Raw genomic sequence first — 49,740 nt, forward strand, 5'->3', positions numbered from 1 at the left:
ATGTCAAAATTCAAAAAAATTTCTGCTAGTGAATTTGAAACATCTCGTTTTTACCAACTCCCAAAATTTTTATTTGAAGATGGTCATTTTTCTAAAATGACAACTGACGCAAAGGTTATGTATGCTCTATTAAAAGATCGTTTTGAATTATCCAAAATCAATAACTGGATTGATGAAGAAAATAATATATATCTACTATATACAAATAAACAATTATGTTCCATTTTACAATACGGAGAACCTAAAATTATCAAATTGAAAAAAGAGCTAGAAAAATTCAATTTAATTATAAATGAAAGACAAGGACTAAATAGACCTAACAAAATATACCTTTTAGAACCTAGTTATGACAAGGAACTAACAAATCGTAAGTTCCAGAACAAACAAATTATTAGTTCAAGAACTAACGAAAATATAGTTCAAGAACTAACAATTTGTAAGTCTAATGATACTGATATTAATGATACTGAGAATAAAGAAACTGAGAATAATGATACGTATGATATGAATGATAGTGAACATATAGCCAACCCTAATACTTCTCATTCGAATCATCCAAATCATCAATCTAATGAATTTGATAATAATGCCTTAAAATATCATTTACTTCAAGAAATTCCCGATCAACTTCAAACCTATTTAAATAACTTTGAAGTTGATGAAATACAAATTATTAAAAGTGTCATACTTAAAGCTAAATCATCATTTAATAATGAAAAGAATACAGTATACATGTTAGAAGATATTGAGTTTGAGATGATTAATGTGCTCAAACGTTTTAAAGCAACATTAATTCAAAAAAGCGAAAGTGTCGAAGCCATGCAAGGTTATTTAATGCGTTCAATTAAAACAGAACTCGAAGAAATGCATTCCTTAAATATGCGACGTCAAAACGCGCCACAAAACCATATATTCGACACATCACACTATTTATGATTGAACGTATGTCGCCTTGAATCTAAATATTTCGCAAAAAAATACGTCCGTTGGATAATCAAATTTAAATAAGATGGATGATGTTGTCGCGCATACATCACTAGATCTTGAAATTCTATAAAATTGTGATTTTCAATCATATCAATAATGTTATTAAACACTTCGGACTGACCTTGATCTAATAAAAATTGGTTTAAGTCAAAACCACAACCACTTTCAATATCATTGATATCATAAAGCGTTTTATCTGAATTAGAGGCATGAATAAAATAATCAAACATGCCCTTAGGAGACATAATAATTTCAATATGCCTCGGTGTATTTAAGTGTTGTTGAAGTAGTTCAGAGACTTGAGAATAACTTTTTAAAGAATCAAAGAATAAAGCACCGTGTTTATGTGATTTTTTGATTAATCCCGTTGATTGATCTATATCTTGATTGTGCCACGGGCTTAAAATATAAGGAATATGCATCTGTTCCAAAATATCTTGATAGTTAGATGGCGTGCTTTCTTCATATATTAAAAAAGCCCACTTATTCGAACGCTTATCTTTCGTCATCATGGACATCCTTTCTGTGATTATTGATTAATGATGCCATGGGGGGTCGTAGTAACCCCATGGCACTGTTAAGATACACATGCGTTGTGTTTATCACTTCGTGTACCACAACGCATGTGTATCTTAACGTTTGTGGCCTGCAAACCATAGATAACGATGATGACGTTGAGGTTTTGAAAAGTAATAATTCGGGTGCATATGTGTAATTTCTTCATGAATTTGAGGTTCAATCTTTTTTAATATATCGTGAGCTTGCTGTTTCCGGGGAATTTTAATTGCCACACGGACTTCATTTTGACGAACATCAACGAGCGATTTTCCAACCATTTTATTAAAGTATTGCTGGACAGAATTTGTTTTACTTTTGCCGTTATTTTGCCAATCCTGAGTCGTGTCTGTGTCAACATCTTGTTTAAGATAATGTCGTAAAACCATTGTGTGATAAACAGATTTGATATGATTCGTGAGTTGATCTTTCAATAAACGAATCATTAAATCGATAACTATTAACATCAATGCTAAGACTAATAAGTAAAATGTAAGTTGATATACACCATTTGAAATGATTGTGATATAGTGTGTGACGTTTCGCGTATCGATAATATCAATTTGAGACACAATAAAGTTTAATAGGACAAAGAGTTTACTAACCATAACTGTCAAAATAGCGAACAGGAACAAGTAAATGATAATATCATACACACGCATGAAATAGGTTTTCCTCATCACAATACACCTGCTTTCGTATAGTAAGTCGGACATAACAAGGGTAAGACTTGATAGGGAGATTCACTATCAATCACTTGGATTAGACCTGTCCCTTTACCAATGGGTATCACAATACCTTCTGGATCTAAATCGGGGAATAAAAATTGTGTGGTTTTTTTATTAATATTACCGATTTGAATCAGCACATTGAGTTGTTCTCTAACGGAAACCGGGATGGTTTGATGATCAAATCGTTGAGACACCAGTAATAAATGAACTTTGGTGGCACGACCTAATAAAGCAATTTGAGATAGTAATGAAAAGAACGCGTCTTTAATGGTCCTTCAGCTAAAGCGAGCACTTCATCAATCACAATGGTTAGGTGATCAAATTGATAGTCTGGATCGTCATAAAGAATGGTTTGTCGTTGTTGAATAACTTGAAGGCAATGACTTAAGTTTTCATTAATTTCAGATAAAAAATCAGACTTAGATCGATTTTGATGAGGGTGAATCACAGTAATATCATGAATACGTGCCCAACGGCTCGGTGTATCAAACTTAGGGTCAACAATAATGAGTTCTGATATCGGTTTTAATACACTTAGTAAGTACGTCAGCATATAAGATTTACCACTGCCTGAATTACCTGCGATCGCTATAGATGTAATGTTTTGATAGTTTAAAGTTAATTGTTTCATGATCAGAATTTGTTGATTCGTTAGAGACGACGTAAAACGATCTAAATCAGAAATCACTAAGCGTTCTGATATCCCTTGTTGCCATGGGAAAAACAAAGCGCGTTGCGTATGAATATCGTCGGTATCCATAGGTACGAAATACGCAGAATTCTGTTTTAACAATGTGAATTTGGGATATAAAGCTGCACTCGCAATGAGAAATATTTTTTGATATAAGTCATCGTCCACAATATAGCCTGCAGGCAGGCGAGGAAGAAAGTAAAAACCTTCTTCCGTGACCTTGCAGGTGAAACTATTGGTATAACTGGTTTCGCCTTGCATCATGGATCCTAGTGCCATATTTAAGCTTTGTAGGAGATATTGTTCGAGCTCTTTGGCTGTCATTATTTAACCTCCTTCAGATCTGAAGCTTTGAAGTAAACATCATAACGGACTTCACAAGCTTCTAAATGATCAAAAGTAATGACGCTCATATAATTAGGTAATGTCACTTCATTTTCGAATTTAACTGTGAAGGGCGGTAAGCCTTCTTGAACAAACCAGGCTTTATACGCAATAATTTCTCCGGTAGGCTGATTATTCTCAAAACGCTGTTGCGGATAAAGTTCTGTACTTAAGCTATAAATGGGTTTTTTATTATCAATATAATTGGAAGCTATTTCAGTTGAATAGCCACCTTTTTTGAAATTAGATTGAATTTTCATGTGAAACATCCTTTCTATCCTATTGATGCGCATCGTTTAGGAAATATAAATAGAATTAATCAAAGATATCTGTGATTGATTAAATTTTCGCAAATGAAGTGATAAAATAATAGGTGAAAAAATTTATTCGGTTTTTGGAGGTAATAGCGTGATTATCATTAATAACAAAGGAATCAATGACTTAGATTTTAATTATTGGATGAATAATCAATTAACTGATGACAATATCGAAGAAATTTTAGAGGGGTCTGATTTAAGTATGGAACAAGAAATTTTTAAAAGTAATTATAAAAAATTCTTGGAGATAGATGGCAAAAAGGAAAGATGGTATTCTCTGGAAGAAGCTGCGTATATTATTAATGGGAATTATTTTTCAATTTATGAGGAAGATAGCAAAAAGCGAAGTGTCACAACAGACTATGTAAAAAATAAAAGTAATGATATCTTAAATAATATAGAAAATGGAACAAACCAAAATTGGAATAAATATCATTACCCACAAAAAAGGAAGTTTGCATTCAAAAAAGTAAAGTATGTTAATGAAGATATGATCGATGAAATATTAAGAGATGATGTAACAAAACCTGAAAAAATAAAACGAGGTAATATATCAATCGAAGAGTTGCTACCTAATCAAAATAGAATAGCAAAATATATTAGACAGAATGAGAATATACATAATAAAAGTATAATGATAGATTACCTAAATCAATTAAGTGATACACTGGCAAAATCATTAGACGACGTACGTTATTTTTCAAATAAACTATCATTATTTAAATCTGTTATTAAAGATTCTAGAGAAATAGCACAAAATATACATAGGGATCACGATATAGATAATAAAGAAAAATATGAACTTCTGAAAAAAGAATATAGTAATTTTTTAGAAAACTGTATACGTTTTTCTAATGAATATTTAGATATACTAGATATCAAAAATATTTTTAATATTTTTGATACTAAGAAAATTGTTTTAAATCTGTCTTATTATACGAAAATGTGGGAGGTTCCTGATATTAATAATGAACAACCGATAAATAATAATTTACAAAAGTTTGTTGATTTGAAAAAGAAGAAGTATTTAAATAATGTACATTGGAGTAAAAATAAGATACTTAAACAATTAAATGAAATTGAAGTTAAACCCGTTACTTTAAAAGATGGTACTAGTGAAACAGAACGCGTGGCAGAGTGGATGTATAGAAATAAAACAAAAGTTGTTTATGAAATTATAAATAAAGAATTTGATGATGTTTATGATTTACTTAACGGTATGTTGAAGTCTGAATACACAGAACTTATGGGCTATATGAGAATATGGCATAACTTAAGCAAAAATTTATAAGTCTTAGTAACCTGTTATACACTTTAATTGGAGGAGTTAACGTGTATTTCAAAAATATGGATTTCTTGATTGACCTATACAAGAATTTTAACGAAGTAGGGATTTTTGCAGTAATATATATTATATATGCGCTTATTCAAATTCTAAGTCAAAATATTTTATATAAAAGACAAAAGATGGAAAGAGTAAAAACACTGATAATCAATATAATTTTATACATATTTATAACACTAGTAGCATTAATGTACTTGTTAGCAATGATTTTTTATTCACTCAGTGCATATCCTAAAGAAGAAGTGATTAAATATATAACAGATTGGGATAAAATTAGTTTGCCAGCTATATTACTTGTTCTTTATTCGTTATTATTCCCTATTTTTATATTTCCATTTGTAGGAAAACGACGTAGAAAAAACTATTTTGCAGAAAATGTAAATAATTGTATTATTGAAAGAGAAATTATAGATAGAGTGAGTATTAATGGTAGAGATAAATTAATTCTAAAAGATGCCTTAGGATATCAGACAGAAAAAGATATAACAGGAATAAAGGATTTAAAAATTAGTACATCTCAAAAAAAATCTTGGTTAACGTTAGAAGACATTAAAATAGCTACGATGAGTCTAAGAGATAAACAATTACTGTTAAAAATGATTATAGGTTTAATAATATTTGGGGTCCCTACAGGGTATTTTGTGTGGAACTTCATCAGTGTCGTTGATGATTGGGATAGAATAATGCACGCAAATGATATATTTATGTATATGGGTCTTTTCACGTTACCATTAATGGTAACAGTTGAGTTATATGTAGTTGCATTTATTATTACCAAAAATTTATTTAAAAAGAAAAAATGATAACAAATTTAGATTAAGAGAAAATAACTTATCAAAGGTCGTATATTAGAACATGATATATATAGTTCGCCTATCTATCAAGAATCAATCTAGTCGCAGAGAGGGATCATTACTTTGCTAATCATTTTCGTTAATTGGACTATAACATTGGTTGGTGGAGAAATGTAAAAGACTATTATTATTGATTTTGTAGGATTTTTTTGGTTAATAAGTCTTTTCTTATACTATCAACAATACGGTAATTAGCTTGTCAAAGGATTTTACTCTTTCCAATCAATTGTGGATTTGTATCGGTGTAGAAAGTATTTTGTACCAAGCGTCTACCTGCTTTATTTCTAATGAAAAATCAGTTAGTAAATCTTTAATCATTTTTCTCTTAGAAAACCAATTTGAACGGTTCTGAGAAATATAATATAAAGATAAAAAATTGACATATGATTTATACAGTGCTAAAATTTAAAATGTATATAGGAGAGGTCTTGCCACAAGTAGACATTGAAAAAATAGAGAGTCCATGCTAAAAGTTGGAATTGAAAAAATGGAGAGGTCTTGCCACAAGTAGACATTGAAAAGCGACCAAATATTTGGTCGCTTTATTTTTATACTGTAGGAGAAATTATGAAATTATACTATGTTGATGAAGATTATATTAATGAATTAAGAAATGTAGATGAGAGAGTATTATTAAATAAATCCACTCGTCCTTATTTAGGAGTTGTATTATCTATTAATGATCTTAATTATTTTGTCCCTTTAAGTTCCCCTAAAGAAAATAAAAAACTAAATAATCAACTATCAATAAAATTGTTTGAGGTTAATAATATTCAAAATAGATTAGGATATCTATTATTTTTAAATATGATACCTGTTCCTGATAAATATCTTTCTAAAATAGATATGCAATACATAAAGGAGCAAGATTTAGAATATTATAACTTATTAACTAACCAATTAATTTTTATTAGGCAAGAAAATCAAAGAATCGTAAATAAAGCCCAAAAAGTATATAAAAATGCTGTGATAAAAAAAGTTTCATTTTTTGAATCAATGTGTGTAGATTATTTAGCATTGGAAAGATATGTGAAAGATTTAAAACAGTAAAAAAGATAATTCTGTCAATAATTCCCCTCAACATACTCAGAAGAATTTTAGTGTAAAGTCTTTGTAATTGTCTATCTTAGTTAATTAGATGTTTACTATTATTTCTATATTAATATATAGCTAAAATTAATAAAATAGAAGTCATTAGCTGAATTACTTATGAATCAAAATAAATTTTATATACAAAATGTCATTTTTGAGTACGCTCTAAATAAACAAAAATAGTCCTCTTATTAAAATAAGAGGACTATTTTTGTTTAAAATTATTCAAGACCATTCGCTTTCTAACATACTCATTTGCCATAAATTATAATATTCTCCATTTAATTTTCTAAAGTCTCTTTTTTCTCCTTCTTTTATAAATCCAATCTTTTTGTAACTTTTAATAGCTGATTTATTAAAGGCAAAAACACCTAATTCAATTCTGTGTAGTCCCAAATCTTCAAAAGCCTTTTTCAATAATTTCTTTATTATTTTAGGGCCTAATCCTTGGCCACGCATTTGCGGATCACCTACTAAAACTTTACTTAACGTGGCGGAACAATTTTTAAAATCTATATTATTTAAAGCAATATGACCTATAATTTTTTTTGAATTATTTTCTTCAATGATAACTTTATAAATTATTTTACTAGAATTTTCTTTATTTGTGTCTTTAATATATTCCTTTAATTGTTCTTCATCTAGGGGATAATTAAAATCTGTACCTGCCCATTTGACTAAAAGTTCAGGAGAGTTTATCCAGTTTATTAATAAATCAAAATCTTTCTCCTCAAAATATTCAAACTTAATCAATAAATTACTCCTTAAATAATAGGTTATTAACTATAAAAATTCAGTGAATGTTGCAATATAAACAACCACTACAATTTTTTGATACTTTATTCATCAACTTTCTATCTTAAATTTTCGATTTTTTATAAAGCGTTTTGTATTATCTAAATAACTCTTTACAATTTACTGATTTTTAAGCTTTTGCTAATAGATTTATGCAACTTTAATATTATAAGTAAATCTATGCACTTCATCATTAAATTTAAATTCTGCCCAAATTTTATACATCCCTTTTTTAGGAAAATGAGCATAAAAGGTTGTAGAATCAGGTGATTCTGGGTGAACATGAATATAATCAGTTAATTGCTCATCAAATATAATCACATGTCCTAAAGCTCCTAAATAAGGTTGGGGAGTTAATTCTGTATTGAAAGTTAAAGGGACATGTTCATCTTCTTTAGCACTTATAGAATTTAAAGTTACATGAACTCCTTTGTTAACTTTTACCCAATTTTTATCAGAATTTAAAGATGTTGTAGAGGTTATTTTATCTCCAATTTGCAGTTCAATAGGATGAACGGAATACACATGGTTTTTTGGTGTAACATCAACAAAAGCCTGGTAAGTTCCTGGCTCTAATTGTTGGTTAATTATAAATAAACCTTCATGCTTTTTTTGAGGGTGTAGGTGGTAATATTTCTCCATGTCATTAGATACTAAAACGAAATGCATTTCTTTTTCATGCATAGTATCTAATAATGGGGCATTATTAAATTCATCTTCTAACGTAATTTCTATATTACCATCTCTATATACAACATTTGCTTTAATTTCGGGTTTGTTTGAATGATATTCATGATTATGATTCATATTTTTATCCTCCTTAATTTTTAATAAGGGCATATCATTAAACGATATGCCCAACTATTTAAATTATTTAATTACATCGTAACCTTGATCTTCAATAGCTTCTTTAAAGTCGTTGAAAGCTACTTGATTTTCATCAAATTCAACTTCCACATTCCCATTCGCCAAGCTTACTTCTGAAGATGTTACACCATCTAATCCATTTAATGCTTTTTCAATTGAATGCTTGCAATGGTCACAGCTCATACCTTCTACATTAATAACTTCGTTAGTCAATGTTGTCACCTCCTTTCAAGAAATATAAGATTCTTATAATTTCATACGTTTTAGACGTAAAGCGTTTGTGACAACACTTACAGAACTTAAAGCCATTGCTGCTCCCGCAACCCAAGGTGCTAGCAGACCAATTGCTGCTATAGGGATACCTGCAACATTGTAACCAAACGCCCAAAATAGATTTTGGCGAATATTACGAATTGTAGATTTACTTGCTTTTATTGCTTTTGGAATTAATAAAAGGTCTCCTCCTAAAATAGTTATATCAGCAGCTTCGATTGCAACTTCTGTACCTGTACCAATGGCAATACCAATATCTGCTTTAACTAGTGCTGGAGCATCATTGACACCATCTCCAACCATAGCTACTTTTTTACCTTCAGATTGAATTTCTGCTACTTTAGAAGCTTTTTCTTCTGGTAAAACCTCTGCAATAATCGTGTCTATACCAACTTGTTTTGCTATTGCTTGTGCGGTACGTTTGTTATCACCAGTTAACATAGCAACTTCAATACCTAATTCATGAAGTTTTTGAATAGCTTGTTGGGCAGTATCTTTAACTGTATCAGCTACAGCGACAACCCCTCTCAATTCGTTATCTACGCTTATAAGCATTGCAGTTTTTCCTTCTTTTTCAAATTGAGCGAGATTTGTTTCAGCTTCATTAGTTTGGATTCCTTTTTCACTCATTAGTTTTCGATTTCCGACAAAAAGTTCTTTACCATCAATTGTTGCATTTATACCGCGCCCTGGTATAGCTTCAAAATGGTCTACTTCTAAAAATTCTAATGATTTTTCTTTAGCATAACTTACGATAGCTTCAGCTAGTGGGTGTTCAGAACCTTTTTCTGCACTAGCTAACAATTGTAATGTTTGATCATCTCCACTAAAATCAGTGACTTCAGGTGTGCCATTTGTTATAGTGCCAGTTTTATCTAAAACAACTGTATTAATAGCGTGTGTACCTTCAATGTGTTCTCCACCTTTAAATAGAATGCCATTTTCAGCAGCTTTTCCGGTACCCACCATTATAGAAGTAGGCGTAGCTAAGCCTAACGCACAAGGACAAGCGATAACTAATACTGCTATTGCAGCAACTAAGGCTGGTTCAAATTGTCCCGGCTGAACTAATGAAATCCATATAATAAATGTGAAAATCGCGATACCTACAACGATAGGTACAAAATATCCAGAAATAATATCTGCTAGTCTTTGTATTGGCGCTTTAGAACCTTGCGCTTCTTCGACAACTTTAACAATGGAGGCAAGAGCTGTATCTTTACCAACTTTTGTTGCTTCAACAGTAATTGCTCCATTTTTATTCATTGTTGATCCTATAACATTATCATTTTGCATTTTTTCAACAGGAATAGATTCACCTGTCAACATTGACTCGTCAATTGAAGTCATACCTTTAATTATTTTGCCATCTACTGGTATTTTTTCTCCTGGTTTGATAACTAAATAGTCTCCTTCTTTTACCTCACTTAAAGGAACCATAGTCTCTTCACCGTTGCGTAATATACGTGCTTCTTTAGCTTGTAAATTCAACAATTTACTTAACGCATTTGTTGTTTGTGTTTTAGCACGTGCTTCTAAATACTTTCCGAAAAGAATTAAAGTAATTAATACAGCACTTGTTTCAAAATATAGGTGTGGCTCATAATTTGTATTAATTAACCACTTAATCGATTCATAAATACTATAAAAGAAGGCTGCGCTTGTACCTAAAGCGACAAGAACATCCATATTTGCTGACCCATTACGAAGGTTTTTATAAGCGCCTACATAAAATTGCCAACCAATAACAAATTGAACAGGCGTTGCTAATACAAATTGGAACCACGGGTTCATAAATATATGTGGTATTTGAATACCAAATAAATGAACGAACATTGTCATTAACAATGGAGCTGCTAAAACAGCTGAAACAACTAATTTAATTAACTGTCGTTTTAATTGTTTTTCTTTTTGGGAACTTTTTTCTGATGCTTCTTTTTTAGGTTGTGCCTCATACCCTAGGTTTTTAATACGTTGTTGAAATTCATCTACAGACGTCATATCAGGGTTGTATTCTACAGTAGCACTTTCTGTGGTTAAATTAACTGTAGCCTTATTTACACCTGAGATTCGATTTAAAACTTTTTCGATTTTATTCGAACAAGCTGCACACGTCATTCCCATTACATCGAGATCCACTTTTTCGGTTAAAACTCCATAACCTGTTTTTTGAATTGTATTTGCAATATCTTCTAATGATGTAACATTGGGGTTATATTCAATTGTAGCTTTCTCTGTAGAAGGATTTACATTAGCGTTAACTTCATCTAATTTATTTAGATTTTTTTCTACTTTATTCGAGCAAGCTGCACATGTCATGCCTGTGATACCTAATGAGGTTTTTTTAATATTTTCACTCAATTATTTCTTTCCTCCTATTTTGAAAATTGTTTTAATACAACCATCAATTCTTTGATACTTTCTTCTCCGTTGCCATTTTTAATACCTTCACTTACACAATTAGATATATGGTCTTCAGTTACTATAAAACCCACTTGTTTTAGGGCTGATTGTATTGCTGTTATTTGTACTAGTACATCTATACAATATCTATCTTCTGCTATCATTGATTGTAAACCGCGCATTTGTCCTTCTAATCTTTTGAGTCTATTGAGCAATGCGTCATTGTTTTTAACAGTAGTAGTGTTCAATTTCACCCCTCCTCATATACCCTAACGGGGTATCTCTTGTTGGAATCTATATTATACCCCTAGTAGGTATAAGTCAATACAAAAGTTTCATATAAAAAATTAATATTTATAGTTTGTTTTAAGAGGTACACTTGTATAAAATGTATGCTAAAACTTATATTAGGAGAGATATATTTGGATAAAAATATACAACTTGAGCTTTACACAAGACCTACATGCTCTGATTGCCAAGAATCAAAAAGGTATTTAAACTCTCAAGAGATTAGTTATAGTCATAAAGATGTAAGTCAAAATTTGGACTTAGAAGAAGAAATGAAAAAAATATCAGGCAACCGAATTGTTCCCTTATTTGTTTTTTATAAAAAAATTTTTTGGGGTAAAAAAAAGTTGTTTAAATATTACGTGGGATTTGAAAATAACAAAAAAGATATATTAAATATATTGGAATAATTAAATAAACAGCCATTATTAAAAAATAATGGCTGTTTATTTAATGATGATGTTGACTGTCTTCTTCTTTCACGATACAAAACAATTTTTCACTATGATTATTGTTAGAAGTTTCAGTCTGTATTGTGACATGTTGAATATTTTGATGATTGAGTTCATGTTCTATACGTTTAAGTAAAAACTCATTTTCAGTAATGGTCATTGTATCTTCTACAACAATATGACAAGATAACGCGTTTAATCCGCTAGTTACTGACCAAACATGAAAGTCATGAATATTTTTAACTTCTTTGAATTTTTTAATAGTTTTAATAATGTCTTTTGTATTTATATTGCTTGGTGCTCCCTCCATTAATACATGAAGACTTGATTTTGTTACATAAAAGCCGCTACGTAGTACTAAAATTGCTACAATCACACTTGCTAAAGGATCCGCCCACCCCCATCTAAAAAATATAATGAGAAGGGCTGCTATAACTGCACCTATAGATCCAAGCATGTCGCTTATTACATGCAAATATGCTCCACGCATATTTAAGTTTTCTTCTACATCGCTCCCGCGCAGCATTATCCAAGCCACAATAATATTAATAAACAAGCCTACCAAGGCGATAATTAACATGCCTGTAGAAGCTACCTCAGGGGGGTTTTTAAATCTCTCAATAGCTTCATAAAAAATATAGATAGCTATTAACATCAAAGTAATACCATTAAGTACAGCTGCTAGTATTTCAAACCTTTTGTAGCCAAAAGTTTTATTTGTATTAGCTTGCTTCGCTCCTAAAGTAAATGCAATTAAAGCAATACCTAAAGAAATAGAATCACTTAACATATGACCAGCATCTGAAATTAACGCAAGACTGTTAGTAAAGAAACCACCTAACCCTTCTACAATCATGTAACTTGTAATAATAATAAAACTAATTAATAAAGTCTTTTTGTTCGCGCCATGTGTATGATTATGATTGTGATCGTTTTCCATTTAATCCCTCCTCTTTTTAATGATGAAAAATATTTTCTATAATTTGAATTTTTGTTTTTATAACTATAGAGTTAAAAAATATAAAATTTCAATTAATGTTTTGTTACTCGAAGAAAATCATACTAACTTATGAATATATGCTCATATATTCATAAGTTAGTATGATTTTTATCCTTTGTCAATATAGAAATGCTTTGTATTTTGTATATTAAATAAAAACCCTACTTTGCTTTGGACAGTAGTGGGATTTTTGCATATGATAAACCACACTTCACTTGCTAAATATTAACTATATTATAATTAACAAGTGATAATTTCTTTTTAGAGAAAATAATGTATTCACGCCTTTAGGCGTGAATACATTATTTTTTTTTGAATAGTTTAGAAAAGATAGATTGTTTTTGTTCATTTTTTTTTGATGCTTTTGGAGTAATGATATCTTCTTTTGAATCTATATTATCAGTTTCTATTTTTTTGGTATTACTTAATATATTTTGGCTATTTAAATTCAAAGATTGTTCTTGTTTTAATGCAATTGTTAAATCGTCAATTTGTCGATTCTTTTGTCGAATTTCTGATTCTAAATGCTCTATGTATTTATCGATATAACTGCTATATTGGTTATTTAATGATTCTGTTTTGTTTGTCGATTTTTCATCAAATTTTGTCGATTCTTTTGTCGTTTTTTTATTTAAAATTGTTTTTAGATAATCTATTGTATTATCATCTATTAATGATTTGTTACCTACTTTGTTTACCTTCAAATTTGAAGGTAAACTTTTTAAATGATAATGAATTGTTTGTTTAGAGACATCTAAAAGTTCAGAAACTTCCTTTACAGTTTTCATCAAATAACTGGGTCTCCTTTACTTTTTCATTTTTTGTAAAAACGCTTGACGTTCTTCTTCTGTATACGCAGATGTCTTAGATGTGGTTGGTTCATAAGTGTTATTTTTTAACCATTGTGGCGTCATTTCACGGCTTATATATTGTTTTGGTTTGCCTGTACTTATCATATTAGATTGTCGTTTCGAATGAATACGTTTCTCAGGTTCAAAAGAAAATTCTAACCATTCAATCTTTCGTCCTTTTTTAGCTTTAATTTTATTAATATTGAGATTTTTAAATAAAAAGGGTTCTGTTGCAAAGTAAAAAATATAGCTAATCACTAATATATCATGTCAGTGTTCGTTTAACTTGCTAGCATGATGCTAATTTCGTGGCATGGGGAAAATCCGTAGATCTGAAGAGACCTACGGTTCTTTTTATATAGAGCGTAAATACATTCAATACCTTTTAAAGTATTCTTTGCCGTATTGATACTTTGATATCTTGTCTTTCTTACTTTAATATGACGGTGATCTTGCTCAATGAGGTTATTCAGATATTTCGATGTACAATGACAGTCAGGTTTAAGTTTAAAAGCTTTAATTATTTTAGCCATTGCTGCCTTCGTTGAAGGTGCCTGATCTGTAACTACCTTTTGAGGCTTACCAAATTGTTTAATGAGACGTTTGATAAACGCATATGCTGAATGATTATCTCGTTGCTTACGCAACCAAATATCTAATGTATGTCCCTCTGTATCAATGGCACGATATAAATAGCTCCATTTTCCTTTTATTTTGATATACGTCTCATCAATACGCCATTTGTAATAAGCTTTTTTATGCTTTTTCTTCCAAATTTGATATAAAATTGGGGCATATTCTTGAACCCAACGGTAGATCGTTGAATGATGAACGTTTACACCACGTTCTCTTAATATTTCAGATATATCACGATAGCTCAATGCATATCTTAGATAGTAGCCAACGGCTACAGTGATAACATCCTTGTTAAATTGTTTATATCTGAAATAGTTCATACAGAAGACTCCTTTTTGTTAAAATTATATTATAAATTCAACTTTGCAACAGAACCGGCTATTTTCTTCAACGATATCAATCTCCTTGAAAGTAAGGGTGATGCGTTATCGTTATTAAGTAAAATGTTATTAACTGGACTAGGTACATATGTTGGAACATGGTTAGTCTTAAGTATCACCTTATTAATTTCATGTGCAATGAAAAGTCCCGGTGTCTCTATTGCTGTCGGTATTGTATTGTATTTTGCCACTTCAATTTTGTCAGGGATATTAACAATTGTTGTAGATAAATGGGAATGGTTAAAATGGAACCCTATTAGTATGATGAATATTATGGTTCAAATTGTTGATAAAAACATGAAAAAATTCACAAAATTAGAACTGCATGAATTATTTATTGGTAATATTGTTTATATTATTATTTTCTTAATCATCGTAGTATTTGTCTTTAAAAAGAAAAATGTCTAATCTAACTCAACACACTTTATAATTTTGCATTCCTCTACTAACCAGTGTTATAATCTACTTAACTCCCGTAAGGGCGCACTTATACGTTTGTTCCAAACGCTAGTGTAGATCCGTCATCGACCTGCGTCGATTTTTAATTTTAAATTCAAAGAAACGGCTTGAGATATTCCGAGCAGTTATAAAAATTAATTTGTGTCGAATATCGCTACTACATTCTTGAAAAAGTGATGTAGATTTTTAGCCCATAACTTTTTTTATTTACATCGACGATACGGCGTCGAAGGAAAAATAAACAGACCGTACGAAAGAAAAAGTCAATCCACTTTGTCTGGGTTGGCTTTTATTTTTATATCCAAAGGCGCACTTACACACCTAAAAAAGTGTCGTACTAAAACCAAAACTCATATGTGATAAGCTAATATCCTTATTTTGCATTTTAAGGGGTATTTTATATGTTTTTTTACATAAGCTCTTAAAACACAAATGAGAGCCAAATAAAGGTTCTGTATGGACTATGATTGCCTCATTCACTCTGTTTACATAACCAATGATTATCAGAAGTTTTATATAGCAAACAGCACGTTACAAATTTTAACCCTTTGTAACGTGCTATTTATTTTATAAATTAATTACGAAACAAACGACTCCAAAACCCCTTTTTAGATTGTTGTTCTTGATAAATATGATTATTATCATTGTTATTTTGACGTATTTCAATATTATCTTTTTCAGTATTATTTTCAAAATTTACATTATCTGAATCTGGAGAAACAAATTGGTCTTCACTATTCGATTTAACATCTTTAACTGTTTCTGTATTAAAATACTTTTCATTTTTATGAGCATTATTCGATGAATAATTGAGTTGCCGTTCCTCTTCAAGTTCACTCTCTAGTCTTTGTATTTTTTTATTACTTTCTAAAGCTAAAATTTGTTGATTTTCTAAAAGTCTATTTAGAGTATTAACATTACTGTTTTGTTGATTCAATTGTTCGGTAAGAGTTTCTATATAAGTATTATCTTTTTCTGATCTTGTTTTAAAGTTTTCTATCTGTTTTTCTAATTCATTAATTTTCATTTTCAACTTTTCTTCTTCTACAGAACTAGTTTTAGAAGCTTCTTTAGTTTCCTCTTTATTATGTTCTTGAATTTTCTCTTCGTCATTATTTATAAATACTCTTTCTTTTCTATTAATCTTATTAACAATTTTTAAATAATCTTCTTCATTAATATAATTAACTCCATTTTTCTTTTCGAAGGTTATATTCAAGTTTTTGGCATTATTAACAATAGTTTGTTTGGTTACATTTAATTCATCTGCAATCATTTTAATAGTCTTCAATAAAATCACCTTAGGTACCTAATTTAGTACCTAAATTTTACCACCTAACACTTTAGAAATCACGTTTTTAGGTGGTTATTAGGCACCTAATGGTAAAATACATTTGCATTTATGTATATTAGCCACCTATTTAGGTGGCTAATATATGGTATTGACTGTGTTTTTTAATAAAAGTTATTATTCAGTCATTAAAAACGCTTTATATACATTTATAAAAATGATAATATTAGCTTATTAAATAAAAAAGGTTAATGCTATTGGCGTAGCATTAACCTTGGGTAATAAAACGATTTGCGCTCGTTTGTTTATATATTTTTGATACTTGTATTATATATATCTATATACATAAGTGCAAGTACAAAACTTATAATCTAAATGTGAATTTTGTTTTATTGCCTCAATCCCAATCCAAGGAAAGAGGTTTTTTGCTATGTCTAATAATTTTAATATTAATGAAATCCAAAGAGAAAAATTTTATCAATTACCAAAAGTTTTTTTTACAAATCCTAAATACACTAAAATTTCTAATGATGCAAAAATAGCATATGCTATTTTACGTGATCGATTAGATTTATCAATAAAAAATAATTGGATTGATGAAAATGGAGATATATTTTTTATTTTTACTAATGAAACTTTAAAAGAGATTCTCAACATTAGTAGTCCTAATAAACTTTCTAAAATAAAAAAAGAACTACAAAGCGCAGAGTTATTTAGCCAAATAAGAGTAGGTCTTAATAAACCTAACAAATTATATATTAAAAAACCTGTAGTAACAAAAGATGATGTCTATTTAATTAAGCAAGATGAAACCCCTTTAGAAGTCAGTAATGATAAGGACGTATCAAAATCATACGTCCAGAAATATCAAAATCATACGTCCAGAAATATTAAAATCATACATCAAGACGTATCAAAATCATACGCAAATGATACCAATATTAATGATACCGACTATAAAGAAACTGAGAATAATGATATGCATGATATGCATGATAGTGAACATATAGTTAACTATAATACTTCTCATTCGAATCATACAAATCATCAATCCAATGAATTTGATAATAATGCCTTAAAATATCATTTACTTCAAGAAATTCCCTATCAACTTCAAACCTATTTAAATAACTTTGAAGTTGATGAAATACAAATTATTAAAAGTGTCATACTTAAAGCTAAATCATCATTTAATAATGAAAAGAATACAATATACATGTTAGAAGACATTGAATTTGAAATGATTAATGTGCTCAAACGTTTTAAAGCAACTTTAATTCAAAAAAGTGAAAGTGTCGAAATGATGCAAGGTTATTTAATGCGTTCAGTTAAAACAGAACTCGAAGAAATGCACTCCTTAAATATGCGCCGTCAAAACGCACCACAAAACCATATATTCGACACATCACACTATTTGTGATTGGATGTATGTCGTCTTGAATCTAAATATTTAGCAAAAAAATAAGTCCGTTGGATAATCAAATTTAAATAAGATGGATGATGTTGTCGCGCATACATCACTAGATCTTGAAATTCTATAAAATTGTGATCTTCAATTATATCAATAATATTATTAAACACTTCGGACTGACCTTGATCTAATAAAAATTGATTTAAGTCAAAACCGCAACCACTTTCAATATCGTTGATATCATAAGGAGTCTTATCTGGATTAGAGGCATGAATAAAATAATCAAACATACCCTTAGGAGACATAATAATTTCAATATGGCTCGGTGTATTTAAGTGTTGTTGAAGTAATTCAGAGACTTGAGAATAACTTTTTAAAGAATCAAAGAATAAAGCACCGTGTTTATGTGATTTTTTGATTAATCCCGTTGATTGATCTATATCTTGATTGTGCCACGGGCTTAAAATATAAGGAATATGCATCTGTTCCAAAATATCTTGATAGTTAGATGGCGTGCTTTCTTCATATATTAAAAAAGCCCACTTATTCGAACGCTTATCTTTCGTCATCATGGACATCCTTTCTGTGATTATTGATTAATGATGCCATGGGGGGTCGTAGTAACCCCATGGCACTGTTAAGATACACATGCGTTGTGTTTATCACTTCGTGTACCACAACGCATGTGTATCTTAACGTTTGTGGCCTGCAAACCATAGATAACGATGATGACGTTGAGGTTTTGAAAAGTAATAATTCGGGTGCATATGTGTAATTTCTTCATGAATTTGAGGTTCAATCTTTTTTAATATATCGTGAGCTTGCTGTTTCCGGGGAATTTTAATTGCCACACGGACTTCATTTTGACGAACATCAACGAGCGATTTTCCAACCATTTTATTAAAGTATTGCTGGACAGAATTTGTTTTACTTTTGCCGTTATTTTGCCAATCCTGAGTCGTGTCTGTGTCAACATCTTGTTTAAGATAATGTCGTAAAACCATTGTGTGATAAACAGATTTGATATGATTCGTGAGTTGATCTTTCAATAAACGAATCATTAAATCGATAACTATTAACATCAATGCTAAGACTAATAAGTAAAATGTAAGTTGATATACACCATTTGAAATGATTGTGATATAGTGTGTGACGTTTCGCGTATCGATAATATCAATTTGAGACACAATAAAGTTTAATAGGACAAAGAGTTTACTAACCATAACTGTCAAAATAGCGAACAGGAACAAGTAAATGATAATATCATACACACGCATGAAATAGGTTTTCCTCATCACAATACACCTGCTTTCGTATAGTAAGTCGGACATAACAAGGGTAAGACTTGATAGGGAGATTCACTATCAATCACTTGGATTAGACCTGTCCCTTTACCAATGGGTATCACAATACCTTCTGGATCTAAATCGGGGAATAAAAATTGTGTGGTTTTTTTATTAATATTACCGATTTGAATCAGCACATTGAGTTGTTCTCTAACGGAAACCGGGATGGTTTGATGATCAAATCGTTGAGACACCAGTAATAAATGAACTTTGGTGGCACGACCTAATAAAGCAATTTGAGATAGTAATGAAAAGAACGCGTCTTTAATGGTCCTTCAGCTAAAGCGAGCACTTCATCAATCACAATGGTTAGGTGATCAAATTGATAGTCTGGATCGTCATAAAGAATGGTTTGTCGTTGTTGAATAACTTGAAGGCAATGACTTAAGTTTTCATTAATTTCAGATAAAAAATCAGACTTAGATCGATTTTGATGAGGGTGAATCACAGTAATATCATGAATACGTGCCCAACGGCTCGGTGTATCAAACTTAGGGTCAACAATAATGAGTTCTGATATCGGTTTTAATACACTTAGTAAGTACGTCAGCATATAAGATTTACCACTGCCTGAATTACCTGCGATCGCTATAGATGTAATGTTTTGATAGTTTAAAGTTAATTGTTTCATGATCAGAATTTGTTGATTCGTTAGAGACGACGTAAAACGATCTAAATCAGAAATCACTAAGCGTTCTGATATCCCTTGTTGCCATGGGAAAAACAAAGCGCGTTGCGTATGAATATCGTCGGTATCCATAGGTACGAAATACGCAGAATTCTGTTTTAACAATGTGAATTTGGGATATAAAGCTGCACTCGCAATGAGAAATATTTTTTGATATAAGTCATCGTCCACAATATAGCCTGCAGGCAGGCGAGGAAGAAAGTAAAAACCTTCTTCCGTGACCTTGCAGGTGAAACTATTGGTATAACTGGTTTCGCCTTGCATCATGGATCCTAGTGCCATATTTAAGCTTTGTAGGAGATATTGTTCGAGCTCTTTGGCTGTCATTATTTAACCTCCTTCAGATCTGAAGCTTTGAAGTAAACATCATAACGGACTTCACAAGCTTCTAAATGATCAAAAGTAATGACGCTCATATAATTAGGTAATGTCACTTCATTTTCGAATTTAACTGTGAAGGGCGGTAAGCCTTCTTGAACAAACCAGGCTTTATACGCAATAATTTCTCCGGTAGGCTGATTATTCTCAAAACGCTGTTGCGGATAAAGTTCTGTACTTAAGCTATAAATGGGTTTTTTATTATCAATATAATTGGAAGCTATTTCAGTTGAATAGCCACCTTTTTTGAAATTAGATTGAATTTTCATGTGAAACATCCTTTCTATCCTATTGATGCGCATCGTTTAGGAAATATAAATAGAATTAATCAAAGATATCTGTGATTGATTAAATTTTCGCAAATGAAGTGATAAAATAATAGGTGAAAAAATTTATTCGGTTTTTGGAGGTAATAGCGTGATTATCATTAATAACAAAGGAATCAATGACTTAGATTTTAATTATTGGATGAATAATCAATTAACTGATGACAATATCGAAGAAATTTTAGAGGGGTCTGATTTAAGTATGGAACAAGAAATTTTTAAAAGTAATTATAAAAAATTCTTGGAGATAGATGGCAAAAAGGAAAGATGGTATTCTCTGGAAGAAGCTGCGTATATTATTAATGGGAATTATTTTTCAATTTATGAGGAAGATAGCAAAAAGCGAAGTGTCACAACAGACTATGTAAAAAATAAAAGTAATGATATCTTAAATAATATAGAAAATGGAACAAACCAAAATTGGAATAAATATCATTACCCACAAAAAAGGAAGTTTGCATTCAAAAAAGTAAAGTATGTTAATGAAGATATGATCGATGAAATATTAAGAGATGATGTAACAAAACCTGAAAAAATAAAACGAGGTAATATATCAATCGAAGAGTTGCTACCTAATCAAAATAGAATAGCAAAATATATTAGACAGAATGAGAATATACATAATAAAAGTATAATGATAGATTACCTAAATCAATTAAGTGATACACTGGCAAAATCATTAGACGACGTACGTTATTTTTCAAATAAACTATCATTATTTAAATCTGTTATTAAAGATTCTAGAGAAATAGCACAAAATATACATAGGGATCACGATATAGATAATAAAGAAAAATATGAACTTCTGAAAAAAGAATATAGTAATTTTTTAGAAAACTGTATACGTTTTTCTAATGAATATTTAGATATACTAGATATCAAAAATATTTTTAATATTTTTGATACTAAGAAAATTGTTTTAAATCTGTCTTATTATACGAAAATGTGGGAGGTTCCTGATATTAATAATGAACAACCGATAAATAATAATTTACAAAAGTTTGTTGATTTGAAAAAGAAGAAGTATTTAAATAATGTACATTGGAGTAAAAATAAGATACTTAAACAATTAAATGAAATTGAAGTTAAACCCGTTACTTTAAAAGATGGTACTAGTGAAACAGAACGCGTGGCAGAGTGGATGTATAGAAATAAAACAAAAGTTGTTTATGAAATTATAAATAAAGAATTTGATGATGTTTATGATTTACTTAACGGTATGTTGAAGTCTGAATACACAGAACTTATGGGCTATATGAGAATATGGCATAACTTAAGCAAAAATTTATAAGTCTTAGTAACCTGTTATACACTTTAATTGGAGGAGTTAACGTGTATTTCAAAAATATGGATTTCTTGATTGACCTATACAAGAATTTTAACGAAGTAGGGATTTTTGCAGTAATATATATTATATATGCGCTTATTCAAATTCTAAGTCAAAATATTTTATATAAAAGACAAAAGATGGAAAGAGTAAAAACACTGATAATCAATATAATTTTATACATATTTATAACACTAGTAGCATTAATGTACTTGTTAGCAATGATTTTTTATTCACTCAGTGCATATCCTAAAGAAGAAGTGATTAAATATATAACAGATTGGGATAAAATTAGTTTGCCAGCTATATTACTTGTTCTTTATTCGTTATTATTCCCTATTTTTATATTTCCATTTGTAGGAAAACGACGTAGAAAAAACTATTTTGCAGAAAATGTAAATAATTGTATTATTGAAAGAGAAATTATAGATAGAGTGAGTATTAATGGTAGAGATAAATTAATTCTAAAAGATGCCTTAGGATATCAGACAGAAAAAGATATAACAGGAATAAAGGATTTAAAAATTAGTACATCTCAAAAAAAATCTTGGTTAACGTTAGAAGACATTAAAATAGCTACGATGAGTCTAAGAGATAAACAATTACTGTTAAAAATGATTATAGGTTTAATAATATTTGGGGTCCCTACAGGGTATTTTGTGTGGAACTTCATCAGTGTCGTTGATGATTGGGATAGAATAATGCACGCAAATGATATATTTATGTATATGGGTCTTTTCACGTTACCATTAATGGTAACAGTTGAGTTATATGTAGTTGCATTTATTATTACCAAAAATTTATTTAAAAAGAAAAAATGATAACAAATTTAGATTAAGAGAAAATAACTTATCAAAGGTCGTATATTAGAACATGATATATATAGTTCGCCTATCTATCAAGAATCAATCTAGTCGCAGAGAGGGATCATTACTTTGCTAATCATTTTCGTTAATTGGACTATAACATTGGTTGGTGGAGAAATGTAAAAGACTATTATTATTGATTTTGTAGGATTTTTTTGGTTAATAAGTCTTTTCTTATACTATCAACAATACGGTAATTAGCTTGTCAAAGGATTTTACTCTTTCCAATCAATTGTGGATTTGTATCGGTGTAGAAAGTATTTTGTACCAAGCGTCTACCTGCTTTATTTCTAATGAAAAATCAGTTAGTAAATCTTTAATCATTTTTCTCTTAGAAAACCAATTTGAACGGTTCTGAGAAATATAATATAAAGATAAAAAATTGACATATGATTTATACAGTGCTAAAATTTAAAATGTATATAGGAGAGGTCTTGCCACAAGTAGACATTGAAAAAATAGAGAGTCCATGCTAAAAGTTGGAATTGAAAAAATGGAGAGGTCTTGCCACAAGTAGACATTGAAAAGCGACCAAATATTTGGTCGCTTTATTTTTATACTGTAGGAGAAATTATGAAATTATACTATGTTGATGAAGATTATATTAATGAATTAAGAAATGTAGATGAGAGAGTATTATTAAATAAATCCACTCGTCCTTATTTAGGAGTTGTATTATCTATTAATGATCTTAATTATTTTGTCCCTTTAAGTTCCCCTAAAGAAAATAAAAAACTAAATAATCAACTATCAATAAAATTGTTTGAGGTTAATAATATTCAAAATAGATTAGGATATCTATTATTTTTAAATATGATACCTGTTCCTGATAAATATCTTTCTAAAATAGATATGCAATACATAAAGGAGCAAGATTTAGAATATTATAACTTATTAACTAACCAATTAATTTTTATTAGGCAAGAAAATCAAAGAATCGTAAATAAAGCCCAAAAAGTATATAAAAATGCTGTGATAAAAAAAGTTTCATTTTTTGAATCAATGTGTGTAGATTATTTAGCATTGGAAAGATATGTGAAAGATTTAAAACAGTAAAAAAGATAATTCTGTCAATAATTCCCCTCAACATACTCAGAAGAATTTTAGTGTAAAGTCTTTGTAATTGTCTATCTTAGTTAATTAGATGTTTACTATTATTTCTATATTAATATATAGCTAAAATTAATAAAATAGAAGTCATTAGCTGAATTACTTATGAATCAAAATAAATTTTATATACAAAATGTCATTTTTGAGTACGCTCTAAATAAACAAAAATAGTCCTCTTATTAAAATAAGAGGACTATTTTTGTTTAAAATTATTCAAGACCATTCGCTTTCTAACATACTCATTTGCCATAAATTATAATATTCTCCATTTAATTTTCTAAAGTCTCTTTTTTCTCCTTCTTTTATAAATCCAATCTTTTTGTAACTTTTAATAGCTGATTTATTAAAGGCAAAAACACCTAATTCAATTCTGTGTAGTCCCAAATCTTCAAAAGCCTTTTTCAATAATTTCTTTATTATTTTAGGGCCTAATCCTTGGCCACGCATTTGCGGATCACCTACTAAAACTTTACTTAACGTGGCGGAACAATTTTTAAAATCTATATTATTTAAAGCAATATGACCTATAATTTTTTTTGAATTATTTTCTTCAATGATAACTTTATAAATTATTTTACTAGAATTTTCTTTATTTGTGTCTTTAATATATTCCTTTAATTGTTCTTCATCTAGGGGATAATTAAAATCTGTACCTGCCCATTTGACTAAAAGTTCAGGAGAGTTTATCCAGTTTATTAATAAATCAAAATCTTTCTCCTCAAAATATTCAAACTTAATCAATAAATTACTCCTTAAATAATAGGTTATTAACTATAAAAATTCAGTGAATGTTGCAATATAAACAACCACTACAATTTTTTGATACTTTATTCATCAACTTTCTATCTTAAATTTTCGATTTTTTATAAAGCGTTTTGTATTATCTAAATAACTCTTTACAATTTACTGATTTTTAAGCTTTTGCTAATAGATTTATGCAACTTTAATATTATAAGTAAATCTATGCACTTCATCATTAAATTTAAATTCTGCCCAAATTTTATACATCCCTTTTTTAGGAAAATGAGCATAAAAGGTTGTAGAATCAGGTGATTCTGGGTGAACATGAATATAATCAGTTAATTGCTCATCAAATATAATCACATGTCCTAAAGCTCCTAAATAAGGTTGGGGAGTTAATTCTGTATTGAAAGTTAAAGGGACATGTTCATCTTCTTTAGCACTTATAGAATTTAAAGTTACATGAACTCCTTTGTTAACTTTTACCCAATTTTTATCAGAATTTAAAGATGTTGTAGAGGTTATTTTATCTCCAATTTGCAGTTCAATAGGATGAACGGAATACACATGGTTTTTTGGTGTAACATCAACAAAAGCCTGGTAAGTTCCTGGCTCTAATTGTTGGTTAATTATAAATAAACCTTCATGCTTTTTTTGAGGGTGTAGGTGGTAATATTTCTCCATGTCATTAGATACTAAAACGAAATGCATTTCTTTTTCATGCATAGTATCTAATAATGGGGCATTATTAAATTCATCTTCTAACGTAATTTCTATATTACCATCTCTATATACAACATTTGCTTTAATTTCGGGTTTGTTTGAATGATATTCATGATTATGATTCATATTTTTATCCTCCTTAATTTTTAATAAGGGCATATCATTAAACGATATGCCCAACTATTTAAATTATTTAATTACATCGTAACCTTGATCTTCAATAGCTTCTTTAAAGTCGTTGAAAGCTACTTGATTTTCATCAAATTCAACTTCCACATTCCCATTCGCCAAGCTTACTTCTGAAGATGTTACACCATCTAATCCATTTAATGCTTTTTCAATTGAATGCTTGCAATGGTCACAGCTCATACCTTCTACATTAATAACTTCGTTAGTCAATGTTGTCACCTCCTTTCAAGAAATATAAGATTCTTATAATTTCATACGTTTTAGACGTAAAGCGTTTGTGACAACACTTACAGAACTTAAAGCCATTGCTGCTCCCGCAACCCAAGGTGCTAGCAGACCAATTGCTGCTATAGGGATACCTGCAACATTGTAACCAAACGCCCAAAATAGATTTTGGCGAATATTACGAATTGTAGATTTACTTGCTTTTATTGCTTTTGGAATTAATAAAAGGTCTCCTCCTAAAATAGTTATATCAGCAGCTTCGATTGCAACTTCTGTACCTGTACCAATGGCAATACCAATATCTGCTTTAACTAGTGCTGGAGCATCATTGACACCATCTCCAACCATAGCTACTTTTTTACCTTCAGATTGAATTTCTGCTACTTTAGAAGCTTTTTCTTCTGGTAAAACCTCTGCAATAATCGTGTCTATACCAACTTGTTTTGCTATTGCTTGTGCGGTACGTTTGTTATCACCAGTTAACATAGCAACTTCAATACCTAATTCATGAAGTTTTTGAATAGCTTGTTGGGCAGTATCTTTAACTGTATCAGCTACAGCGACAACCCCTCTCAATTCGTTATCTACGCTTATAAGCATTGCAGTTTTTCCTTCTTTTTCAAATTGAGCGAGATTTGTTTCAGCTTCATTAGTTTGGATTCCTTTTTCACTCATTAGTTTTCGATTTCCGACAAAAAGTTCTTTACCATCAATTGTTGCATTTATACCGCGCCCTGGTATAGCTTCAAAATGGTCTACTTCTAAAAATTCTAATGATTTTTCTTTAGCATAACTTACGATAGCTTCAGCTAGTGGGTGTTCAGAACCTTTTTCTGCACTAGCTAACAATTGTAATGTTTGATCATCTCCACTAAAATCAGTGACTTCAGGTGTGCCATTTGTTATAGTGCCAGTTTTATCTAAAACAACTGTATTAATAGCGTGTGTACCTTCAATGTGTTCTCCACCTTTAAATAGAATGCCATTTTCAGCAGCTTTTCCGGTACCCACCATTATAGAAGTAGGCGTAGCTAAGCCTAACGCACAAGGACAAGCGATAACTAATACTGCTATTGCAGCAACTAAGGCTGGTTCAAATTGTCCCGGCTGAACTAATGAAATCCATATAATAAATGTGAAAATCGCGATACCTACAACGATAGGTACAAAATATCCAGAAATAATATCTGCTAGTCTTTGTATTGGCGCTTTAGAACCTTGCGCTTCTTCGACAACTTTAACAATGGAGGCAAGAGCTGTATCTTTACCAACTTTTGTTGCTTCAACAGTAATTGCTCCATTTTTATTCATTGTTGATCCTATAACATTATCATTTTGCATTTTTTCAACAGGAATAGATTCACCTGTCAACATTGACTCGTCAATTGAAGTCATACCTTTAATTATTTTGCCATCTACTGGTATTTTTTCTCCTGGTTTGATAACTAAATAGTCTCCTTCTTTTACCTCACTTAAAGGAACCATAGTCTCTTCACCGTTGCGTAATATACGTGCTTCTTTAGCTTGTAAATTCAACAATTTACTTAACGCATTTGTTGTTTGTGTTTTAGCACGTGCTTCTAAATACTTTCCGAAAAGAATTAAAGTAATTAATACAGCACTTGTTTCAAAATATAGGTGTGGCTCATAATTTGTATTAATTAACCACTTAATCGATTCATAAATACTATAAAAGAAGGCTGCGCTTGTACCTAAAGCGACAAGAACATCCATATTTGCTGACCCATTACGAAGGTTTTTATAAGCGCCTACATAAAATTGCCAACCAATAACAAATTGAACAGGCGTTGCTAATACAAATTGGAACCACGGGTTCATAAATATATGTGGTATTTGAATACCAAATAAATGAACGAACATTGTCATTAACAATGGAGCTGCTAAAACAGCTGAAACAACTAATTTAATTAACTGTCGTTTTAATTGTTTTTCTTTTTGGGAACTTTTTTCTGATGCTTCTTTTTTAGGTTGTGCCTCATACCCTAGGTTTTTAATACGTTGTTGAAATTCATCTACAGACGTCATATCAGGGTTGTATTCTACAGTAGCACTTTCTGTGGTTAAATTAACTGTAGCCTTATTTACACCTGAGATTCGATTTAAAACTTTTTCGATTTTATTCGAACAAGCTGCACACGTCATTCCCATTACATCGAGATCCACTTTTTCGGTTAAAACTCCATAACCTGTTTTTTGAATTGTATTTGCAATATCTTCTAATGATGTAACATTGGGGTTATATTCAATTGTAGCTTTCTCTGTAGAAGGATTTACATTAGCGTTAACTTCATCTAATTTATTTAGATTTTTTTCTACTTTATTCGAGCAAGCTGCACATGTCATGCCTGTGATACCTAATGAGGTTTTTTTAATATTTTCACTCAATTATTTCTTTCCTCCTATTTTGAAAATTGTTTTAATACAACCATCAATTCTTTGATACTTTCTTCTCCGTTGCCATTTTTAATACCTTCACTTACACAATTAGATATATGGTCTTCAGTTACTATAAAACCCACTTGTTTTAGGGCTGATTGTATTGCTGTTATTTGTACTAGTACATCTATACAATATCTATCTTCTGCTATCATTGATTGTAAACCGCGCATTTGTCCTTCTAATCTTTTGAGTCTATTGAGCAATGCGTCATTGTTTTTAACAGTAGTAGTGTTCAATTTCACCCCTCCTCATATACCCTAACGGGGTATCTCTTGTTGGAATCTATATTATACCCCTAGTAGGTATAAGTCAATACAAAAGTTTCATATAAAAAATTAATATTTATAGTTTGTTTTAAGAGGTACACTTGTATAAAATGTATGCTAAAACTTATATTAGGAGAGATATATTTGGATAAAAATATACAACTTGAGCTTTACACAAGACCTACATGCTCTGATTGCCAAGAATCAAAAAGGTATTTAAACTCTCAAGAGATTAGTTATAGTCATAAAGATGTAAGTCAAAATTTGGACTTAGAAGAAGAAATGAAAAAAATATCAGGCAACCGAATTGTTCCCTTATTTGTTTTTTATAAAAAAATTTTTTGGGGTAAAAAAAAGTTGTTTAAATATTACGTGGGATTTGAAAATAACAAAAAAGATATATTAAATATATTGGAATAATTAAATAAACAGCCATTATTAAAAAATAATGGCTGTTTATTTAATGATGATGTTGACTGTCTTCTTCTTTCACGATACAAAACAATTTTTCACTATGATTATTGTTAGAAGTTTCAGTCTGTATTGTGACATGTTGAATATTTTGATGATTGAGTTCATGTTCTATACGTTTAAGTAAAAACTCATTTTCAGTAATGGTCATTGTATCTTCTACAACAATATGACAAGATAACGCGTTTAATCCGCTAGTTACTGACCAAACATGAAAGTCATGAATATTTTTAACTTCTTTGAATTTTTTAATAGTTTTAATAATGTCTTTTGTATTTATATTGCTTGGTGCTCCCTCCATTAATACATGAAGACTTGATTTTGTTACATAAAAGCCGCTACGTAGTACTAAAATTGCTACAATCACACTTGCTAAAGGATCCGCCCACCCCCATCTAAAAAATATAATGAGAAGGGCTGCTATAACTGCACCTATAGATCCAAGCATGTCGCTTATTACATGCAAATATGCTCCACGCATATTTAAGTTTTCTTCTACATCGCTCCCGCGCAGCATTATCCAAGCCACAATAATATTAATAAACAAGCCTACCAAGGCGATAATTAACATGCCTGTAGAAGCTACCTCAGGGGGGTTTTTAAATCTCTCAATAGCTTCATAAAAAATATAGATAGCTATTAACATCAAAGTAATACCATTAAGTACAGCTGCTAGTATTTCAAACCTTTTGTAGCCAAAAGTTTTATTTGTATTAGCTTGCTTCGCTCCTAAAGTAAATGCAATTAAAGCAATACCTAAAGAAATAGAATCACTTAACATATGACCAGCATCTGAAATTAACGCAAGACTGTTAGTAAAGAAACCACCTAACCCTTCTACAATCATGTAACTTGTAATAATAATAAAACTAATTAATAAAGTCTTTTTGTTCGCGCCATGTGTATGATTATGATTGTGATCGTTTTCCATTTAATCCCTCCTCTTTTTAATGATGAAAAATATTTTCTATAATTTGAATTTTTGTTTTTATAACTATAGAGTTAAAAAATATAAAATTTCAATTAATGTTTTGTTACTCGAAGAAAATCATACTAACTTATGAATATATGCTCATATATTCATAAGTTAGTATGATTTTTATCCTTTGTCAATATAGAAATGCTTTGTATTTTGTATATTAAATAAAAACCCTACTTTGCTTTGGACAGTAGTGGGATTTTTGCATATGATAAACCACACTTCACTTGCTAAATATTAACTATATTATAATTAACAAGTGATAATTTCTTTTTAGAGAAAATAATGTATTCACGCCTTTAGGCGTGAATACATTATTTTTTTTTGAATAGTTTAGAAAAGATAGATTGTTTTTGTTCATTTTTTTTTGATGCTTTTGGAGTAATGATATCTTCTTTTGAATCTATATTATCAGTTTCTATTTTTTTGGTATTACTTAATATATTTTGGCTATTTAAATTCAAAGATTGTTCTTGTTTTAATGCAATTGTTAAATCGTCAATTTGTCGATTCTTTTGTCGAATTTCTGATTCTAAATGCTCTATGTATTTATCGATATAACTGCTATATTGGTTATTTAATGATTCTGTTTTGTTTGTCGATTTTTCATCAAATTTTGTCGATTCTTTTGTCGTTTTTTTATTTAAAATTGTTTTTAGATAATCTATTGTATTATCATCTATTAATGATTTGTTACCTACTTTGTTTACCTTCAAATTTGAAGGTAAACTTTTTAAATGATAATGAATTGTTTGTTTAGAGACATCTAAAAGTTCAGAAACTTCCTTTACAGTTTTCATCAAATAACTGGGTCTCCTTTACTTTTTCATTTTTTGTAAAAACGCTTGACGTTCTTCTTCTGTATACGCAGATGTCTTAGATGTGGTTGGTTCATAAGTGTTATTTTTTAACCATTGTGGCGTCATTTCACGGCTTATATATTGTTTTGGTTTGCCTGTACTTATCATATTAGATTGTCGTTTCGAATGAATACGTTTCTCAGGTTCAAAAGAAAATTCTAACCATTCAATCTTTCGTCCTTTTTTAGCTTTAATTTTATTAATATTGAGATTTTTAAATAAAAAGGGTTCTGTTGCAAAGTAAAAAATATAGCTAATCACTAATATATCATGTCAGTGTTCGTTTAACTTGCTAGCATGATGCTAATTTCGTGGCATGGGGAAAATCCGTAGATCTGAAGAGACCTACGGTTCTTTTTATATAGAGCGTAAATACATTCAATACCTTTTAAAGTATTCTTTGCCGTATTGATACTTTGATATCTTGTCTTTCTTACTTTAATATGACGGTGATCTTGCTCAATGAGGTTATTCAGATATTTCGATGTACAATGACAGTCAGGTTTAAGTTTAAAAGCTTTAATTATTTTAGCCATTGCTGCCTTCGTTGAAGGTGCCTGATCTGTAACTACCTTTTGAGGCTTACCAAATTGTTTAATGAGACGTTTGATAAACGCATATGCTGAATGATTATCTCGTTGCTTACGCAACCAAATATCTAATGTATGTCCCTCTGTATCAATGGCACGATATAAATAGCTCCATTTTCCTTTTATTTTGATATACGTCTCATCAATACGCCATTTGTAATAAGCTTTTTTATGCTTTTTCTTCCAAATTTGATATAAAATTGGGGCATATTCTTGAACCCAACGGTAGATCGTTGAATGATGAACGTTTACACCACGTTCTCTTAATATTTCAGATATATCACGATAGCTCAATGCATATCTTAGATAGTAGCCAACGGCTACAGTGATAACATCCTTGTTAAATTGTTTATATCTGAAATAGTTCATACAGAAGACTCCTTTTTGTTAAAATTATATTATAAATTCAACTTTGCAACAGAACCGGCTATTTTCTTCAACGATATCAATCTCCTTGAAAGTAAGGGTGATGCGTTATCGTTATTAAGTAAAATGTTATTAACTGGACTAGGTACATATGTTGGAACATGGTTAGTCTTAAGTATCACCTTATTAATTTCATGTGCAATGAAAAGTCCCGGTGTCTCTATTGCTGTCGGTATTGTATTGTATTTTGCCACTTCAATTTTGTCAGGGATATTAACAATTGTTGTAGATAAATGGGAATGGTTAAAATGGAACCCTATTAGTATGATGAATATTATGGTTCAAATTGTTGATAAAAACATGAAAAAATTCACAAAATTAGAACTGCATGAATTATTTATTGGTAATATTGTTTATATTATTATTTTCTTAATCATCGTAGTATTTGTCTTTAAAAAGAAAAATGTCTAATCTAACTCAACACACTTTATAATTTTGCATTCCTCTACTAACCAGTGTTATAATCTACTTAACTCCCGTAAGGGCGCACTTATACGTTTGTTCCAAACGCTAGTGTAGATCCGTCATCGACCTGCGTCGATTTTTAATTTTAAATTCAAAGAAACGGCTTGAGATATTCCGAGCAGTTATAAAAATTAATTTGTGTCGAATATCGCTACTACATTCTTGAAAAAGTGATGTAGATTTTTAGCCCATAACTTTTTTTATTTACATCGACGATACGGCGTCGAAGGAAAAATAAACAGACCGTACGAAAGAAAAAGTCAATCCACTTTGTCTGGGTTGGCTTTTATTTTTATATCCAAAGGCGCACTTACACACCTAAAAAAGTGTCGTACTAAAACCAAAACTCATATGTGATAAGCTAATATCCTTATTTTGCATTTTAAGGGGTATTTTATATGTTTTTTTACATAAGCTCTTAAAACACAAATGAGAGCCAAATAAAGGTTCTGTATGGACTATGATTGCCTCATTCACTCTGTTTACATAACCAATGATTATCAGAAGTTTTATATAGCAAACAGCACGTTACAAATTTTAACCCTTTGTAACGTGCTATTTATTTTATAAATTAATTACGAAACAAACGACTCCAAAACCCCTTTTTAGATTGTTGTTCTTGATAAATATGATTATTATCATTGTTATTTTGACGTATTTCAATATTATCTTTTTCAGTATTATTTTCAAAATTTACATTATCTGAATCTGGAGAAACAAATTGGTCTTCACTATTCGATTTAACATCTTTAACTGTTTCTGTATTAAAATACTTTTCATTTTTATGAGCATTATTCGATGAATAATTGAGTTGCCGTTCCTCTTCAAGTTCACTCTCTAGTCTTTGTATTTTTTTATTACTTTCTAAAGCTAAAATTTGTTGATTTTCTAAAAGTCTATTTAGAGTATTAACATTACTGTTTTGTTGATTCAATTGTTCGGTAAGAGTTTCTATATAAGTATTATCTTTTTCTGATCTTGTTTTAAAGTTTTCTATCTGTTTTTCTAATTCATTAATTTTCATTTTCAACTTTTCTTCTTCTACAGAACTAGTTTTAGAAGCTTCTTTAGTTTCCTCTTTATTATGTTCTTGAATTTTCTCTTCGTCATTATTTATAAATACTCTTTCTTTTCTATTAATCTTATTAACAATTTTTAAATAATCTTCTTCATTAATATAATTAACTCCATTTTTCTTTTCGAAGGTTATATTCAAGTTTTTGGCATTATTAACAATAGTTTGTTTGGTTACATTTAATTCATCTGCAATCATTTTAATAGTCTTCAATAAAATCACCTTAGGTACCTAATTTAGTACCTAAATTTTACCACCTAACACTTTAGAAATCACGTTTTTAGGTGGTTATTAGGCACCTAATGGTAAAATACATTTGCATTTATGTATATTAGCCACCTATTTAGGTGGCTAATATATGGTATTGACTGTGTTTTTTAATAAAAGTTATTATTCAGTCATTAAAAACGCTTTATATACATTTATAAAAATGATAATATTAGCTTATTAAATAAAAAAGGTTAATGCTATTGGCGTAGCATTAACCTTGGGTAATAAAACGATTTGCGCTCGTTTGTTTATATATTTTTGATACTTGTATTATATATATCTATATACATAAGTGCAAGTACAAAACTTATAATCTAAATGTGAATTTTGTTTTATTGCCTCAATCCCAATCCAAGGAAAGAGGTTTTTTGCTATGTCTAATAATTTTAATATTAATGAAATCCAAAGAGAAAAATTTTATCAATTACCAAAAGTTTTTTTTACAAATCCTAAATACACTAAAATTTCTAATGATGCAAAAATAGCATATGCTATTTTACGTGATCGATTAGATTTATCAATAAAAAATAATTGGATTGATGAAAATGGAGATATATTTTTTATTTTTACTAATGAAACTTTAAAAGAGATTCTCAACATTAGTAGTCCTAATAAACTTTCTAAAATAAAAAAAGAACTACAAAGCGCAGAGTTATTTAGCCAAATAAGAGTAGGTCTTAATAAACCTAACAAATTATATATTAAAAAACCTGTAGTAACAAAAGATGATGTCTATTTAATTAAGCAAGATGAAACCCCTTTAGAAGTCAGTAATGATAAGGACGTATCAAAATCATACGTCCAGAAATATCAAAATCATACGTCCAGAAATATTAAAATCATACATCAAGACGTATCAAAATCATACGCAAATGATACCAATATTAATGATACCGACTATAAAGAAACTGAGAATAATGATATGCATGATATGCATGATAGTGAACATATAGTTAACTATAATACTTCTCATTCGAATCATACAAATCATCAATCCAATGAATTTGATAATAATGCCTTAAAATATCATTTACTTCAAGAAATTCCCTATCAACTTCAAACCTATTTAAATAACTTTGAAGTTGATGAAATACAAATTATTAAAAGTGTCATACTTAAAGCTAAATCATCATTTAATAATGAAAAGAATACAATATACATGTTAGAAGACATTGAATTTGAAATGATTAATGTGCTCAAACGTTTTAAAGCAACTTTAATTCAAAAAAGTGAAAGTGTCGAAATGATGCAAGGTTATTTAATGCGTTCAGTTAAAACAGAACTCGAAGAAATGCACTCCTTAAATATGCGCCGTCAAAACGCACCACAAAACCATATATTCGACACATCACACTATTTGTGATTGGATGTATGTCGTCTTGAATCTAAATATTTAGCAAAAAAATAAGTCCGTTGGATAATCAAATTTAAATAAGATGGATGATGTTGTCGCGCATACATCACTAGATCTTGAAATTCTATAAAATTGTGATCTTCAATTATATCAATAATATTATTAAACACTTCGGACTGACCTTGATCTAATAAAAATTGATTTAAGTCAAAACCGCAACCACTTTCAATATCGTTGATATCATAAGGAGTCTTATCTGGATTAGAGGCATGAATAAAATAATCAAACATACCCTTAGGAGACATAATAATTTCAATATGGCTCGGTGTATTTAAGTGTTGTTGAAGTAATTCAGAGACTTGAGAATAACTTTTTAAAGAATCAAAGAATAAAGCACCGTGTTTATGTGATTTTTTGATTAATCCCGTTGATTGATCTATATCTTGATTGTGCCACGGGCTTAAAATATAAGGAATATGAATCTGTTCCAAAATATCTCGGTAGTTAGATGGCGTACTTTCTTCATATATTAAGAAAGCCCATTTATTCGAACGTTTATCTTTCGTCATCATGGACATCCTTTCTGTGATTACTGATTAATGATGCCATGGGGGTCGTAGTAACCCCATGGCACTGTTAATATACACATGCGCTTGTGTTTATCACTTCGTGTACCACAGCGCATGTGTATATTAACGTTTGTGACCTGTAAACCATAGATAACGATGATGTCGTTGAGATGCTGAAAAGTAGTAATTAGGATGCATGTGGGTAATCTCTTCATGAATCTGAGGTTCAATGGTCTTTAATATTTCATGTGCTTGTTGCTTGCGAGGAATTTTAATCGCTACACGAACTTCATTTTGACGAACATCAACAATCGATTTTCCCACGACTTTATTAAAATAGCGTTCGACAGCGTTTGTTTTAGTTTCGCCTGTTTGTTGCCAATCTTTTGATGATGCGGTGTCGATATCTTGTTTAAGATAATGTCGTAAAACCATTGTGTGATAGACAGATTTAATATGATTCGTAATTTGATCCTTCAATAAACGAATGATTAAATCGATAACCATTAATATCAATGCTAATCCTAACAAGTAAAATGTAAGTTGATATAAACCGTTTGAAATGACTGTGATATAGTGTGTGACATTTCGCATATCGATGATATCGATTTGAGATATAGCGATGTTCAATAGGTCAAAGAGTTTACTAAACATCACTGTCAAAATAGCAAATAGAAACAAGTAAATAATAATATCATACACACGCATGAAGTAGGTTTTCCTCATCACAATACACCATCCTTTGTATAGAAAGTCGGACATAATAGAGGTAAGACTTGATAGGGAGATTCACTATCAATCACTTGAATCAATCCCGTCCCTTTACCAATGGGTATCACAATACCTTCAGGGTCTAAATCTGGGAATAAAAATTGTGTTGTTTTTTTATTAATATTGCCGATTTGAATCAGCACATTGAGTTGTTCTCTAACAGAAACTGGAATGGTTTGATGATCAAACCGTTGAGACACCAGTAATAAATGGACTTTGGTTGCACGACCCAATAATGCAATTTGAGATAGTAATGAAAAGAATGCGTCTTTAATGGCTTTATTGACACCTTCAGCTAAGGCGAGTACTTCATCAATCACAATAGTTAAATGCTCAAATTGATAGTCTGGATCGTCATAAAGAATGGTTTGACGCTGTTGAATAACCTGAAGGCAATGACTTAAATTTTCATTAATTTCAGATAAAAAATCAGACTTAGATCGATTTTGATGTGGATGAATGACAGTAATATCATGGATACGTGCCCATCGACTCGGTGTATCAAACTTAGGATCAACAATAATGAGTTCAGATATGGGCTTTAGCACACTTAATAAATATGTCAGCATATATGATTTACCACTGCCTGAATTACCTGCGATCGCTATGGATGTAATGCTTTGATAGTTTAAAGTTAATTGTTTCATGATCGGTATTTGTTGGTTCATTAGAGTTGAAGTAAAACTATCTAAATCCGTAATGACTAAACGTTCAGATATCCCTTTTTGCCACGGAAAAAACAATGCACGTTGAGTGTGAATATCATCTGTGTCCATAGGAACGAAATATGCAGAACTTTGTTTTAACAATGTGAACTTAGGATATAAAGCTGCACTCGCAATGAGAAATATTTTTTGATATAAGTCATCATCAATAATGTAGCCTGCAGGCAGTCGAGGAAGAAAGTAAAAACCTTCTTCCGTAACCTTGCAGGTAAAACTATTAGTATAACTGGTTTCGCCTTGCATCATGGATCCCAATGCCATATTTAAGCTTTGTAGGAGATATTGTTCGAGCTCTTTAGATGTCATTATTTAACCTCCTTCAGATCTGAAGCTTTGAAATAAACATCATAGCGTACTTCACAAGCTTCTAGATTATCAAAAGTGATAACGCTCATATAATTCGGTAATGTCACTTCATTTTCAAATTTGACTGTGAAGGGTGGTAAACCTTCTTGAACAAACCAAGCTTTATACGCAATAATTTCTCCGGTAGGCTGATTATTCTCAAAACGCTGTTGCGGATAAAGTTCTGTACTTAAGCTATAAATTGGCTTTTTATGATCAATGTAGTTAGACGCTATTTCAGTTGAATAGCCACCTTTTTTGAAATTGGCTTGAATTTTCATGTGAAACATCCTTTCTATCCTATTGATGCGCATCGTTTAGGAAATATAAATAGAATTAATCAGAGATATCTGTGATTGATTCTATTTTCACAAATGAAATGATAAAATAATAGGTGAAAAAATTTATTCGGTTTTTGGAGGTAATAGCGTGATTATCATTAATAACAAAGGTATCAATGATTTTGACTTTAGTTTTTGGATGAATAATCAATTAACTGAGGACAAAATCGATGAAATTTTAGAAGCGTCTGATTTAAGTATGGAACAAGAAATTTTTAAAGATAATTATAAAAAATTTTTGGATATAGATGGTAAAGAGGAAAGATGGTATTCTCTTGAAGAAGCTGCGTATATTATTAATGGGAATTATTTTTCAATTTATAATGAAGGTATCCCAAAACGAAATGTCACAACGGATTATGTGAAAAACAAAAGTAATAATATCTTAAATAATATCCAAAATGGAACAAACCAAAATTGGAATGAATATCATTATCCAAAAAAAGAAAGTTTGCATTCAAAAAAGTAAAGTATGTCAATGAAGATATGATCGATGAAATATTAAGAGATGATGTAACAAAACCTGAAAAAATAAAACGAGGTAATATATCAATCGAAGAGTTGCTACCTAATCAAAATAGAAGAGCAAAGTATATTAGACAGAATGAGAATATACATAATAAAAGTATAATGATAGATTACCTAAATCAATTAAGTGATACACTGGCAAAATCATTAGACGACGTACGTTATTTTTCAAATAAACTATCATTATTTAAATCTGTTATCAAAGATTCTAGAGAAACAGCACAAAATATACATAGAGATCATGATATAGATAATAAAGAAAAATATGAGCTTCTGAAAAAAGAATATAGTAATTTATTAGAAAACTGCATACGTTTTTCTAATGAATATTTAGATATACTAGACATCAAAAATATTTTTAATATTTTTGATACTAAGAAAATTGTTTTAAATATGTCTGATTATACGAAAATGTGGGAAATTCCTAATATTAATAACGAACAGCCGATAAATAATAATTTACAAAAGTTTGTTGATTTGAAAAAGAAGAAGTATTTAAATAATGTACATTGGAGTAAAAATAAGATACTTAAACAATTAAATGAAATTGAAGTTAAGCCCGTTACTTTAAAAGATGGTACTAGTGAAACAGAACGCGTGGCAGAATGGATGTATAGAAATAAAACAAAAGTTATTTATGAAATTATAAATAAAGAATTTGATGATGTTTATGAGTTACTTAATGGTATGTTGAAGTCTGAATACACAGAACTTATGGGTTATATGAGAATATGGCATAATTTGAGCAAAAATTTATAAGTCATATAAACTTGGTATATATAACAAGAAATCGGATTAAGGATCATATCTCTAAGTATATATGATCCTTAATAATTATATATTTTAATTGGAGGATTTAACTTGTATTTCAAAAATATGGATGTTTGGCTAGATTTTTTGCTGCATCTGTATAAGAATTTTAACGAAGTAGGGATTTTCGCATTACTATTTATTATATATGCATTTATTCAATTTCTAAGTCAAAACATTTTATATAAAAGGCAAAAAATAGAAAGAGTAAAAACACTAATAAGTAATGTAATGTTATACATATTTATAACATTAGCAGCATTAATGTACTTGTTAGCAATGATTTTTTATTCACTCAGTGCATATCCTAAAGAAGAAGTGATTAAATATATAACAGATTTGGATAAAATTAGCTCGCCAACTATATTACTTGTTCTTTATTCGTTGTTATTTCCTATTTTTATATTTCCTTTTATAGGCAAACGGCGTAGAAAAAACTATTTTGCAGAAAATGTAAACAATTATATTATTGAAAGGGAAATTATAGATAGAGTGTATATTAATGGTAGAGATAAATTAATTCTAAAAGATAGCTTAGGATCTCAGACGGAAAAAGACGTTACAGAAATAAAAGACTTAAAATTTAGTACATCGCAGGAAAAATCGTGGTTAACATTAAAAGACATTAAAATAGCTATGTGGAATTTAAGAGATAAACATGTAATTTTAAAAATAATTATATGTCTAATATCATTTGGAGTCCCTACAGGATATTTTATTTGGAACTTTATGAGTGTCATCGATGATTGGGATAAAATAATGCACGCAAAAGACATATTTATGTATATAGGCCTTTTTACATTACCATTAATGGTAACAGTTGAATTATATATAGTTGCAGTTGTTATTACTAATAGCCTATTTAAAAAGAAAAAATAAGGTGTGAATTAACTTAAATTAGTATCAACATAAGTACACTTATCGGAAGTGCATATGCTTAAGAATTCACAAATGGTATAATATAAAAGTCGTCGTTTACTTCTGTGCTGTTTTAGCATGGAAGGAGGTGACACCATGTTCAGCATCATATTTGTATCTATAGTAGCTCCTATTATAGTAGGAGTTATCATCACGTTGTTTTCATATTGGTTGAATAATCGTGATAAATAATCAAGCGACGACATAGTAATAACACCAAAAAGAGCCCGATAACTATTCCAGTAGTTATCGGGCTCGGTGTTTACCATGTTCAACACATATTTGTTATCTAGATTATAACATCATAGTGTAGGGGAATGCAAAAATCATGTATAATTATTGATAAGGGGGGGGAATTGCGCAATATGAATAATGTGAGATCTAAAATATTGTTATTAAATCAATATGGCTTCAGCGATAAATTATTAAAAGCAATATACAATAATAATATTGACCCTTTAGAAACTATATTTGATAAAGCGTGTGAAAGTTATAATTATTTTTTAAATATATACACAGAAAAAGATTATAATCTATCTAAAAACATTGACGGATTAATTGAATTCAATAAAAGGTTTAAGAAAAGTTATTTATTTCATAATGATAATATAAAGGTCTTTTTTAAATATCAAAAAAAGGAATTACAAAATTTGATACCAGATTCGATATTTCCATTATTTATGTATAGTAATGGTGATATTAATTTATTAAATTCTGATAAAGCAAGGGTATCAATAATTGGAACAAGAAAACCTTCTTCAGAAAGTGTAAAGTTATGTGAGCACTATACACAAAAATATACTAATAAAGGATATGTTATTGTTAGTGGCTTAGCTAAGGGTATTGATACTATAGCTCATCAAACGGCATTAAAAAACAAAGGACATACTATAAGTGTTATACCTACAGAATTTAATAATATATACCCAAAAGAGAATTATAAATTAGCTAAAGAAATTGCGGCTAAGGGTTTATTACTATCAAGTAAAGGTCCATTTAGTAATACATATAAAAGCGATTTTTTGGACAGAAATAAGTATGTAGCTAATATTTCTGATGAAATATTAGTTATTGAAACAAATTTAAAAAGTGGCACTATGAATACAATAAGAAATGCTAGTATTGCAAAAAAAAGAATATATTATTTTGATAATTTGGATATAGAGACCCAAAAAGTTATTGAAGAATATGGCGGAATTAAATTAAAGGGGGATTATAAATGAAACAAAAATTGATTATAATATCTAAAAAATTGGTGTTTGAAGTTAATGGTGAAATAAAAAAGGATTTTGATAGTTTTTACCAAAAAGTTGTGGAACAAAATATTAAGATAGCTGTTATTACAAATAAAGCGTCCCAACTTTCTGTTAAACTAAGCAATTATAGTATGTGCGAAGCCTTTACTAGAAAAGAAATTAAGGAATCACTTAAGGAAAAGAGAAATGAACTAGGAATAGTTATTTTGGGTGTAGTTAAAGAAGATGCTTTTTTAGCCTTTAACCATAAAATACCATTGTTTAAAGCTAAAGATTATTGTTTAGACCTAGGTATTGAAATAGATAGTAAAGTAGATACTTATGGCATAGAATTATCTAGTACAGATGATTTAATACATTACATGAATATAATATCAGAGCATATTTCACCGTATTTACAACATAGTTTTAGTGACGAATACATAATGATTAGTTTATTTAATGCCAATACAAAAGGACGTCAAACAAGGGAAGATATAGAATATAAAGAAGAAATACAGCGTATATTAAAAGAGAACTATTCAGTAAAGATAGATAAAACCAAGATACTAAATTTATTTAATTTTTTATTATTAAGTGAATACTTTAATAATCCTATATTAAAAGAAGTTAAGTACTGGGGAACATTTCCTTCATCAGATAAATCTAATGATAATACTACTATTTCTTATATTAAAGAAGTCATAAGAAAAGTGATTAATACAAACAGAAGCAATGAAGAAATATTAATCAGAACAAAAAGTACTTTAAAAAAACATCACAGTAGCGCAAGGTCAAGAAATGAAAATAAATGTCAAAGTGATTTTGATAGTATGAAGATTAATGATTATTATAAAGGAAAATTGCAAGGAGCTACAGTTTGTATAATTGATGATTATACAACTTATGGTTTTTCTGCTGAAGCAGCTAAAAATTTGTTGTTACAAGAAGGCGTTGAGAAATTAATTGTAATAACTTTAGGAAAGTTTGGATATGATTATAATGAAGTGAATTATAATCTCACAGGAAATTTGTATGAAGAGGGTTATAGTCATCAATTCATAAGCACTCAAAATCACAAACTTATACCGAATAATGATTGTAATACTTATTTCCAACGAATAAAGCAAATAATTAATATCTAATAAATAATAAAAAGCTATACTTAACATATGTTAAGTATAGCTTTTTATTATTTTATAACTCTATATATAGTACTTCTACTAACTCCAGTTTTTTCAGCAATTTCTTCACCAGTAAGTTTTTGTTCATCGTATAAGAATTTAATCTCTCTTTTCTTGTGGTTAGGTAATGAAGGTCTTCCACCTTTTCGCCCTCTTGCTCTCGCAGCTTCTAACCCTTTTTTAGTACGTTCACTTAGTAAATTAGCTTCGAGTTCAGCGAATGCACTCATCATGGTAAAGAACATCTTGCCCATCGCATCTTTCGTTGATACATTCATATCTATAATATGTAAATCAATGCTATTTTTATCGAACCATTGAGATAACTCAATTAATTGCTTTGTTGTTCGGCCAAGACGATCTAGTTTATAGATAACTAAAATATCACCTTCACGTAAATAATCTAAGCATTTATCAAGTTCCGTTCTTTTCGTTTTGCGACCACTCGCTTTCTCGCTAAAGATACGTTCGCAACCATAGTCGTTAAGTGTATCAATTTGTCCATCAAGACTTTGATCTTGTGTTGATACACGTGCATAACCAATTTTAGCCATTTGAATACCACCTCTTTTAATCGTTTTATGGGTACTTACTAATGAAATCTAGTTCTCGATGCAAATAAACGCGTCTCTCATCGTCTAAAAACTCATATTTTTTGATATTTATAACACATTGATTATAACACAAGTTTAGAAACTGGAATATGTAAGAAAAACCTCTAACTTTTATAGTAAGAGGTTTTGTGTCAAAAACGAAGGTTATTAATAAAGTTAATTTAATTAATAAGCAAAACTGGGAAGTGCTTTGTATAAATTCCCTAAAAATAGACACTATGAATATTATACAACATATAATTTTAAAAAAATCAGTATATTTCAATTGTAAAAGTATCGAAATAAGGTTGATTTTTCAGAAAATTGTGTTATTATACAATAAACCAACTAAAAGGAGTGGAAATACTATGAATACAAATTTTGATAAATTTGGAAAAGGCATTGTTGTAGCTCAGTCAGAGAGATTGAAACAAGATACTACTGGTGGCGGTGGCGGATGCTGTAGTAGCTCCGTTGTTGTTAAAGATTAATAGGATTTCAAATATAATTATAAGAACTTTTAAGTAGAAGTAGCATGAAGAATTACTCAATTCTTCATGCTACTTCTTAACTGACAGAGGGGAATTTAAATGGACGATTTTAAGATAACTAATTTTATTTTATATGAAACAACAAACAAAAATATAGTTGTTCAAACAGAAAAGGGTATTGTAGATATAGAAAATGATAAGTTGAAAGAATTTATTTATTGGTTAGATGTAAGAAGTGTATCGTCAATCAGTATAGAACAAATTAAAAATAATTTCGAAAGCGATTACAAAGAAGTTATAGAGTTCTTAGAACATTTTGGTTTATTAATAAGTAAGAGTAATATGACCTATAATATACAAAAAATTATAATATATTCAAACAATGATGAATACCTGAGCATACATAAATCATTTTTTAGAAAAAGTTTAGATATATTTTCAAATTTAGAAATAATTTATTTGAATGATAACAATTTCAATTTAGAAAATTTGAATGATAAAACCTTATTAATCTGTTTTCTAAACCCATATTCTAAAGAAAAGGCTTTATATATTAATAATAAAGTTAAAGAGAGCAATGCTATATTAAGCATGAATTTTTCATATAATAACAAATTTTACTTTGATAACTTATATTCAAATATGTGGAAAAACCCTTGCCATAGATGCTCTATAGAGAATTTAGAAACACAATTAAGAAATGAAAAGTATTCTACTAATGGTAATTACCAAAGCTTTATTGACATGATGTATTCTAATCATACAGATTTCAATGTGGGTTATAAATTAGACAATAGAGATATTTTTAAAATCATTGATATTTTGTGGTTTAATTTAGAACAAATTTGTATTAGACCAGAAAATGGAATTCTAAGTATCAAACAATCATATGAAGATATTAATGAGATAATAGAATATGACGCAGTAGAAAAAAACTTAAGTCGAGATTTAGCAATTCATTGGGAAGTGTGTGATTGTTATGGGTAATAATATTTGGGATTATGATTTAGATAAATTAATAGATCCGAAATCTTTAAAAGATGTTAAAAAATTTCATCAAAGTACTACTTTGGCTAATAGAATGAATTCTGTCAGGCCTATTAATGACAAATTACTAGAATGGTTGAAAAAAGCAGAGTACTCTCAAAGTCTACCTAATATTTATGAATATGAGGTTATGTTAACAGAAGGAACAGAGATAAAAAATGAAAGTAAAAGAAAATATAGTAAAAGACCTTTAAACAAAGAAGAAATCAGTATAATAATGAGTAATACTTTTAGTTTTAATAAAGGATATGACCACAAAAAGTACCCTTCAGCTGGAGGATTGTATACTATTACACCAGTATTATGCGTTTTAGATAAAAATAACGATTTTTTAGAATGTGGTAGTTATGTTTACGATAGCAAAAGAAATTCTTTGAAAAAAATAAATACATTTTCAAATTGTGATCTAAAAGAAATAGTAAATATTTTACCACCGCTACCTAATAAAGAAGTTATCTCTAATTATTTCATAGCATATGCAATAGATATTAAAAAAGCGATTGCTAAGTATAAAAAAAGAGGATATAGATATTCTCTTATTGAGATAGGGTTGATGGCACAAACATTGAGAAATACATTAGATAATTTCAATGATGAACTAGGTGAGCTTTGCTGGGCAGGGTTTGATGACAATGCATTAAGTTCTTTAATAGGCCTTAATGTAAGTGATTTCCCAGTCGGTTTAATCCAATGGTTTGGAAAGTGAGGAATATTTCATAATGATTATTTCAAATAACACAAATTTACTATTCAATACTAGTATTGTTTTTAAAAGGTCATTATATAAAAACAATATAAAATTTTCTCATGTTATTGGCGACTATAGTTTGTCTACTGAAGGACAAAACACTACTTTTTATGGAACAAGTTCAATGTTATCTGCTATTGGGGAGTTTATTGAAAGAGTAGGAATAACTCTAGGTCACTATGGATTAAGCGAGGTTATTGAAGGGTTTGATTTAAATAGTGGAAAGAAAATCAAAATTGATAAAAATCTCATTTATTTTACAGGAAAGAAAAAAAATGACTCTTGTGGATTAGCCTCTCACATCACCTCAGAATTAGCTATTAAAAATGGCTTTTTAGAATTTGTTGAAAGACAATCTCTTATAGAACACTGCATTTTTAAAATAGCAGGAAAAAAAATTGAATCGCATATAATTAATGAAACGTCTAAAAAATATATTGATTTCTTGAAAAAATTTTTGGATGAAATTCTTCTATTTGAAATATCTATATTTGAGGAAGTACCAGTAGTTTTGAGCTTAGGATTTGGAAAACAACAAAAAGCAATTGGTTTGTCTGCAGCAAAAGATTTAGATACAGCTATAGAGAATTCATTAGAAGAAATGTTGCAAACATTTTCAAATGTAAAAAACAAAAGAGAATTTGATGATTCATTGAAAAAAACAGATACTTCTGATTTGGATTTATATTCTCAAAGATACGTAGATATCTCTCCAAGCGATTTTAAAGATTATTACTCATTTTTATTTAAAAGTGACTCTTTAAATCATTATAAAAAGAGGAAAGAACTTAAAACAAATGAACTCATTAAAAAGTTCTATGAGAAGAATGGAATAAGGTTGTATTGCTTTAAAATTAATAATGTATTTGAATATACTAATACAAAAATTATTAAAATTTATAGTCCTGATGGATACCCTTATATGTTACCAGATTCTGAAAACGATAAGTTCAATAAACCAATTTACACAAATGTAAATAGAGTTCCAGACTATACTTTGATTCCATTTCCATAAGAAAGGTGATCTACATGAGAGAAACAAAAGCTTTTTTTATATATTATTCTAAAATTGTTTCTAAAGATAAAATAACATTATTTTGGAGTATCTTATTTCCACTAGCACTTGGATTATTGAGTTATTTACCTCAACAAGAGTCTTTTAATACTATTAACGAAAAGTCAGCTTATTTGTATATTTTTTGGGCTTTTACCACAGTAATAATTTTCATTAATGGTATAGGCGCCCAAACCTCAGTTATACGACAACAAGGGTTGCTAAGAACTTTTTTCTCCATATCTGGAAAAAAATATCCATTTTTATTATCTATTATATTTTCACAAGTATTAGTAGCGTTTTTTGCAATAGTTATTTCAACTATTACCCTTGGATCAATTATGGGGATAATTTCTTTGACCTTACTCTTAAATATGATTATCTATTTAGCTTTAATAATTCCATTAGCTCCAGCCTTTCTTATAATCGCTTATATTCCAGTTAGAGCTGAATCCCTTATGACAATTGTAAATATACTTACAATTGCATTGTTTTTCATTGCAAGTAATACTTCAAATAATTTTGGAGGGCTGGAATGGATAAATCCTATTTACTATTTTAGAGAACTATCCCTATATATTAGTAATATAGTTAATAATACTTCTTTATTTATTTATTTAATTTACTTATTATACTTAGCTATTGGTGTTTTTTGTCTATTTAAATTGGATATCAATTCAAAAACTCAGCGAACTTAAAGGGGATTATATATGTATAAAATTAAAAACCTTAATTTTAGTTATAGAAAAGATCAAAATGAAAAGACGTTAAAAGATGTTACATTTAATCTTCCAAATGGATGTTTAAATGTTTTAGTAGGACAAAACGGATCAGGCAAAACTACTATAATGGATTGCATAGCAGGAATTAATGATTCTGAAAATGAAAACGAAATACCAGCACAGAAAAGTATCGTTTATATGACTCAGAATATGTTCTTATCCCCACATAGTTTAGGTAATGATATTTTAAATTTGATAAAAGGTATGTGTAGTAAAGAAGAAAGCAAAAATTTTGAAATGAATTTTAAAAATCAATTAGAAAAGAATGAAATAGAGAAATTTCATCATTTAATGAATATGACAGTTGGAAAAATGTCAGAAGGAGAAAAAAAATGGCTCTATATTACATTACTTTCGATTTTAAATAGAGAATTATATCTTTTTGATGAACCCACAAGTGGCATTGACCCTATGTCTAGAAAATTGATATTAAAAAGACTAAAATACTTGTCTAATAATAAAAGTGTACTTATATCAACTCATCAGCTTCAAGATTTAAATAACTCTGATAGTGAGGTAATATTTATTGATAACGGTGTAAAATTATATGAGGGTAATTTTAATGAGTGGTTAAGTAAACTGGAAACTAACGATCCAGATGAAGCATTTGAAAAAACAATTGAGATGAACTCAAAACTGTCATGATTTATTTTAAGATTAACATAATCGATGATTATCAGAAGTTATTTAAAATAAGAGTGTGTCATTACAGTCTAAAGTAATGACACACTCTTTCAATATATATATAATACTAATACTTATTTTTTTCCAAAAATTCTCCTAACACTTCATCAACTATAGCTTTTATAGATGTATCCTTATCTAATGCCATTTGATTTAGTCTTTTTTTTATATCAGTGTCCACTCTCATAGTCGTACTTTTAGATACCGGTTTATAATTTTCCGTATATTTTACCTCAGATGTATCTATGTTATCTAAAAATCCTGCCATAAATATCACTCACCCTCAATTAATCTAATTCTATTAACTAATTCTTCGTAGACTTTGTTAAACATATATATAACTTTTTTGTCATGCATATCTTTATCTTTTATTCCATCAGCGGCAAATTTTTTTATTCTTTCTCTTTGATATATCTGGTTCTCAAAGAGTGCTTCAGAAAATGCTGATTTAGACATATCTAATATCTGTTTATCTACACGTCCACTTTTTTTAATTAATACTGGAACAGCGCCAACCAATTCAAACGATAAATCTGATTCTTTTTTTCGATCCCTTAAAAAATTAACAAATGAAAGACTACTTTCATAAGCAGATTGTTGTGTTTGAAATACCATTAAAATGTAATCACTTGCATAAACAGCATTATTAGTGAAATCAGAGTTAATAGTAGGTGGTACATCAATAAATATATAGTCGAAATCGTGAATTTCTTTAATTTTTTCAACCACATTTTTTAAAATATATCTTTTCTTTAGAATATCTGTCTTTGAAATGATATCGGATAAGTTAGCCAAAGATGAATCAGCTGGTAATAGTGATAATTTGGAAGTTAATTTCACAATACTTTGATCTATATTTCCATTTTTTAGCATGTTTATAAATGAAATCTTTTCTTCCTCAAATTCCGGATAAGTTCTTTTCATAATTTGAGTTGCATTTCCCTGAGGATCAAAATCTATTAAAAGTACTTTTTTATCATAATTTTCAGATGCAATATAAGAAAGTAACGTGGCTACTGTTGTTTTACCTACACCACCTTTAAAATTTCCAACTGTTATTATGCTCAAAATAATACCTCCCATTTACTATGTCTTTACTCTTTACATTAGTTCACTATCCTAATTGGGTTTTTGTTACATGTAACATGTTACTATTGAAATTATTTTTTTTCAATCTTTATTTACTATGTCTTTACTCTTTACATTAGTTCACTATCCTAATTGGGTTTTTGTTACATGTAACATGTTACTATTGAAATTATTTTTTTTCAATCTTTATTTACTATGTCTTTACTCTTTACATTAGTTCACTATCCTAATTGGGTTTTTGTTACATGTAACATGTTACTATTGAAATTACTTTTTTTCAATCTTTATTTACTATGTCTTTACTCTTTACATTAGTTCACTATCCTAATTGGGTTTTTGTTACATGTAACATGTTACTTATAAGAAGTTACATAATTTATTGTTTCTTCTTTTTTACTTTGTTACTATTAACTTAGATTTTAATAAAGTAAAAAGCGTTTAGTCGTTGGCCCGACTAAACGCTTTAGGTAATAAACGCTAACATATATACTCTAAATGATGCGTTGTTTATATAATAAGTACATATAATTATATAGTATAAACAATATGACTTCAAGAATGAGATATTATTAAATATAATAACGCGTCTTATTACCTCTATCTAAATATGAAAAAGAAGAGGTTTATAT

The 49,740-nt window shown here is 29.3% G+C and carries 54 protein-coding genes and 6 pseudogenes; 25 read left to right on the plus strand and 35 right to left on the minus strand.

Annotated features, from left to right (window positions below; all coding sequences use genetic code 11):
- The gene (locus P7F85_RS12205) at positions 1-936 is read left to right on the plus strand and encodes a replication initiator protein A (RefSeq protein WP_000032810.1); all 936 of its coding nucleotides are present in this window, start codon (positions 1-3) and stop codon (positions 934-936) included.
- On the opposite strand, the gene P7F85_RS12210 is transcribed toward P7F85_RS12205, so the two are convergent.
- The 4 genes and pseudogenes from P7F85_RS12210 to P7F85_RS12225 form a co-directional block, all read right to left on the minus strand.
- Positions 927-1,496 (minus strand): replication protein, encoded by a 570-nt coding sequence (locus tag P7F85_RS12210; protein ID WP_000159079.1) that lies wholly within the window; start codon positions 1,494-1,496, stop codon positions 927-929. The two genes, P7F85_RS12205 and P7F85_RS12210, sit on opposite strands and share 10 nt — an antisense overlap.
- A gap of 123 nt (positions 1,497-1,619) precedes the next feature.
- The gene (locus P7F85_RS12215; protein WP_001233000.1) at positions 1,620-2,222 is read right to left on the minus strand and encodes a hypothetical protein; all 603 of its coding nucleotides are present in this window, start codon (positions 2,220-2,222) and stop codon (positions 1,620-1,622) included.
- A pseudogene (locus P7F85_RS12220) lies at positions 2,222-3,288 on the minus strand (cell division protein FtsK). The gene P7F85_RS12215 and the pseudogene P7F85_RS12220 overlap by 1 nt, the downstream one beginning before the upstream one ends.
- The gene (locus P7F85_RS12225) at positions 3,288-3,608 is read right to left on the minus strand and encodes a hypothetical protein (RefSeq protein ID WP_000701704.1); all 321 of its coding nucleotides are present in this window, start codon (positions 3,606-3,608) and stop codon (positions 3,288-3,290) included. The pseudogene P7F85_RS12220 and the gene P7F85_RS12225 overlap by 1 nt, the downstream one beginning before the upstream one ends.
- A 148-nt stretch (positions 3,609-3,756) precedes the next feature.
- Between P7F85_RS12225 and P7F85_RS12230 the strand changes: the two genes are divergently transcribed.
- The 3 genes from P7F85_RS12230 (at position 3,757) to P7F85_RS12240 (ending at position 6,914) form a co-directional block, all read left to right on the plus strand.
- Positions 3,757-4,956 (plus strand): hypothetical protein, encoded by a 1,200-nt coding sequence (locus tag P7F85_RS12230; RefSeq protein ID WP_001831368.1) that lies wholly within the window; start codon positions 3,757-3,759, stop codon positions 4,954-4,956.
- 41 nt (positions 4,957-4,997) lie between these two features.
- Entirely contained in the window at positions 4,998-5,813 is an 816-nt protein-coding gene (locus P7F85_RS12235; protein WP_001832799.1) for a hypothetical protein, read from the plus strand.
- Between the two features lie 549 nt (positions 5,814-6,362).
- On the plus strand, positions 6,363-6,914 hold the full coding sequence (locus P7F85_RS12240; RefSeq protein WP_002488419.1) for a type III toxin-antitoxin system ToxN/AbiQ family toxin: 552 nt from the start codon (positions 6,363-6,365) through the stop codon (positions 6,912-6,914).
- 267 nt (positions 6,915-7,181) lie between these two features.
- On the opposite strand, the gene P7F85_RS12245 is transcribed toward P7F85_RS12240, so the two are convergent.
- The 5 genes from P7F85_RS12245 to P7F85_RS12265 form a co-directional block, all read right to left on the minus strand.
- Complete coding sequence (locus P7F85_RS12245; protein ID WP_001831394.1) at positions 7,182-7,709, minus strand: GNAT family N-acetyltransferase; 528 nt, start codon at positions 7,707-7,709, stop codon at positions 7,182-7,184.
- Between the two features lie 192 nt (positions 7,710-7,901).
- Positions 7,902-8,558: a hypothetical protein gene (locus tag P7F85_RS12250; protein ID WP_001831384.1), complete on the minus strand. Its 657-nt coding sequence runs from the start codon at positions 8,556-8,558 to the stop codon at positions 7,902-7,904.
- Positions 8,559-8,621: 63 nt separating this feature from the next.
- On the minus strand, positions 8,622-8,831 hold the full coding sequence (copZ, locus tag P7F85_RS12255) for a copper chaperone CopZ (RefSeq protein WP_001831373.1): 210 nt from the start codon (positions 8,829-8,831) through the stop codon (positions 8,622-8,624).
- Between the two features lie 33 nt (positions 8,832-8,864).
- Positions 8,865-11,252, minus strand: coding sequence for a heavy metal translocating P-type ATPase (locus P7F85_RS12260; protein ID WP_001832797.1), 2,388 nt, complete (start codon positions 11,250-11,252; stop codon positions 8,865-8,867).
- Positions 11,253-11,266: 14 nt separating this feature from the next.
- Positions 11,267-11,542 carry a metal-sensing transcriptional repressor gene (locus tag P7F85_RS12265; RefSeq protein ID WP_001831396.1) on the minus strand — a complete coding sequence of 92 codons (276 nt, stop codon included), beginning with the start codon at positions 11,540-11,542 and terminating at the stop codon, positions 11,267-11,269.
- 174 nt (positions 11,543-11,716) lie between these two features.
- Between P7F85_RS12265 and P7F85_RS12270 the strand changes: the two genes are divergently transcribed.
- Positions 11,717-11,992 carry a glutaredoxin family protein gene (locus P7F85_RS12270; RefSeq protein ID WP_001831374.1) on the plus strand — a complete coding sequence of 92 codons (276 nt, stop codon included), beginning with the start codon at positions 11,717-11,719 and terminating at the stop codon, positions 11,990-11,992.
- Positions 11,993-12,032: 40 nt separating this feature from the next.
- Here P7F85_RS12270 and P7F85_RS12275 read toward each other — a convergent pair whose 3' ends face one another.
- The 4 genes and pseudogenes from P7F85_RS12275 to P7F85_RS12290 form a co-directional block, all read right to left on the minus strand.
- Positions 12,033-12,974, minus strand: coding sequence for a cation diffusion facilitator family transporter (locus tag P7F85_RS12275; protein WP_001831389.1), 942 nt, complete (start codon positions 12,972-12,974; stop codon positions 12,033-12,035).
- Between the two features lie 362 nt (positions 12,975-13,336).
- Positions 13,337-13,822: a helix-turn-helix transcriptional regulator gene (locus P7F85_RS12280; RefSeq protein ID WP_002487969.1), complete on the minus strand. Its 486-nt coding sequence runs from the start codon at positions 13,820-13,822 to the stop codon at positions 13,337-13,339.
- An 18-nt stretch (positions 13,823-13,840) separates the two neighbouring features.
- Positions 13,841-14,107 (minus strand): annotated as a pseudogene (locus tag P7F85_RS12285) (replication initiation protein); the annotation flags it as partial.
- A gap of 59 nt (positions 14,108-14,166) precedes the next feature.
- Complete coding sequence (locus tag P7F85_RS12290; RefSeq protein WP_001105960.1) at positions 14,167-14,841, minus strand: IS6 family transposase; 675 nt, start codon at positions 14,839-14,841, stop codon at positions 14,167-14,169.
- A 57-nt stretch (positions 14,842-14,898) separates the two neighbouring features.
- Between P7F85_RS12290 and P7F85_RS12295 the strand changes: the two are divergent.
- Positions 14,899-15,309: pseudogene (locus P7F85_RS12295) on the plus strand (ABC transporter permease); the annotation flags it as partial.
- A gap of 625 nt (positions 15,310-15,934) precedes the next feature.
- Here the strand turns inward: P7F85_RS12295 and P7F85_RS12300 are convergent.
- On the minus strand, positions 15,935-16,651 hold the full coding sequence (locus tag P7F85_RS12300; protein ID WP_046464502.1) for a DUF536 domain-containing protein: 717 nt from the start codon (positions 16,649-16,651) through the stop codon (positions 15,935-15,937).
- A 430-nt stretch (positions 16,652-17,081) separates the two neighbouring features.
- On the opposite strand from P7F85_RS12300, the gene P7F85_RS12305 reads away from it, so the two are divergent.
- A complete protein-coding gene (locus tag P7F85_RS12305; protein ID WP_046464503.1) occupies positions 17,082-18,071 on the plus strand; it encodes a replication initiator protein A in 990 nt (329 codons plus the stop codon).
- Here P7F85_RS12305 and P7F85_RS12310 read toward each other — a convergent pair.
- The 4 genes and pseudogenes from P7F85_RS12310 to P7F85_RS12325 all read right to left on the minus strand — a co-directional run bounded on the left by P7F85_RS12310 (position 18,062) and on the right by P7F85_RS12325 (position 20,743).
- Positions 18,062-18,631 (minus strand): replication protein, encoded by a 570-nt coding sequence (locus P7F85_RS12310; RefSeq protein ID WP_447158582.1) that lies wholly within the window; start codon positions 18,629-18,631, stop codon positions 18,062-18,064. The genes P7F85_RS12305 and P7F85_RS12310 overlap by 10 nt on opposite strands.
- Before the next feature lie 123 nt (positions 18,632-18,754).
- Positions 18,755-19,357: a hypothetical protein gene (locus P7F85_RS12315; RefSeq protein WP_001233000.1), complete on the minus strand. Its 603-nt coding sequence runs from the start codon at positions 19,355-19,357 to the stop codon at positions 18,755-18,757.
- A pseudogene (locus P7F85_RS12320) lies at positions 19,357-20,423 on the minus strand (cell division protein FtsK). The gene P7F85_RS12315 and the pseudogene P7F85_RS12320 overlap by 1 nt, the downstream one beginning before the upstream one ends.
- Positions 20,423-20,743 (minus strand): hypothetical protein, encoded by a 321-nt coding sequence (locus P7F85_RS12325; protein WP_000701704.1) that lies wholly within the window; start codon positions 20,741-20,743, stop codon positions 20,423-20,425. Before P7F85_RS12325 ends, P7F85_RS12320 begins: the two are co-directional and overlap by 1 nt.
- 148 nt (positions 20,744-20,891) lie before the next feature.
- On the opposite strand from P7F85_RS12325, the gene P7F85_RS12330 reads away from it, so the two are divergent.
- The 3 genes from P7F85_RS12330 to P7F85_RS12340 all read left to right on the plus strand — a co-directional run bounded on the left by P7F85_RS12330 (position 20,892) and on the right by P7F85_RS12340 (position 24,049).
- The gene (locus P7F85_RS12330) at positions 20,892-22,091 is read left to right on the plus strand and encodes a hypothetical protein (RefSeq protein WP_001831368.1); all 1,200 of its coding nucleotides are present in this window, start codon (positions 20,892-20,894) and stop codon (positions 22,089-22,091) included.
- Positions 22,092-22,132: 41 nt separating this feature from the next.
- Positions 22,133-22,948, plus strand: a complete 816-nt coding sequence (locus P7F85_RS12335) for a hypothetical protein (RefSeq protein ID WP_001832799.1) — start codon at positions 22,133-22,135, stop codon at positions 22,946-22,948.
- Positions 22,949-23,497: 549 nt separating this feature from the next.
- A complete protein-coding gene (locus tag P7F85_RS12340) occupies positions 23,498-24,049 on the plus strand; it encodes a type III toxin-antitoxin system ToxN/AbiQ family toxin (protein ID WP_002488419.1) in 552 nt (183 codons plus the stop codon).
- Positions 24,050-24,316: 267 nt separating this feature from the next.
- On the opposite strand, the gene P7F85_RS12345 is transcribed toward P7F85_RS12340, so the two are convergent.
- The 5 genes from P7F85_RS12345 to P7F85_RS12365 form a co-directional block, all read right to left on the minus strand.
- Entirely contained in the window at positions 24,317-24,844 is a 528-nt protein-coding gene (locus P7F85_RS12345) for a GNAT family N-acetyltransferase (protein WP_001831394.1), read from the minus strand.
- Between the two features lie 192 nt (positions 24,845-25,036).
- Positions 25,037-25,693 (minus strand): hypothetical protein, encoded by a 657-nt coding sequence (locus tag P7F85_RS12350; RefSeq protein WP_001831384.1) that lies wholly within the window; start codon positions 25,691-25,693, stop codon positions 25,037-25,039.
- A gap of 63 nt (positions 25,694-25,756) precedes the next feature.
- Positions 25,757-25,966 (minus strand): copper chaperone CopZ, encoded by a 210-nt coding sequence (copZ, locus tag P7F85_RS12355; protein ID WP_001831373.1) that lies wholly within the window; start codon positions 25,964-25,966, stop codon positions 25,757-25,759.
- A 33-nt stretch (positions 25,967-25,999) separates the two neighbouring features.
- Positions 26,000-28,387, minus strand: a complete 2,388-nt coding sequence (locus P7F85_RS12360) for a heavy metal translocating P-type ATPase (protein WP_001832797.1) — start codon at positions 28,385-28,387, stop codon at positions 26,000-26,002.
- A 14-nt stretch (positions 28,388-28,401) separates the two neighbouring features.
- Positions 28,402-28,677 carry a metal-sensing transcriptional repressor gene (locus P7F85_RS12365; RefSeq protein WP_001831396.1) on the minus strand — a complete coding sequence of 92 codons (276 nt, stop codon included), beginning with the start codon at positions 28,675-28,677 and terminating at the stop codon, positions 28,402-28,404.
- Positions 28,678-28,851: 174 nt separating this feature from the next.
- Here P7F85_RS12365 and P7F85_RS12370 point away from each other — a divergent pair, with 174 nt between their 5' ends.
- Entirely contained in the window at positions 28,852-29,127 is a 276-nt protein-coding gene (locus P7F85_RS12370) for a glutaredoxin family protein (protein ID WP_001831374.1), read from the plus strand.
- Between the two features lie 40 nt (positions 29,128-29,167).
- Here P7F85_RS12370 and P7F85_RS12375 read toward each other — a convergent pair whose 3' ends face one another.
- The 4 genes and pseudogenes from P7F85_RS12375 to P7F85_RS12390 all read right to left on the minus strand — a co-directional run bounded on the left by P7F85_RS12375 (position 29,168) and on the right by P7F85_RS12390 (position 31,976).
- Positions 29,168-30,109: a cation diffusion facilitator family transporter gene (locus P7F85_RS12375; protein ID WP_001831389.1), complete on the minus strand. Its 942-nt coding sequence runs from the start codon at positions 30,107-30,109 to the stop codon at positions 29,168-29,170.
- Positions 30,110-30,471: 362 nt separating this feature from the next.
- Positions 30,472-30,957: a helix-turn-helix transcriptional regulator gene (locus tag P7F85_RS12380; RefSeq protein WP_002487969.1), complete on the minus strand. Its 486-nt coding sequence runs from the start codon at positions 30,955-30,957 to the stop codon at positions 30,472-30,474.
- An 18-nt stretch (positions 30,958-30,975) separates the two neighbouring features.
- Positions 30,976-31,242 (minus strand): annotated as a pseudogene (locus P7F85_RS12385) (replication initiation protein); the annotation flags it as partial.
- A 59-nt stretch (positions 31,243-31,301) separates the two neighbouring features.
- Positions 31,302-31,976 (minus strand): IS6 family transposase, encoded by a 675-nt coding sequence (locus P7F85_RS12390; RefSeq protein ID WP_001105960.1) that lies wholly within the window; start codon positions 31,974-31,976, stop codon positions 31,302-31,304.
- Between the two features lie 57 nt (positions 31,977-32,033).
- On the opposite strand from P7F85_RS12390, the pseudogene P7F85_RS12395 reads away from it, so the two are divergent.
- A pseudogene (locus tag P7F85_RS12395) lies at positions 32,034-32,444 on the plus strand (ABC transporter permease); the annotation flags it as partial.
- A 625-nt stretch (positions 32,445-33,069) separates the two neighbouring features.
- Here the strand turns inward: P7F85_RS12395 and P7F85_RS12400 are convergent.
- A complete protein-coding gene (locus P7F85_RS12400) occupies positions 33,070-33,786 on the minus strand; it encodes a DUF536 domain-containing protein (protein WP_046464502.1) in 717 nt (238 codons plus the stop codon).
- Positions 33,787-34,216: 430 nt separating this feature from the next.
- On the opposite strand from P7F85_RS12400, the gene P7F85_RS12405 reads away from it, so the two are divergent.
- Positions 34,217-35,206: a replication initiator protein A gene (locus tag P7F85_RS12405; RefSeq protein ID WP_046464503.1), complete on the plus strand. Its 990-nt coding sequence runs from the start codon at positions 34,217-34,219 to the stop codon at positions 35,204-35,206.
- Here P7F85_RS12405 and P7F85_RS12410 read toward each other — a convergent pair.
- The 4 genes from P7F85_RS12410 to P7F85_RS12425 form a co-directional block, all read right to left on the minus strand.
- Positions 35,197-35,766, minus strand: coding sequence for a replication protein (locus P7F85_RS12410; protein WP_046464504.1), 570 nt, complete (start codon positions 35,764-35,766; stop codon positions 35,197-35,199). The two genes, P7F85_RS12405 and P7F85_RS12410, sit on opposite strands and share 10 nt — an antisense overlap.
- Positions 35,767-35,889: 123 nt before the next feature.
- On the minus strand, positions 35,890-36,492 hold the full coding sequence (locus tag P7F85_RS12415) for a hypothetical protein (RefSeq protein ID WP_046464505.1): 603 nt from the start codon (positions 36,490-36,492) through the stop codon (positions 35,890-35,892).
- Complete coding sequence (locus P7F85_RS12420; RefSeq protein WP_046464506.1) at positions 36,492-37,568, minus strand: cell division protein FtsK; 1,077 nt, start codon at positions 37,566-37,568, stop codon at positions 36,492-36,494. Before P7F85_RS12420 ends, P7F85_RS12415 begins: the two co-directional genes overlap by 1 nt.
- Complete coding sequence (locus P7F85_RS12425) at positions 37,568-37,888, minus strand: hypothetical protein (RefSeq protein WP_046464507.1); 321 nt, start codon at positions 37,886-37,888, stop codon at positions 37,568-37,570. The genes P7F85_RS12420 and P7F85_RS12425 overlap by 1 nt, the downstream gene beginning before the upstream one ends.
- A gap of 148 nt (positions 37,889-38,036) precedes the next feature.
- Here P7F85_RS12425 and P7F85_RS12430 point away from each other — a divergent pair, with 148 nt between their 5' ends.
- From P7F85_RS12430 to P7F85_RS12455, 6 genes are all read left to right on the plus strand, one after another.
- Positions 38,037-38,417, plus strand: coding sequence for a hypothetical protein (locus P7F85_RS12430; RefSeq protein WP_230623131.1), 381 nt, complete (start codon positions 38,037-38,039; stop codon positions 38,415-38,417).
- Between the two features lie 17 nt (positions 38,418-38,434).
- Entirely contained in the window at positions 38,435-39,235 is an 801-nt protein-coding gene (locus tag P7F85_RS12435) for a hypothetical protein (RefSeq protein ID WP_447158581.1), read from the plus strand.
- 102 nt (positions 39,236-39,337) lie between these two features.
- Complete coding sequence (locus P7F85_RS12440; RefSeq protein ID WP_046464495.1) at positions 39,338-40,165, plus strand: hypothetical protein; 828 nt, start codon at positions 39,338-39,340, stop codon at positions 40,163-40,165.
- Between the two features lie 135 nt (positions 40,166-40,300).
- The gene (locus P7F85_RS12445; protein WP_021340007.1) at positions 40,301-40,396 is read left to right on the plus strand and encodes a type I toxin-antitoxin system Fst family toxin; all 96 of its coding nucleotides are present in this window, start codon (positions 40,301-40,303) and stop codon (positions 40,394-40,396) included.
- Positions 40,397-40,569: 173 nt separating this feature from the next.
- On the plus strand, positions 40,570-41,427 hold the full coding sequence (locus P7F85_RS12450) for a DNA-processing protein DprA (protein ID WP_046464496.1): 858 nt from the start codon (positions 40,570-40,572) through the stop codon (positions 41,425-41,427).
- Entirely contained in the window at positions 41,424-42,584 is a 1,161-nt protein-coding gene (locus P7F85_RS12455; RefSeq protein WP_046464497.1) for a phosphoribosyltransferase, read from the plus strand. The genes P7F85_RS12450 and P7F85_RS12455 overlap by 4 nt, the downstream gene beginning before the upstream one ends.
- A 47-nt stretch (positions 42,585-42,631) precedes the next feature.
- On the opposite strand, the gene P7F85_RS12460 is transcribed toward P7F85_RS12455, so the two are convergent.
- Positions 42,632-43,177, minus strand: a complete 546-nt coding sequence (locus P7F85_RS12460) for a recombinase family protein (protein ID WP_046464498.1) — start codon at positions 43,175-43,177, stop codon at positions 42,632-42,634.
- A gap of 407 nt (positions 43,178-43,584) precedes the next feature.
- Here P7F85_RS12460 and P7F85_RS12465 point away from each other — a divergent pair, with 407 nt between their 5' ends.
- The 6 genes from P7F85_RS12465 to P7F85_RS12490 all read left to right on the plus strand — a co-directional run bounded on the left by P7F85_RS12465 (position 43,585) and on the right by P7F85_RS12490 (position 47,983).
- Entirely contained in the window at positions 43,585-43,707 is a 123-nt protein-coding gene (locus tag P7F85_RS12465; RefSeq protein WP_002467458.1) for a hypothetical protein, read from the plus strand.
- A 99-nt stretch (positions 43,708-43,806) separates the two neighbouring features.
- Complete coding sequence (locus P7F85_RS12470) at positions 43,807-44,694, plus strand: McbB family protein (protein WP_002467459.1); 888 nt, start codon at positions 43,807-43,809, stop codon at positions 44,692-44,694.
- Positions 44,687-45,460 (plus strand): SagB/ThcOx family dehydrogenase, encoded by a 774-nt coding sequence (locus P7F85_RS12475; RefSeq protein WP_046464500.1) that lies wholly within the window; start codon positions 44,687-44,689, stop codon positions 45,458-45,460. The genes P7F85_RS12470 and P7F85_RS12475 overlap by 8 nt, the downstream gene beginning before the upstream one ends.
- 13 nt (positions 45,461-45,473) lie before the next feature.
- The gene (locus tag P7F85_RS12480; protein ID WP_002467453.1) at positions 45,474-46,517 is read left to right on the plus strand and encodes a YcaO-like family protein; all 1,044 of its coding nucleotides are present in this window, start codon (positions 45,474-45,476) and stop codon (positions 46,515-46,517) included.
- 14 nt (positions 46,518-46,531) lie between these two features.
- On the plus strand, positions 46,532-47,254 hold the full coding sequence (locus P7F85_RS12485) for a hypothetical protein (protein ID WP_002467451.1): 723 nt from the start codon (positions 46,532-46,534) through the stop codon (positions 47,252-47,254).
- Between the two features lie 12 nt (positions 47,255-47,266).
- Positions 47,267-47,983 (plus strand): AAA family ATPase, encoded by a 717-nt coding sequence (locus P7F85_RS12490; RefSeq protein ID WP_046464501.1) that lies wholly within the window; start codon positions 47,267-47,269, stop codon positions 47,981-47,983.
- 106 nt (positions 47,984-48,089) lie between these two features.
- Here P7F85_RS12490 and P7F85_RS12495 read toward each other — a convergent pair whose 3' ends face one another.
- Both P7F85_RS12495 and P7F85_RS12500 read right to left on the minus strand, forming a co-directional pair.
- Positions 48,090-48,290, minus strand: coding sequence for a hypothetical protein (locus tag P7F85_RS12495; RefSeq protein WP_000896836.1), 201 nt, complete (start codon positions 48,288-48,290; stop codon positions 48,090-48,092).
- 5 nt (positions 48,291-48,295) lie between these two features.
- A complete protein-coding gene (locus tag P7F85_RS12500) occupies positions 48,296-49,090 on the minus strand; it encodes a ParA family protein (protein WP_000022892.1) in 795 nt (264 codons plus the stop codon).
- Positions 49,091-49,740 lie beyond the last annotated feature (650 nt).

Source organism: Staphylococcus sp. aM (assembly GCF_052975125.1).

Excerpts from the sequence above, each read along its gene's own strand:
- P7F85_RS12445 (WP_021340007.1), top strand. The coding sequence starts at position 40,301 with ATGTTCAGCATCATATTTGTATCTATAGTAGCTCCTATTATAGTAGGA.
- P7F85_RS12250 (WP_001831384.1), bottom strand. The coding sequence starts at position 8,558 with ATGAATCATAATCATGAATATCATTCAAACAAACCCGAAATTAAAGCA.
- P7F85_RS12480 (WP_002467453.1), top strand. The coding sequence starts at position 45,474 with ATGATTATTTCAAATAACACAAATTTACTATTCAATACTAGTATTGTT.
- P7F85_RS12350 (WP_001831384.1), bottom strand. The coding sequence starts at position 25,693 with ATGAATCATAATCATGAATATCATTCAAACAAACCCGAAATTAAAGCA.
- P7F85_RS12390 (WP_001105960.1), bottom strand. The coding sequence starts at position 31,976 with ATGAACTATTTCAGATATAAACAATTTAACAAGGATGTTATCACTGTA.
- P7F85_RS12275 (WP_001831389.1), bottom strand. The coding sequence starts at position 12,974 with ATGGAAAACGATCACAATCATAATCATACACATGGCGCGAACAAAAAG.
- P7F85_RS12435 (WP_447158581.1), top strand. The coding sequence starts at position 38,435 with ATGATCGATGAAATATTAAGAGATGATGTAACAAAACCTGAAAAAATA.
- P7F85_RS12415 (WP_046464505.1), bottom strand. The coding sequence starts at position 36,492 with ATGAGGAAAACCTACTTCATGCGTGTGTATGATATTATTATTTACTTG.
- P7F85_RS12495 (WP_000896836.1), bottom strand. The coding sequence starts at position 48,290 with ATGGCAGGATTTTTAGATAACATAGATACATCTGAGGTAAAATATACG.
- P7F85_RS12405 (WP_046464503.1), top strand. The coding sequence starts at position 34,217 with ATGTCTAATAATTTTAATATTAATGAAATCCAAAGAGAAAAATTTTAT.
- P7F85_RS12420 (WP_046464506.1), bottom strand. The coding sequence starts at position 37,568 with ATGACATCTAAAGAGCTCGAACAATATCTCCTACAAAGCTTAAATATG.
- P7F85_RS12210 (WP_000159079.1), bottom strand. The coding sequence starts at position 1,496 with ATGACGAAAGATAAGCGTTCGAATAAGTGGGCTTTTTTAATATATGAA.
- P7F85_RS12380 (WP_002487969.1), bottom strand. The coding sequence starts at position 30,957 with ATGAAAACTGTAAAGGAAGTTTCTGAACTTTTAGATGTCTCTAAACAA.
- P7F85_RS12465 (WP_002467458.1), top strand. The coding sequence starts at position 43,585 with ATGAATACAAATTTTGATAAATTTGGAAAAGGCATTGTTGTAGCTCAG.
- P7F85_RS12325 (WP_000701704.1), bottom strand. The coding sequence starts at position 20,743 with ATGAAAATTCAATCTAATTTCAAAAAAGGTGGCTATTCAACTGAAATA.
- P7F85_RS12470 (WP_002467459.1), top strand. The coding sequence starts at position 43,807 with ATGGACGATTTTAAGATAACTAATTTTATTTTATATGAAACAACAAAC.
- P7F85_RS12475 (WP_046464500.1), top strand. The coding sequence starts at position 44,687 with ATGGGTAATAATATTTGGGATTATGATTTAGATAAATTAATAGATCCG.
- P7F85_RS12205 (WP_000032810.1), top strand. The coding sequence starts at position 1 with ATGTCAAAATTCAAAAAAATTTCTGCTAGTGAATTTGAAACATCTCGT.
- P7F85_RS12425 (WP_046464507.1), bottom strand. The coding sequence starts at position 37,888 with ATGAAAATTCAAGCCAATTTCAAAAAAGGTGGCTATTCAACTGAAATA.
- P7F85_RS12280 (WP_002487969.1), bottom strand. The coding sequence starts at position 13,822 with ATGAAAACTGTAAAGGAAGTTTCTGAACTTTTAGATGTCTCTAAACAA.
- P7F85_RS12485 (WP_002467451.1), top strand. The coding sequence starts at position 46,532 with ATGAGAGAAACAAAAGCTTTTTTTATATATTATTCTAAAATTGTTTCT.
- P7F85_RS12305 (WP_046464503.1), top strand. The coding sequence starts at position 17,082 with ATGTCTAATAATTTTAATATTAATGAAATCCAAAGAGAAAAATTTTAT.
- P7F85_RS12315 (WP_001233000.1), bottom strand. The coding sequence starts at position 19,357 with ATGAGGAAAACCTATTTCATGCGTGTGTATGATATTATCATTTACTTG.
- P7F85_RS12225 (WP_000701704.1), bottom strand. The coding sequence starts at position 3,608 with ATGAAAATTCAATCTAATTTCAAAAAAGGTGGCTATTCAACTGAAATA.
- P7F85_RS12375 (WP_001831389.1), bottom strand. The coding sequence starts at position 30,109 with ATGGAAAACGATCACAATCATAATCATACACATGGCGCGAACAAAAAG.
- P7F85_RS12215 (WP_001233000.1), bottom strand. The coding sequence starts at position 2,222 with ATGAGGAAAACCTATTTCATGCGTGTGTATGATATTATCATTTACTTG.
- P7F85_RS12455 (WP_046464497.1), top strand. The coding sequence starts at position 41,424 with ATGAAACAAAAATTGATTATAATATCTAAAAAATTGGTGTTTGAAGTT.
- P7F85_RS12450 (WP_046464496.1), top strand. The coding sequence starts at position 40,570 with ATGAATAATGTGAGATCTAAAATATTGTTATTAAATCAATATGGCTTC.
- P7F85_RS12310 (WP_447158582.1), bottom strand. The coding sequence starts at position 18,631 with ATGACGAAAGATAAGCGTTCGAATAAGTGGGCTTTTTTAATATATGAA.
- P7F85_RS12490 (WP_046464501.1), top strand. The coding sequence starts at position 47,267 with ATGTATAAAATTAAAAACCTTAATTTTAGTTATAGAAAAGATCAAAAT.
- P7F85_RS12410 (WP_046464504.1), bottom strand. The coding sequence starts at position 35,766 with ATGACGAAAGATAAACGTTCGAATAAATGGGCTTTCTTAATATATGAA.
- P7F85_RS12460 (WP_046464498.1), bottom strand. The coding sequence starts at position 43,177 with ATGGCTAAAATTGGTTATGCACGTGTATCAACACAAGATCAAAGTCTT.
- P7F85_RS12290 (WP_001105960.1), bottom strand. The coding sequence starts at position 14,841 with ATGAACTATTTCAGATATAAACAATTTAACAAGGATGTTATCACTGTA.